Annotated in this window: 36 protein-coding genes and 1 pseudogene; 18 read left to right on the top strand and 19 right to left on the bottom strand. The window is 72.1% G+C overall.

The window, feature by feature from the left end; translation table 11 throughout:
* Nucleotides 1-154: 154 nt before the first annotated feature.
* The 9 genes from ACGFWI_RS36435 to ACGFWI_RS36395 all read right to left on the bottom strand — a co-directional run bounded on the left by ACGFWI_RS36435 (nucleotide 155) and on the right by ACGFWI_RS36395 (nucleotide 12,129).
* Nucleotides 155-790, bottom strand: coding sequence for a TetR/AcrR family transcriptional regulator (locus tag ACGFWI_RS36435; protein ID WP_393910365.1), 636 nt, complete (start codon nucleotides 788-790; stop codon nucleotides 155-157).
* Nucleotides 778-1,548, bottom strand: coding sequence for an enoyl-CoA hydratase family protein (locus ACGFWI_RS36430; protein ID WP_393910364.1), 771 nt, complete (start codon nucleotides 1,546-1,548; stop codon nucleotides 778-780). The genes ACGFWI_RS36435 and ACGFWI_RS36430 overlap by 13 nt, the downstream gene beginning before the upstream one ends.
* Nucleotides 1,545-3,134, bottom strand: coding sequence for a 4-coumarate--CoA ligase family protein (locus tag ACGFWI_RS36425; RefSeq protein ID WP_393910363.1), 1,590 nt, complete (start codon nucleotides 3,132-3,134; stop codon nucleotides 1,545-1,547). Before ACGFWI_RS36425 ends, ACGFWI_RS36430 begins: the two co-directional genes overlap by 4 nt.
* Before the next feature lie 129 nt (nucleotides 3,135-3,263).
* Nucleotides 3,264-4,427, bottom strand: coding sequence for an acyl-CoA dehydrogenase family protein (locus ACGFWI_RS36420; protein WP_393910362.1), 1,164 nt, complete (start codon nucleotides 4,425-4,427; stop codon nucleotides 3,264-3,266).
* Nucleotides 4,428-4,505: 78 nt separating this feature from the next.
* Nucleotides 4,506-6,458 (bottom strand): biotin carboxylase N-terminal domain-containing protein, encoded by a 1,953-nt coding sequence (locus ACGFWI_RS36415; protein WP_393910361.1) that lies wholly within the window; start codon nucleotides 6,456-6,458, stop codon nucleotides 4,506-4,508.
* Between the two features lie 7 nt (nucleotides 6,459-6,465).
* Entirely contained in the window at nucleotides 6,466-8,073 is a 1,608-nt protein-coding gene (locus ACGFWI_RS36410; protein ID WP_393910360.1) for an acyl-CoA carboxylase subunit beta, read from the bottom strand.
* Complete coding sequence (locus tag ACGFWI_RS36405; protein ID WP_393910359.1) at nucleotides 8,070-9,836, bottom strand: acyclic terpene utilization AtuA family protein; 1,767 nt, start codon at nucleotides 9,834-9,836, stop codon at nucleotides 8,070-8,072. Before ACGFWI_RS36405 ends, ACGFWI_RS36410 begins: the two co-directional genes overlap by 4 nt.
* Nucleotides 9,833-10,636, bottom strand: coding sequence for a TIGR03084 family metal-binding protein (locus tag ACGFWI_RS36400; RefSeq protein WP_393910358.1), 804 nt, complete (start codon nucleotides 10,634-10,636; stop codon nucleotides 9,833-9,835). The genes ACGFWI_RS36405 and ACGFWI_RS36400 overlap by 4 nt, the downstream gene beginning before the upstream one ends.
* A gap of 602 nt (nucleotides 10,637-11,238) precedes the next feature.
* Nucleotides 11,239-12,129, bottom strand: coding sequence for a DMT family transporter (locus ACGFWI_RS36395; protein WP_393910366.1), 891 nt, complete (start codon nucleotides 12,127-12,129; stop codon nucleotides 11,239-11,241).
* A gap of 177 nt (nucleotides 12,130-12,306) precedes the next feature.
* Here ACGFWI_RS36395 and ACGFWI_RS36390 point away from each other — a divergent pair, with 177 nt between their 5' ends.
* Nucleotides 12,307-13,212, top strand: a complete 906-nt coding sequence (locus ACGFWI_RS36390; RefSeq protein WP_393910357.1) for a LysR family transcriptional regulator — start codon at nucleotides 12,307-12,309, stop codon at nucleotides 13,210-13,212.
* 93 nt (nucleotides 13,213-13,305) lie between these two features.
* Here ACGFWI_RS36390 and ACGFWI_RS36385 read toward each other — a convergent pair whose 3' ends face one another.
* Nucleotides 13,306-13,428 (bottom strand): hypothetical protein, encoded by a 123-nt coding sequence (locus ACGFWI_RS36385; protein ID WP_393910356.1) that lies wholly within the window; start codon nucleotides 13,426-13,428, stop codon nucleotides 13,306-13,308.
* Nucleotides 13,429-13,487: 59 nt separating this feature from the next.
* Here ACGFWI_RS36385 and ACGFWI_RS36380 point away from each other — a divergent pair, with 59 nt between their 5' ends.
* From ACGFWI_RS36380 to ACGFWI_RS36360, 5 genes and pseudogenes are all read left to right on the top strand, one after another.
* Nucleotides 13,488-14,105 carry a GPP34 family phosphoprotein gene (locus tag ACGFWI_RS36380; RefSeq protein ID WP_393910355.1) on the top strand — a complete coding sequence of 206 codons (618 nt, stop codon included), beginning with the start codon at nucleotides 13,488-13,490 and terminating at the stop codon, nucleotides 14,103-14,105.
* Nucleotides 14,106-14,840: 735 nt separating this feature from the next.
* On the top strand, nucleotides 14,841-15,380 hold the full coding sequence (locus tag ACGFWI_RS36375; RefSeq protein WP_393910354.1) for a DUF6879 family protein: 540 nt from the start codon (nucleotides 14,841-14,843) through the stop codon (nucleotides 15,378-15,380).
* A 10-nt stretch (nucleotides 15,381-15,390) separates the two neighbouring features.
* Nucleotides 15,391-16,242, top strand: coding sequence for a helix-turn-helix domain-containing protein (locus ACGFWI_RS36370; protein ID WP_393910353.1), 852 nt, complete (start codon nucleotides 15,391-15,393; stop codon nucleotides 16,240-16,242).
* Nucleotides 16,239-16,442, top strand: a pseudogene (locus tag ACGFWI_RS36365) (transcriptional regulator); the annotation flags it as partial. The gene ACGFWI_RS36370 and the pseudogene ACGFWI_RS36365, both read left to right, overlap by 4 nt.
* A gap of 288 nt (nucleotides 16,443-16,730) precedes the next feature.
* Entirely contained in the window at nucleotides 16,731-17,174 is a 444-nt protein-coding gene (locus tag ACGFWI_RS36360) for a hypothetical protein (protein ID WP_393910352.1), read from the top strand.
* A gap of 160 nt (nucleotides 17,175-17,334) precedes the next feature.
* Here the strand turns inward: ACGFWI_RS36360 and ACGFWI_RS36355 are convergent, their stop codons facing one another.
* Nucleotides 17,335-20,262: an FAD-binding and (Fe-S)-binding domain-containing protein gene (locus ACGFWI_RS36355; RefSeq protein ID WP_393910351.1), complete on the bottom strand. Its 2,928-nt coding sequence runs from the start codon at nucleotides 20,260-20,262 to the stop codon at nucleotides 17,335-17,337.
* A 96-nt stretch (nucleotides 20,263-20,358) separates the two neighbouring features.
* Nucleotides 20,359-21,942: an FAD-binding oxidoreductase gene (locus ACGFWI_RS36350; protein WP_393910350.1), complete on the bottom strand. Its 1,584-nt coding sequence runs from the start codon at nucleotides 21,940-21,942 to the stop codon at nucleotides 20,359-20,361.
* 54 nt (nucleotides 21,943-21,996) lie between these two features.
* Between ACGFWI_RS36350 and ACGFWI_RS36345 the strand changes: the two genes are divergently transcribed.
* The 3 genes from ACGFWI_RS36345 (at nucleotide 21,997) to ACGFWI_RS36335 (ending at nucleotide 24,978) form a co-directional block, all read left to right on the top strand.
* Nucleotides 21,997-23,082 carry a helix-turn-helix transcriptional regulator gene (locus ACGFWI_RS36345; RefSeq protein ID WP_393910349.1) on the top strand — a complete coding sequence of 362 codons (1,086 nt, stop codon included), beginning with the start codon at nucleotides 21,997-21,999 and terminating at the stop codon, nucleotides 23,080-23,082.
* A gap of 95 nt (nucleotides 23,083-23,177) precedes the next feature.
* A complete protein-coding gene (serC, locus tag ACGFWI_RS36340) occupies nucleotides 23,178-24,296 on the top strand; it encodes a phosphoserine transaminase (RefSeq protein ID WP_393910348.1) in 1,119 nt (372 codons plus the stop codon).
* A 235-nt stretch (nucleotides 24,297-24,531) separates the two neighbouring features.
* Nucleotides 24,532-24,978: a PPOX class F420-dependent oxidoreductase gene (locus ACGFWI_RS36335; RefSeq protein ID WP_393910347.1), complete on the top strand. Its 447-nt coding sequence runs from the start codon at nucleotides 24,532-24,534 to the stop codon at nucleotides 24,976-24,978.
* 21 nt (nucleotides 24,979-24,999) lie between these two features.
* On the opposite strand, the gene ACGFWI_RS36330 is transcribed toward ACGFWI_RS36335, so the two are convergent.
* Complete coding sequence (locus ACGFWI_RS36330; RefSeq protein ID WP_393910346.1) at nucleotides 25,000-25,995, bottom strand: hypothetical protein; 996 nt, start codon at nucleotides 25,993-25,995, stop codon at nucleotides 25,000-25,002.
* 137 nt (nucleotides 25,996-26,132) lie between these two features.
* Here ACGFWI_RS36330 and ACGFWI_RS36325 point away from each other — a divergent pair, with 137 nt between their 5' ends.
* Both ACGFWI_RS36325 and ACGFWI_RS36320 read left to right on the top strand, forming a co-directional pair.
* Nucleotides 26,133-26,825 (top strand): GDSL-type esterase/lipase family protein, encoded by a 693-nt coding sequence (locus ACGFWI_RS36325; RefSeq protein WP_393910345.1) that lies wholly within the window; start codon nucleotides 26,133-26,135, stop codon nucleotides 26,823-26,825.
* A gap of 113 nt (nucleotides 26,826-26,938) precedes the next feature.
* Nucleotides 26,939-27,937, top strand: coding sequence for an aldo/keto reductase (locus ACGFWI_RS36320; RefSeq protein WP_393910344.1), 999 nt, complete (start codon nucleotides 26,939-26,941; stop codon nucleotides 27,935-27,937).
* 357 nt (nucleotides 27,938-28,294) lie between these two features.
* On the opposite strand, the gene thpR is transcribed toward ACGFWI_RS36320, so the two are convergent.
* The 3 genes from thpR to ACGFWI_RS36305 all read right to left on the bottom strand — a co-directional run bounded on the left by thpR (nucleotide 28,295) and on the right by ACGFWI_RS36305 (nucleotide 30,934).
* Nucleotides 28,295-28,864: an RNA 2',3'-cyclic phosphodiesterase gene (thpR, locus tag ACGFWI_RS36315; protein ID WP_393910343.1), complete on the bottom strand. Its 570-nt coding sequence runs from the start codon at nucleotides 28,862-28,864 to the stop codon at nucleotides 28,295-28,297.
* Nucleotides 28,865-29,009: 145 nt separating this feature from the next.
* Nucleotides 29,010-30,440 (bottom strand): MFS transporter, encoded by a 1,431-nt coding sequence (locus ACGFWI_RS36310; protein ID WP_393910342.1) that lies wholly within the window; start codon nucleotides 30,438-30,440, stop codon nucleotides 29,010-29,012.
* A 29-nt stretch (nucleotides 30,441-30,469) separates the two neighbouring features.
* A complete protein-coding gene (locus ACGFWI_RS36305) occupies nucleotides 30,470-30,934 on the bottom strand; it encodes a MarR family winged helix-turn-helix transcriptional regulator (RefSeq protein ID WP_128505212.1) in 465 nt (154 codons plus the stop codon).
* 130 nt (nucleotides 30,935-31,064) lie between these two features.
* Here ACGFWI_RS36305 and ACGFWI_RS36300 point away from each other — a divergent pair, with 130 nt between their 5' ends.
* On the top strand, nucleotides 31,065-31,256 hold the full coding sequence (locus ACGFWI_RS36300; RefSeq protein ID WP_393910341.1) for a hypothetical protein: 192 nt from the start codon (nucleotides 31,065-31,067) through the stop codon (nucleotides 31,254-31,256).
* On the opposite strand, the gene ACGFWI_RS36295 is transcribed toward ACGFWI_RS36300, so the two are convergent.
* Nucleotides 31,249-32,721, bottom strand: a complete 1,473-nt coding sequence (locus tag ACGFWI_RS36295) for an NCS2 family permease (RefSeq protein ID WP_393910340.1) — start codon at nucleotides 32,719-32,721, stop codon at nucleotides 31,249-31,251. The genes ACGFWI_RS36300 and ACGFWI_RS36295 overlap by 8 nt on opposite strands.
* A 273-nt stretch (nucleotides 32,722-32,994) precedes the next feature.
* On the opposite strand from ACGFWI_RS36295, the gene ACGFWI_RS36290 reads away from it, so the two are divergent.
* The 4 genes from ACGFWI_RS36290 (at nucleotide 32,995) to ACGFWI_RS36275 (ending at nucleotide 36,391) form a co-directional block, all read left to right on the top strand.
* Nucleotides 32,995-33,255 carry a DUF2530 domain-containing protein gene (locus tag ACGFWI_RS36290; protein ID WP_393910339.1) on the top strand — a complete coding sequence of 87 codons (261 nt, stop codon included), beginning with the start codon at nucleotides 32,995-32,997 and terminating at the stop codon, nucleotides 33,253-33,255.
* Between the two features lie 68 nt (nucleotides 33,256-33,323).
* A complete protein-coding gene (locus tag ACGFWI_RS36285; RefSeq protein WP_393910338.1) occupies nucleotides 33,324-35,738 on the top strand; it encodes an HAD-IC family P-type ATPase in 2,415 nt (804 codons plus the stop codon).
* 147 nt (nucleotides 35,739-35,885) lie between these two features.
* Complete coding sequence (locus tag ACGFWI_RS36280; RefSeq protein ID WP_393910337.1) at nucleotides 35,886-36,065, top strand: hypothetical protein; 180 nt, start codon at nucleotides 35,886-35,888, stop codon at nucleotides 36,063-36,065.
* A 140-nt stretch (nucleotides 36,066-36,205) separates the two neighbouring features.
* Nucleotides 36,206-36,391, top strand: a complete 186-nt coding sequence (locus ACGFWI_RS36275; RefSeq protein ID WP_393910336.1) for a hypothetical protein — start codon at nucleotides 36,206-36,208, stop codon at nucleotides 36,389-36,391.
* A 3-nt stretch (nucleotides 36,392-36,394) separates the two neighbouring features.
* Here the strand turns inward: ACGFWI_RS36275 and ACGFWI_RS36270 are convergent, their stop codons facing one another.
* The gene (locus tag ACGFWI_RS36270; RefSeq protein WP_393910335.1) at nucleotides 36,395-36,739 is read right to left on the bottom strand and encodes a hypothetical protein; all 345 of its coding nucleotides are present in this window, start codon (nucleotides 36,737-36,739) and stop codon (nucleotides 36,395-36,397) included.
* 164 nt (nucleotides 36,740-36,903) lie between these two features.
* Between ACGFWI_RS36270 and ACGFWI_RS36265 the strand changes: the two genes are divergently transcribed.
* Together ACGFWI_RS36265 and ACGFWI_RS36260 are read left to right on the top strand one after the other, a co-directional pair.
* Nucleotides 36,904-37,743: a Scr1 family TA system antitoxin-like transcriptional regulator gene (locus ACGFWI_RS36265; RefSeq protein ID WP_393910334.1), complete on the top strand. Its 840-nt coding sequence runs from the start codon at nucleotides 36,904-36,906 to the stop codon at nucleotides 37,741-37,743.
* Nucleotides 37,727-37,942 (top strand): DUF397 domain-containing protein, encoded by a 216-nt coding sequence (locus ACGFWI_RS36260; RefSeq protein WP_393910333.1) that lies wholly within the window; start codon nucleotides 37,727-37,729, stop codon nucleotides 37,940-37,942. The genes ACGFWI_RS36265 and ACGFWI_RS36260 overlap by 17 nt, the downstream gene beginning before the upstream one ends.
* Nucleotides 37,943-38,017: 75 nt before the next feature.
* On the opposite strand, the gene ACGFWI_RS36255 is transcribed toward ACGFWI_RS36260, so the two are convergent.
* Nucleotides 38,018-41,299 carry a sacsin N-terminal ATP-binding-like domain-containing protein gene (locus tag ACGFWI_RS36255; protein WP_393910332.1) on the bottom strand — a complete coding sequence of 1,094 codons (3,282 nt, stop codon included), beginning with the start codon at nucleotides 41,297-41,299 and terminating at the stop codon, nucleotides 38,018-38,020.
* Between the last annotated feature and the right edge of the window lie 357 nt (nucleotides 41,300-41,656).

The following is a 41,656-nucleotide window of genomic DNA, read 5'->3' as shown; positions in this document are numbered from 1 at the left end:
CCGGAGGGGCCTGGTGTGTGGACGTAAAGCGCAGCAGTCCACACACCAGGCCCCGGAGGCCCGTCACCGCACCCACAGCCCCGCGCAGCGGACCCGCCCGCCGCAGGCGCAACGGCGACAAACCCGCACGGCGGGACAGCCGACAACGTGGGATTCACCCCGCCTCCGCAGGGGCCAGTACGCCGTCGATGATCTTCGACCACTGTGCGACGACCCGGTCGCGACGGGCCGTGTCGTCGGTCAGGAGATTGGCCAGGCCCAGGCCTCGGGCCATGTCGAGCAGTCCCTGGACGGTCTCCCGTACGCCGGGCACCGTTTCGTCGGCGTCCAGCAGGGCCACCGCCGTACGGTGCGCCTCCCGGCCGACCTTGCCCTCCAGGGCGGTGACCCGTTCGCGCAGTTGTTCCTCGTCGGAGGCGGCCACCCACAGATGCAGGGCGGCGCGGAACAGCGGTCCCGTGTAGAGGCCGACGAGCTCCTCGACGATGATCCAGGTGCGGGCCACGGAGCCGGCCGGCGGCAGGTTGTGGGCGACCGCCTTGACCGCGCCCTGCCGCTTCTCCGCGACATGTTCGACGGCCGCCGTGAAGAGGTCCTCGCGGGTACGGAAGTGGTGCTGGGCCGCGCCGCGCGAGACGCCTGCCCGCTCGGCGACCACGGAGACCGTGCTGCCGCTCCAGCCGCGCTCGGCCAGACAGGAGACGGCGGCCTCCAGCAGTTTGAGGCGGGTGGCGCGGCTGCGTTCCTGCTGGGGCCGTTTGGGGCCGCGGGCGGGGGTCAGCGCGCCCATGCCGGGGCCCGCCGTTCCAGGAAGGCGGTCATGCCCTCGTGGGCCTCGGCGGAGCCGAAGAGCCGCGCGGACTGCTCGGCGAGCGCCTCGGTGTCGCGGTCGAAGGCGGCCAGCACCTGCGCGGTGACCAGCTTCTTCGACTCGGCCAGGCCCTGCGGAGAGCCCTTGCGCAGCCCGTCCAGTACGGGGGCGAGCCCGGTATCGACGTCGTCGGCCGCGAGCGTGACCAGGCCGATCCTGGCCGCCTCCGCCGCGCCGAACTTCTCGCCGGTCAGGTAGTAGCGGCCCGCGGCGCGCGGGTCGAGTCGCGGCAGCAGCGGAAGGGAGATGACGGCGGGGGCGAGTCCGAGGCGGGCCTCGGTGAACGCGAACGTGGCGGCCGGTCCGGCCGCGGAGATGTCGCAGGCGCCGAGCAGGCCCAGGCCGCCGGCCCGGACATGCCCGGTGACCCGGGCGACGACCGGTTTGGGCAGCTCCACGATGCTGCGCAGCAGCCGGGCCAGGCCCAGCGGCCCGTCCTTCGCCGCGCCCGAGGTGGCCTCGGAGAGGTCCGCGCCGGCGCAGAACGTGCCGCCCGTGTGCGTGAGCACGACGGCACGCGTGGCGTCGTCGGCCGCGGCGTCCGCGAGCGCCCGGTCCAGTTCGGCCACCAGGCGGGTGGAGAGGGCGTTGCGGTTGTGCGGGGAGTCCAGGGTCAGGGTGGTGATGCCGTGTGCGTGGGAACGCGGCACCAGGGGTGTCGCGGGTGTGTCGGTCATCGGGCCGTCGAGCTCCTTTCCCTGGCGCGCAGTTCGCGCCGCAGGATCTTTCCGGTGGTGGCGCGCGGCACGCTCTCCAGGAATTCCACGCGGCGCACTTTCTTGTAGGGGGCGACCTGGTCGGCAACGTACGCGATGACCTCGTCCTCGCTCAGCCGGGCCCCCCGCTGCCGGACCACGAACGCCTTGGGCACCTCGTTGCCGTCCCCGTCCACGACGCCGATGACCGCCGCGTCGGCGATGGCGTCGTGACCGAGCAGCAGCGCTTCGAGATCGGCGGGGGCGACCTGGTAGCCCTTGTACTTGATCAACTCCTTGACGCGGTCGACGACATACAGCCAGCCGTCGCCGTCCGCCCGCCCGACGTCGCCGGTGTGCAGCCAGCCGTCGGGGTCGATCATCGCGTCGGTTTCGGCGGGCCGTCCCAGATAGCCCTTCATGACCTGCGGGCCGCGGATGAGGATCTCGCCGCTCTCCCCCGGCGGCACGTCCTCGCCGGTCTCCAGGGATACCAGGCGCATCTCGGTGTTGGGGATCAGTTTGCCGACGGCGCCCGGCGGCGGGTTCGGCGCGTCGAGCGGTACGACATGGGTGCCGGGCGAGAGTTCGGTCATCCCGTAGGCCTGCAGGACCGGCGGCAGGCCCAGCCGGCGGGAGCAGGCCGCGGCCAGCTCGGCGTCCAGGGGTGCCGCGGCGGAGACGAGGTACCGCAGGGAGGAGAGGTCGTAGTCGGCGACCAGGGGGTGTTTGGCCAGGGCGAGCACGATCGGGGGTGCGACATAGACGGCCGTGATGCGGTGTGTCTCGATCGCGGCGAGGAACTGCCGCAGATCGAAGCGGGGCAGCACCACGACGGTGGCGCCGTTGCGCAGCGGGGCGTTCATCAGGGCGGTCAGCCCGTAGATGTGGAAGAAGGGCAGCACGGCCAGCACCCGGTCGTCGGGGCCGTTGTCGACCAGCGGGGTCAGCTGGGCGAGGTTGGTGGCGATGCTGCGGTGGGTGAGCATCACGCCCTTGGGGGTGCCGGTGGTGCCGGAGGAGTAGGGCAGTACGGCGAGGTCCTCGGCCGGATCGAGGGTGACGGACGGTTCCGGGCCGGTGCAGGTGAGGAGGTCCTGTACGGAGCGGTGGCCCTCGGCCCGGTCGCAGACGAGGATCTCGGCGATACCGCCGGCCTGCTGTGCGGCGGCGCGGACGGTGTCCAGCAGCGCCGATACGGTCACGATCCAGCGGGCCCCGGAGTCGCCCAGCTGCTTGGCGAACTCGCCCTCGGTGGCCAGCGGATGGACGGTGGTGACCGCCGCCCCGCAGCGTGAGGCGGCGTAGAAGACGACGGGGAAGAGCACGCTGTTCGGGCTGTGCAGGGCCAGCACCTCGCCCTTGCGGACCCCGGCCGCCGTCAGGGCGGCCGCGAGCCGGCGGGTGAAGTGGTCCAGCCGGTCGTAGCCGAGGGTGGTGCCGTCGAGGCCGTCGATCAGGGCGGGCCGGTCGCCGTACTCCGCCGCCCGCCCGAGGACGGCCTCGTGGATCGGCAGCTCTACGGGTGCGACGTCGGCGTACTCGCTGTGGAAGACGTGGAACACCATGCCTGGGCCTTTCCCTTCGACGGTGGGTACGGCGGGCGGTGCGGGTACGGCGGGCCGTGCGGGTACGGCGGGGCGGGTCCGCCCGGCGGCCCGGGGGAGCCGCCGGCCGGCACGGGCGGCATGGCGCGCTCAGTACGACTTGGGCAGCCCCAGCGTCTGGTGCGAGACGAAGTTGAGGATCATCTCGCGGCTGACCGGGGCGATCCTCGCCACCCGGGCGGCGGTGATCATCGAGCCGAGGCCGTACTCCTGGGTGAGGCCGTTGCCGCCGAGGGTGTGCACGGCCTGGTCGACGGCGTGGACCGCGGCCTCGGCCGCCGCGTACTTGGCCATGTTGGCGGCCTCCCCCGCGCCCATGTCGTCGCCCGCGTCGTAGAGGTGAGCCGCCTTCTGCATCATCAACCGGGCGAGTTCCAGCTCGATATGGGCCTGGGCGAGCGGATGGGCGATGGCCTGGTGGGCGCCGATGGGCTCCTTCCACACCTGGCGGGTACGGGCGTAGTCGACGGCCCGGTCGAGGGCGTAGCGGCCCATCCCCAGGGCGAACGCGGCGGTCATGATCCGCTCCGGGTTGAGCCCCGCGAACAGCTGCAGCAGCCCGGCGTCCTCGTCGCCGACCAGCGCCTCGGCGGGCAGCCGCACGTCGTCCAGGGTCAGCTCGAACTGCTTCTCCGGGGCGGCCAGTTCCATCGCGATCGGGCTGCGGCCGAAGCCGGGGGTCTCGCGCGGGACGATGAACAGGCAGGGCTTGAGGCGGCCGGTGCGGGCGTCCTCGGTGCGGCCGACGATCAGGGTCGCGTCGGCGATGTCGACGCCCGAGATGAACACCTTGCGGCCGTTGAGGACCCAGTCCTCGCCGTCCTGGCGGGCCGTGGTCGTGATGCGGTGCGAGTTGGACCCGGCGTCGGGTTCGGTGATGCCGAAGGCCATCGTGCGGGAGCCGTCGGCGAGGCCCGGGAGCCAGGTCCGCTTCTGCTCCTCGGTGCCGAACCGGGCGAGGACGGTGCCGCAGATGGCGGGCGAGACGACCATCATCAGCAGCGGACAGCCCGCCGCGCCCAACTCCTCCAGCACGAGGGAGAGTTCGACGATGCCGCCGCCTCCGCCGCCGTACTCCTCGGGGAGATTGACCCCGAGGTAGCCGAGCTTGGCGGCCTCCGCCCAGAGTTCGTCGGTGTGCTTGCCCTCGGCCACGACTCGGGCGAAGTACGCGCGGCCGTAGCGCTTGCCGAGCGCGGCGACGGCCTCGCGCAGGGCGCGGTGTTCCTCGGTCTCGATCACAGGGTTGCTCATGGCGGTCACGGCTCCTTGTGTGCGGTGGGTGAGGTGCGGGTGGTGCGCGTAGGGAGGAGGAGGCCGGCCGGGCCCGGATCAGCCCGCGTCCGCCACGGTCTCCTCGGCCGCGGCCGTCTCAGCCACGACGGCCAGCAGGGCCCCCACCTCGACCTGCTGCCCGGTGTGTACGGGCAGTGCGGTGAGGGTGCCGGCGGCCGGTGCGGTGATCTTGTGTTCCATCTTCATCGCCTCCAGCCACAGCAGCGGCTGCCCCGCCTCGACCCGGTCGCCCTCGGTGAGGCCCGCCGCGATCCGCACGACCGTGCCGGGCATCGGCGCGAGCAGGGAGCCGGGCTCCGTACGGGCGGTGGGGTCGGGGAAGCGCGGCAGCACGGTGAAGGCGCAGGAGCCGGTGGCACCCCCGCCGGGCGGAGGCGGCGCGTCGACATGCACCCGGTCGCCGTAGCGGGCGACCGCGAACTGCCGCCGCAGTCCGTCGACTTCGAGCACCACCTCGTCCGGTCCCAGGGCGAGCAGCCGTACGCCGGGGAAGCCCTCGGCCGACAGCCCGTCCCGGCCGAGCCGGTAGCGGATCTCGTAGGTGGCGCCCGCGCAGGAGTAGGTCTTGACCTGCGGCCCGGAGGGGACGTTGCGAAAGCCCCCGAAGCGGGAGCGGCCGTGGCTGTCGGCGAGGGCCGCGGCGAGCGCGAAGACGCCCGCTGCGCCGTCGCCGGCCTTGGTCAGCGCGGCGAGGTTGCGGTCGTAGAAGCCGGTGTCCAGTGCGCCGGGGTCGGTGAACTCCGGGTGGCGCAGGGACCGTACGAGCAGCTCGCGGTTGGTGACGGGGCCGTGGATACGGGCCCGCTCCAGGGCGCCCGCCAGCTTCCGTACGGCCTCGTCGCGGCTCGGCGCCCAGGCGATGACCTTGGCGAGCATCGGGTCGTAGTGGACGCCGATGGTGTCGCCGTCGGTCACTCCGGAGTCCAGCCGGACGCCGTCGGGCAGCGCCAGCCGGTGCAGGGTGCCGGTCTGCGGCTGCCAGCCGGCCGCCGGGTCCTCCGCGTACAGCCGCGCCTCCACGGCGTGGCCGTGCGGCCGGGGCGGTTCGGCGTCCAGGGGGCGGCCCTCGGCGATGCTCAGCTGGAGGGCGACCAGATCGAGGCCGTGGACCGCCTCGGTGACCGGGTGCTCGACCTGGAGGCGGGTGTTCATCTCCAGGAAGTACGCCCGCCCGTCCGCGGAGACCAGGAACTCCACGGTGCCCGCGCCCCGGTAGCCGATGGCGCGGGCGGCCTGCTCCGCGGCCCGGTGGAGGGTGCTGCGCAGTTCCTCGGACAGTCCGGGGGCCGGGGCCTCCTCGATGACCTTCTGGTGGCGGCGCTGGAGGGAGCAGTCGCGGGTGCCGAGCGTCCAGACCGTCCCGTGCGCATCGGCGAGGATCTGCACCTCGACATGGCGCCCGCCCACGACATACGGCTCGACGAACACCTCCCCGTCCCCGAACGCGGACGCCGCCTCGGCCGCCGCCGCCGTCAACTCCCCTTCGAGTGCCGACAGTTCGCCGACCACTCGCATGCCGCGGCCGCCGCCGCCCGCCGCCGCCTTCACCAGCAGCGGCAGATCGGCCTCGGTGGCCCGTCCGGGGTCGACGGGGGCCAGCAACGGCACCCCGGCCTCGGCCATCAGCTCCTTGGCCCGCGTCTTGGACGCCATGGCCTCGATCGCGGCGGGCGGCGGCCCGATCCAGGCCAGCCCCGCGCCGGCCACCGCCGCGGCGAACCCGGCGTTCTCGGAGAGGAAGCCGTAGCCGGGGTGGACCGCGTCGGCGCCCGCGGCCCGCGCGGCCCGCACGAGCAGGTCGCCGCGCAGATAGGTGTCGGCCGGGGCGTCGCCCGGGAGCCGTACGGCGGTATCCGCCTCACGGACGTGCGGGGCGCCGGCATCCGCGTCCGAGTGCACGGCGACGGTGGAGATGCCCAGCTCACGGCAGGTGCGGAAGACCCGGCGGGCTATTTCGCCGCGGTTGGCGACGAGTACGGAACGGATCACTTCTGCCTCACATCCGGAAGATGCCGAAGCCGCCCCGCGCGCCCTCGACCGGGGCGTTGTGGAGGGCGGACAGACACAGGCCGAGGACGGTCCGGGTGTCGCGCGGGTCGATGACACCGTCGTCGTAGAGCCGCCCCGACAGGAACATCGGCAGCGACTCCGACTCGATCTGCTGCTCGACCATGGCGCGCAGCCCGGCGTCGGCCTCGTCGTCGTAGGGCTGCCCCTTGGCCGCGGCCGAGGCGCGGGCGACGATCGACAGCACCCCGGCCAGCTGCTGCGGCCCCATGACGGCGGACTTGGCGCTCGGCCAGGCGAACAGGAACCGGGGGTCGAAGGCGCGGCCGCACATGCCGTAGTGCCCGGCGCCGTACGACGCCCCCATGAGGACGGACAGGTGCGGGACCTTGGAGTTCGACACCGCATTGATCATCATCGCGCCGTGTTTGATGATGCCGCCCTGCTCGTACTCCTTGCCGACCATGTAGCCGGTGGTGTTGTGGAGGAAGAGCAGCGGAATGTCGCGCTGGTTGGCCAGCTGGATGAACTGAGCGGCCTTCTGGGACTCCTGGCTGAAGAGCACACCCTGCGCATTGGCGAGGATGCCGACCGGGTAGCCGTGCAGCTCGGCCCAGCCGGTCGCCAGGCTCGGCCCGTAGAGCGGTTTGAACTCGTCGAAGTCCGAGCCGTCCACGATCCGGGCGATGACCTCGCGCGGGTCGAACGGTGCCTTGAGGTCGCCGGGGACGATGCCGAGCAGCTCCTCCTCGTCGTACTCCGGCGGGGCGGCCGGGCCCGGATCGGGCTGCGCCTTGCGCCAGTTGAGGCGGGTGACCACCCGCCGGGCCTGGCGCAGGGCATCCGGCTCGTCCACCGCGAAGTAGTCCGCGAGTCCCGAAGTACGGGCGTGCATCTCGGCGCCGCCCAGCGACTCGTCGTCGCTCTCCTCGCCGGTCGCCATCTTCACCAGCGGCGGGCCGCCCAGGAACACCTTCGCGCGCTCCTTGACCATGATCACGTGGTCGGACATCCCGGGGACGTAGGCGCCGCCCGCGGTCGAGTTGCCGAAGACCACGGCGACGGTCGGGATGCCGGCCGCGGACAGCCGGGTGAGGTCCTTGAACAGCGCCCCGCCCGGGATGAAGATCTCCTTCTGGCTGGGCAGGTCGGCGCCGCCGGACTCGACGAGCGAGATCACCGGAAGGCGGTTGGCGAAGGCGATCTCATTGGCCCGCAGCGCCTTCTTCAGCGTCCAGGGGTTGCTGGCGCCCCCGCGCACCGTCGGGTCGTTGGCGGTGATCAGGCACTCCACACCCGCTACGGTGCCGATGCCGGTGACCAGCGAGGCACCGACCGGGTACTCGGGGGAGGCGCTGCCCCAGGCCGCGAGCGGCGACAGCTCCAGGAAGGGCGTATCGGGGTCGACGAGCAGTTCGATCCGCTCCCGGGCGAGCAGCTTGCCGCGCCCCCGGTGCCGGGCGACGTACTTCTCCCCGCCGCCCGCGGTCGCCTTGGCGTGTTCCGCCTCGACCTCCGCCAGCTTCGCGAGCATCGCCCCACGACGCTCCGCGTACTCGGCACCCGCCGGGTCGAGCCCGGTTGCGAGTACGGTCACCACAACACCTCCGGTATGTCCATGTGCCGCGCGCGCAGCCACTCCCCCACGGCCTTGGCCTGCGGGTCGAACCGGGCCTGGGCCGCGACGCCCTCGCCGAGCAGTCCGTCGACGACGAAGTTGAGCGCGCGCAGATTCGGCAGTACGTGCCGGTCGACCGGCAGTTCGGCGGTCTCCGGCAGCAGGTGCCGGAACCGCTCGACGGTCAGCTCATGTGCCAGCCACCGCCAGGCCTGGTCGGTACGGGCCCACACCCCGACGTTCGCCGAGCCGCCCTTGTCGCCGCTGCGGGCACCGGCGACCCGGCCGAGGGGCCCGCGCCGGGTCGCCCCGGCGGGCAGCGGCTCGGGGAGCGCCGCATCGGGCAGTCTCCTCAACTCCTGTGTATCGGGCGCGGGTTGGATGCCGATCCGGGTCCCGTCCGCCAGTACGGCCACATGCGGCACCTCGGCCGCGTCCACCGCCACCGCCTCGAAGACCCCGTAGGGGGTGCCCTTGCCGGGCGGCGCGGTGACATGGAAGCCGGGGTAGCTGGCCAGCGCCAGCTCGATCGCGGCGCCGCTGACCACCCGCCCCACCGCATCCTGGTCGGCGTCCCGCACCACCAGCCGCAGCAGTGCGCTGGCCTCCTCCTGGACCTCCGCGTCCTCCCGGTCGGTGCGGGCCAGCGTCCAGCGCACCTCGGCCGGGCGGTGCCCCGCCGCGTCGAAGGCCGCCGCCATCTGCCGGCGGACCAGCACGGCCTTGGCCGTCACGTCCAGCCCGGTCAGGACGAAGGTGACCTCGTTGCGCCAGCCGCCGAGGCGGGTCAGCCCGGTCTTGAGGGTCGGCGGCGGCGCCTCGCCGCGCACCCCGTCGATCCGGACCCGGTCCGGCCCCTCCTCCACCAGCCGCACGGTGTCCAGCCGCGCCGTCACATCGGGCCCGGCGTAGCGTGCACCGGCCGTCTCGTAGAGCAGCTGGGCGGTGACCGTGCCGGTGGTGACCGCGCCGCCGGTCCCCGGGTGCTTGGTGATCACCGAGCTGCCGTCGGCGGCGATCTCGGCGAGCGGGAAGCCGGGCCGCAGCAGGTCGTGGGCGCCGAAGAAGGAGTAGTTGCCGCCGGTGGCCTGGGTGCCGCATTCGAGGACGTGTCCGGCGACCACCGCCCCGGCCAGCTGGTCCAGATCCTGCGGCCGCCAGCCGAAGTGTGCCTGGGCCGCGCCGCTGACCAGCGCGGCATCGGTGACCCGCCCGGTCACCACCACATCGGCACCGGCCCGCAGACATGCCGCGATCCCCCCACCGCCCAGGTAGGCGTTGGCGGTCAGCACGCCCTCGCCCCACCCCCCGCGCGCCAGCAGATCATCGCCCTCCACATGTGCCACGCGTACGGGCACCCCGACCTTGTCCGCCAACTCCCTTACGGCATCGGCGAGTCCGGCAGGGTTCAGCCCGCCCGCGTTGGCGACGATCCGCACCCCGCGCTCGACGGCCAGCCCGAGCCCGTCCGCCAGCTGCCGCAGAAAGGTCTTGGCGTATCCGCGCGTGGGGTCCTTCAGACGGTCCCGGCCGAGGATCAGCATGGTCAGCTCGGCGAGATAGTCGCCGGTCAGGACGTCGAGAGGCCCGCCGGTGAGCATTTCGCGCAAGGCGTCGAAGCGGTCGCCGTAGAAGCCGGAGGCGTTGCCGACGCGGAGGAGGGCGGGGTCGGCCCCCAGGGGGCGTACGGGCACCGGGTCGTCCGCTCGGTGCGTGGCGTTCACGGGGCGGACGCCGCTCATGAGGCGTCGCCCGTCCCGGACGACTCCCGGCCCTTCCCCGGCGGACCCGCGAAGGCCTGGGCGATCCCCAGCCAGCGTTCCGCGTCCGCCCCTTCGGCCCGCAGGGACGGCAGATCGGCGCGGTGCGCCCGCTGGGTCACCAGCAGACAGAACTCCAGCGCGTCCCCGGTCACCCGCTGCCCGGCCTCCGGCGGCCCGTACTCCCACACGGTGCCGTCCGGCGCCCGCAGCTCGACCCTGAACTCCTCGTCGGGCGGGGTGAGTTGATGCGTCGCATAGGCGAAGTTGCGGGTCCGCACCCCGATCCGGGCGATATGCCGCAGCCGGGCGGTGGGGAGCCGGACGACACCCAGCGCATCGGCGATGTCCTGCCCGTGCGCCCAGGTCTCCATCAGCCGCGCGGTGGCCATCGACGCCACGCTCATCGGCGGGCCGTACCAGGGCAGCTTCTCGCCCGTCGGGCGTGCGGCGAGCACCCGCAGCAGCTCCTCGCGGCCGTCGCGCCAGCCGGCGAGCAGCTCGGCGGGCGGGGCCTTCGCTCCCGCCTCCGCGGCCTCGTCGACGAAGGTCAGCGGCGCGGCGAACGCCTCCTGGACGGCCCGCGCGAACCCCTCAGGGTCGGTGGCCGACAGCAGCGCCTGCCGGTCGGTCCAGGCCAGATGGGCGATCTGGTGGGTGACGGTCCAGCCCTCGGCGGGCGTCGGGGCCGCCCAGCGCTCGGCCGACAGCCCGGCGACCAGCGCGTCCAGCCCCTCGCTCTCCGCCCTGAGATCCGCCAGTACGGCGCCGGGATCGGACACGCGACACTCCCCTCATCGACCCGACTGCCGTGGCAGCGGGGCATGTTGGCATGCGGCGATGGCCGCGGCGGAGCGCTGCGGCCATGCGGTGCGGTGTGGTGCGGGTGCGGGTGCGGGTGCGCTCCGAGCGTGGCAGCGCACCCAGAAACAATCAAGCACGCATGCATGATTTTCTGTTCCGCCGCCGCCTTTGAGACATGGCCGCCGGCCGGGGGTCAGTCGGCCGTCCCCTCCGGGACGACCGGTTCGAGGCGGGTCTCGGCGGCCCGCGTGCGGGCCAACACGTCGCCGTGCTCGGCGACTTCGAGCCGGTGCCGGCGTCCGGCGGGAATGGTGACGGCGGCACCCGGGGCCCGGAGGGTGCGTTCCCGGTCACGGACAACGGGCCCGCCGCGCAACGGGAGAGGTCCGTCGGGCCGTCGTGGGCGTATGGGGGGACGTCATCCGGAGCCGGGCGGTACGAGCGTCGTCAGCGCGACCCGTACAGGCGTCGTCAGCACGCCCCGTACAGGCGTCGTCAGCGCGCCCCGTACAGGCGTCGTCAGGGCGTCGTCAGCGCGACCCGTACGGGGTGGCCCGGGGGCGTCGCAGCGGTAGGCGGCTCAGTGCGAGCCCGCCCCCGCGCTCCGTACCGCCCCCACACTCGCGACCACGACCAGCCCGATCGCCAGCACTTCGGCCCAGCCCAGCGCCTGGTGCAGGACGAGGAACCCGGCGGTGGCCGCGGCGGCCGGCTCCAGGCTCATCATCACGGCGAAGCCGGAGGCCGGGAGCTTGCGCAGGGCGAGCAGTTCCAGGGTGTAGGGCATGACGGACGACATCAGGGCGACCGCGGCGCCCAGCCCCACGGTGACCGGATTGAGCAGGGCGCTGCCCGCGCTGACGATGCCGAACGGCAGGCTCAGCAGCGCCGCGACGGTCATCGCCAGCGCCAGCCCGTCCGCCTGCGGGAAGCGCTTTCCCGTACGGGCGGAGAGCAGGATGTAGGCGGCCCACAGACCACCGGCGGCCAGCGCGAAGGCCGCGCCGGTGAGGTTGAGCCCGTCGAAACCCTCTCGCCCCAGCAGCACCACACCGCCCAGCGCCAGCGCCGCCCACACCAGGCTCAGCAGCCTGCGGGAGGTCGCCACCGAGAGGATCAGCGGCCCGAGGAACTCCAGGGTGACCGCGGCCCCCAGCGGAATGCGGTCGATCGCCTGGTAGAAGAGCGAGTTCATGCCGGCCAGTGCGACGCCGAAGGCGAGCACCGTGGCCCAGTCGCCCCGCGAGTGGCCACGCAGCTTGGGGCGGCAGACGAGCAGCAGCACCAGAGAGGCGACGACCAGCCGCAGCGTGACCACGCCCAGCGCACCGGCCCGCGGGAAGAGCAGCACGGCCACCGACGAGCCGAACTGCAGCGAGACGATCCCGCCCATGACCAGCGCCACCGAAGCGAGCCGCCCGCGCGCACCCGACGCCCCGGCGGTCCCGGCCTGGGCCTCCGCCGTCAGCACCTCGGGCGACGGCGGTACGGGATGCGGAATCCCCCCGTCCGTGGTCGGCACGGTGGGGACGGGAGAGGCAGAAACACGGCCATCGGGGTTCTCGGGCGAAGCGTTCACGCCACCACGCTACGGGGCCTTCTTCTGGTCCGTGAAATGCGCGTTTCCCTGTTGTTATGCTCCGCACGCATGAGCATCGAGCTGCGTCATTTCCGCTGCTTTCTCGCCATCGCCGACACCCTGAGCATCACCCGCGCCGCCGAGCGCCTCCATCTGACCCAGCCGGCCGTCTCCCGCACCCTGCGCCAGCTGGAGCAGGAGATGGGCGTCCGCCTCGTCGACCGCTCCACCCACCACCTCGCGCTCACCCCCGACGGCCTCTCCTTCCGCGACCAGGCCGCGATCGCGGTGACCGCCTTCGACCGGGCGCTCGGCCACGCACCCCACACCGCCTGGCCGCTCCGTCTGGGCCACGCCTGGTCGGCCGCCGGTACGGACACCACCGCCCTGCTGCGCCGCTGGCACGAGGAGCACCCGGAAACCCCGCTCGAACTCCTCCGGATCGACGACCGCACGGCCGGTCTCGCCCGCGGCGATGTGGACGCGGCCCTGCTGCGCGGCGAGGTCCGCGCCCCCGGCCTGATCACCGACCAGCTCGCCACCGAGCCCAGGGTCGCCGGGCTCGCCGCCGATGACCCGCTGGCCCACCGCACCGCCCTCTCCCTCACCGACCTGACCGACCGCACCATCGCCCTCAACACCGTCTCCGGCACCACCACCCTCGACCTGTGGCCCGCATCGGCCCGCCCCGCCTCGACGATCACCATCGGCAACACCGACGACTGGCTGGCCGCCATCACCGGCGGCCGCGCCGTGGGCGTCACCACCTCCGCCACCGCCGACATGCACCCCCACCCGTCCATGGCCTACGTCCCGCTGACCGACGCCCCGCCCGTCCCGGTGGTCATCGCCTGGCGCGACGGCCCGGGGCATCCGCGGATTCCGGACCTGGTCAGGCTGGCCCACGAGGTCATCGGGAGGACGACGGGCGGAGAGGCACCGGGCACCGGAGGAAAGGCACCGCACACCGGCTGAGGCGACGCCGGCCGCTGCGGCCCGCATCCCGGATCCCGGATCCCCGTGGGATGCAGCTACCGCCTTCGCTCCATAAGCTCGTAGGAGGAACGCTCACCGGCGGGCGGAGAGACCCACCCGGCGCCCTCCGGTGGCATTGAGCGCCGCCCGGTGCCACTCGGCGTCCCGCCGGATGCCGGGCCGGTCGCCCAGCGACGCATCACTGCGGATGCCCAAGCGTCGCTCCCGATGCCCAAGCATGCTCATGCTCCTGATGCCCTGACGTGGAGCCCTTCATGACCACACCGCGGGACCTGTTGTTCGTCGCCATGGACCTGGAATCCAGTCGCACTCTGGAGCGCGGCAGTCTGTCGCTCGCGCTCGCGGGCGCCGAGCTGATCGACCTCCTGGACGCGCAAGCCATCAGCCTGGACGGCGACCGCATCGTGCCGGGCTACCGTCCGACCGTGGCCGATCGCCTCATGGACGAGGCCGCGTCGGCACTCGACCAACAACCGCCGTACGAGTCGGTCTACGACTGGCTGTGGCGCAGAGGCCGCGGCCTCTCCACGGCCTACCTCACCGCCCTCGAGGCGGAAGGGCAGCTCACTCGGCAACCCCGCAGCCGTTGGCTGCCCTTCCGGACCGGCGGCCAGATGACGCTGGCCGATTCGCCCGAACGCCGCGGGGCGGCGAGCCGCTGGACCTCGGGCGAGCCCCTCCTCGCCGGCCTTGCGGCGCCCCTCGGAATCCGCGGCGAGCGGACAGAGGAACCTGCGGACGTGGACGACACCGCGGTGGAGACAGTGCTCGCCGCCGTCACCGACGCGGTGAACGAGCTGGAATTCGAACGCCAACGGCGAGCCATCGACGAGGAGGCCTTCAGCAATATCTGGCGGGGCCCGGGCGGATGACGACCGCACCCGTGGAGGGACGGGGCCGTCCGGTCCACGGACTGCTGGCGGCCACAGGCTTGGCCGTCGCCACAGCCTCCGTTGGGATTGCCGCCCTCGTTGTCGCCCTCGTTGTCGCCCTCATCGCCGCCGTACTTGACCGGATCGAGGCGGTATCGCATGGTGCTCTCCTCGGGTGCTGTGTCGACGCACGGTCGGTCCGCGCGTCGTCGTGCACTTGGGCGGGCCCCTCGTGGGCCCGCCCGCTCCGGCCGTGTCCTGCCCAGGGAATGACGGCCGGGGCGGGAGTTTTCGCAGGGCCGCCGCGGGTCTGACGGAACGCCGTCCCGCCGGCCGGCCCCGTCAGCGATCGCGTCGGCTACCGGTCACCCGGCCGCGGCTCGTTCAAGCCCGTACGCGGAGTGCGGTTCCCCGCCCCTTCACGGCTTCGTCCGGTGCCTCGCACGATGGCGTGCGATGAGGACATCGAAGTCGGTCACCCTGCTGAGATCCCGGGCCGCTGCGGCCTGCTTCCGGCCGCGCTCAAGGCCGTGGCACTCGGGGCACTTGTGCGTCATGGACGCGCTCGTGGGAGTACTCATCCGGCCGCCTCGACGACTTCCGCCACTGCTGCGTCTGCTGGTGCGGTCATGACCCGAAGACCTCGGCCAACTCCAGCACTTATACGACGGCGAGATCGCAGTGGTCGTGCCACCGGAGCTACTCGTTGATTTCGGCCCCAAGGAGGTCACGCGCGTGCCCAAGATCATCAACTTGGCCGAGTTCGCCCAGCTTTTCAAGACGTTCGAACATTCGGCATGGCGTCTGGAGAGCCGCCGTGGCTATGCCTCCGACCGCGAGGACGAGACCTACCGCGAGTTCGTCGAGACGGGCACTGTGACATGGGATCCCGACGACGAATGGTGCAGGAACATGCGTGCACAAACGAAAGTCGGTAAGCGCGTCGGCCGGGTGCGCATCATCGACAATCCTCCGACTACCGGCCAGCTGTACCTACTCGACAACGCGAAGCGCAACTCAGCCACAGGAGAGGAGATGCGCAACCTGTGGCGCGCCGACGCTGAGCGGCTTCAACTGCCCGCCGAAGACTTCTGGATCTTCGACTCAAGGTTCATCGCACTGCTGTACTTCGATGAGGCCGACACTCTCCTCCACGTCGAATTGATCACGAATCCCGCGGAAGTGATGCGGTACGCCCAGGCACGCGATGCCGCGCTGCATCACTCCTCCCCCTACGAAGAGTTCGCGGCGCTGGTAGCCGCAACCGAGGAGTGAGTCGTACCCGGTGAGCACGGACTACCAACAAGCGCGAGCCGCGCTCGGAGTGCGCCTGCGCGAACTCCGCATCTCGCGTCCTGGAGGCCGGCTCACCGGGCCCCAGCTGGCACAACGTCTCGGCTGGACACATTCAAAGATCTACAAGCTGGAAAACGGGAAGCAGACCGCCAGCCCGGAAGACCTTCGAGCGTGGGTAGACGCCACTGAACAGCCCGAGGCATTCACCGAGCTGTATGCGCGCCTACAAGGTTTCGAATCACAGATCCGGTCGTGGCGGCGTCAACTTGCCTCGGGACATCGTCCAGTACAAGAAAACTGGAACACCGAAGTGGCGCGGACCAAGGTCATACACGGCTGGCAAGAATCCATCATCGAAGGAATGTTTCAGACGGCCGATTACGCACGGCGCATTTTTACCCGCTACGCGGAACTCCAGAATTCTCCGCGCGACACGGATGAAGCTGTACGAGCCAGGCTACGGCGCCAAGAGCTGCTGTACCAGCCCGGCAGGAAGTTCCGCATCATCATGTGGGAGGCGGCGCTGCACGCCCGGATCTGCCCTCCCTCAGCGCTCGCCGCCCAGCTTGACCGCCTCACAGGCGTGATCGGCCTGGACACGGTAGAGCTGGGGATAGTGCCCTTCAGCGCATCGCTCAAGATTCCTGCGGCCAACGGCTTCTACGTGCTGGACAACCGGCTGGCAGTCACCGAGGACTGGCATGCAGAGTTGTGGCTGGAGGACGCAGACAGCATCGCCCTGTACCTGAACGTCTGGAACACACTCCGGGAGTCTGCCGTCTACGGCACCGAGGCGCAGAACGTGATCAACAGAGCCCGTCGGTTGCTCTGTTCCCCATGACGCCCCTTACTGGATGCACAAGGATGCGCGCATTGCCGCAGTCACCGAATTCCGAGTCGACGTACACCGAATGGCGCCACAAGGTAGGTGACGGGCTGAAACCGCTCCAGCACAGTTTGGTCCAGTTATTCCAAGAAACCCAGCTGTTCCGTATCTACTCCTCCACCCTTGTGCCCGGCCTGTTGCAGACGGAGGGCTGGAACGGTTGCTGAGCAAATCCACTACGGGGCGGCCCCGGAAGGTCCCTGAGGCCGGCCGGGGCAGCCTCTCGTCCGTGTGAAGGATGAAGCGGCAGCGGGCGGGGGCGACCCTGGAACCGGCCGTCCGCGCGGCAGGAGCCGCCACCGCAACGCCTGTTGCGGCTCGCGCGGCCACGGTCCCACCGTCACCTCTCCGCGGGGCACGACCGCGCCGCATCCGGTGACCCCACGCGTCACGCCCTCCCGGACGCCGGGAGCCGCGGTGCGCACGACGCAGAAAGGATCACCATGAACTCCCCGAGGCCGCACTCCGTCGCACCGTCCGGCGGAGATCTCCGCCATCCGCACCTCCGGCGGGCGCTGCGCAGCACCAAGGTGCTCGTCGGCTGCTACGCCGTACTCAGCGGGCTCACGCTCCTCGCCATCATCCTGCTGCGTCACCACCCCGACCTCGTGACCGACGCCGTGTGGGTGCGCGCGTCCATCGTCGTCGCGACCTCCCTGCTCATGGTCTCGTTCGCGGCGCGGACGGGCCGTGGCCACAGCCGGTCCTATCTGCGGCTGCGGTTGGCGTCCGGCGTCATGCTGATGGCCATCGCGGTCATCGTCGCGCTGCCCGGCGCCTTCCCGGTGTGGCTGAAGGCCGAACAGACCCTGTGCGGGGTCCTTTTGCTGGGTGTCGTGGTGATCGTGAACAGCAGGCGGATGCGGTCGGCGTTCGCCACCGGGTAGCGGCGGGCCCACGCCACTCCTCGACGCCCGCAGGCCACGGTGCCGGAGCCGACGACGTCCCCGGCACCGCCCTCACGGCCCCCCGGCGCGCCCCGCAGCCCCGCAGCACCGCAGCACCGTCGCGGCGGCCCGGCGGATGGCGGCCGCCGCGGCCCTCGCCTCAGGTGCTCTCCTCCCCCAATGCCTCCCCCAACGCCTCCGCCAGCACCTCCGCCAGATGCCGTCCCGGCCGGTCGCCCAGCTGATCGAGCTGGGTCCGGCAGGAGAAGCCGTCGGCGAGGACCTCCGTCCCCTCGGGGGATTCCCGTACGGCGGGGAGGAGTTGGTCCTCCGCGCAGGCCACCGACACGTCGTAGTGGCCGCGCTCGAAGCCGAAGTTGCCCGCGAGACCGCAGCAGCCGCCGGTCAACTGGCCGGTGAGACCGGCGCGTTCGCGCAGGCGGCGGTCGGCCGCGTCGCCCAGGACGGCGTGCTGGTGGCAGTGGGTCTGGCCGGCGACGGGGCGGTCGATGCGCGGGGGCTGCCAGTCGGGGGCCAGTTCCTCCAGGGCCTGCGCGAAGGTCCGTACGGAATCGGCCAGTTGGGCGGCCCGGGGATCGTCGGACAGGAGTTCCGGGAGGTCCGTGCGCAGGGCGGCGGCGCAGCTCGGTTCGAGGACGACCAGGGGGTGGCCGTCGCGGAGCAGGGGGCTGAGGGTGTCGACCGTGCGGCGCATCACCGCGCGGGCCTGGTCGAGCTGGCCGGTGGAGACGTAGGTCAGGCCGCAGCACAGGGGGCGGTGGCGGCGCGGCAGCGGAGGGGACCCGGCCGGGCGCGGGGGTGCGGTCGGGGGGAGGAGGGGGCGCAGTCCGGCGGCCTCCAGGACGCGTACGGCGGACCGGCCGACCTCCGGGGAGAGGTGGTTGGTGAAGGTGTCGGGCCAGAGGATGACCGTGCGGCCGGAACCGGAAAGGGCCTCGGGGGCCGCCGTCTTCCGGCGGCGCCACCACCAGCGGGTGAAGGTCTCGGTGGCCAGCTCGGGGATCGGGCGCTCGGGCGCGATCCCGCCGAGGCGCTTGCCGACGGCGGCCAGCGGTGTACGGGCGAGGGCGTTGAGGGCGGGTGCGACGGGGGCCGCGGCGTGCAGCCACTGGGGGAGGCGGCCCATGGAGTAGTGCGCGGCGGGGCGCCGCCGGCCCTCGTAGTGGTGATGCAGGAACTCCGCCTTGTAGGTGGCCATGTCGACCCCTACGGGACAGTCGCTGCGGCACCCCTTGCAGGACAGGCAGAGGTCGAGGGCATCGCGTACCTCCGGCGACTGCCAGCCGTCCGTGATCACCTCGCCGGCCAGCATCTCGTGCAGCAGCCGGGCCCGGCCGCGGGTGGAGTGCTGCTCCTCGCCGGTGGCCCGGAAGGACGGGCACATGACGTCCGTCGAGCCCGGACCGGTCGCGGCGTTACGGCACTTGGCGACGCCGACGCAGCGCCGTACGGCCGCGGAGAAGTCCCCGTTGTCGTGCGGGTAGCCGAACTCGACCGGGACCGGGCGCTTGGGCAGCAGCTCGAAGCGGAGGTTCTCGTCGAGCCGTGCGGGACGGACGAGCATGCCCGGGTTGAGCCCGGCGGCCGGGTCCCAGAGCGACTTGAACCGCTCGAAGAGGCCGACGAGTTCCGGGCCGTACATCTTCGGGAGCAGTTCGGCGCGGGCCTGGCCGTCGCCGTGCTCGCCGGAGAGCGAGCCGCCGTGCGCCACCACCAGGTCGCCCAGGTCGTAGGAGAACTCCCGGAAGCGGCGGATGCCGGGCTCGGTCAGCAGATCGAAGTCGATACGGACGTGGATACAGCCGTCGCCGAAGTGGCCGTAGGGCGTGCCGCGCAGGCCGTGCTGGGTCAGCAGGGCGCGGAAGTCCCGCAGGTACGGGCCGAGCCGGTCCGGCGGTACGGCGCAGTCCTCCCAGCCGGGCCAGGCCTCGCTGCCGTCGGGCAGCCGGGTCGCGGTGCCGGAGGCGTCCTCGCGGATCCGCCACAGGGCGCGCTGGCCGGCCGGGTCGGTGAAGACGGTGTGGTCGGTGGCGCCGTCCGCGGCCGCCGCCCGGCAGAGCGCCTCGGCCCGTGCCGTCGCCTCGCCGGGGCTCGCGCCGCCCATCTCCACGAACAGCCAGGCGCCGCCCTTGGGCAGTCCGGCCGCGCTGCCCACGAGGTCGGCGGCCATCCCCTCGACGGTCATCGGCCGGTGCGGCAGCAGGGTGTGCGCCGCCTCGGCCGCCGCGCTCTCGTCGGGGTAGCCGAGGATGGCGAGGGCCCGCGCCGCCGGAGTCTCCACCAGGCTCACGGTGGCCTCGGTCAGCACGCCGAGGGTGCCCTCGCTGCCGGTGAGGGCGCGGGCGAGGTCGGTGCCCGCTTCCGGCAGCAGCGCGTCCAGGGCATAGCCGGAGATCCGGCGGGGGAGGTCGGGGTAGCCGGTGCGCAGCAGCGCCAACTCCGCGTCGACCAGGGCCTTGACGCCGTCCCGCAGCCGCGGGGGCAGTCCGGTGGGGGCGCCGGTGGGGCCGGTGCCGCGGCCGGCCCGCACCCGCTCGCCGCCGTACGTCAGCAGCTCCAGCTCGCGGACGCTGTCGGCGGTGGTGCCCCAGGCCACCGAGTGCGAGCCGCAGGAGTTGTTGCCGATCATGCCGCCGAGGGTGCAGCGGCTGTGGGTGGAGGGGTCGGGTCCGAAGGTCAGTCCGTGCTGTCCGGCCGCCGCCCGCAGGTCGTCCAGGATGACGCCGGGCTGGACGACGGCGGTGCGGGCGGCGGGGTCCAGTGACTCGATCCGTCGCATGTGCCGGGTGAAGTCCAGCACCACACCGGTACCGGTCGCCTGCCCGGCGATACTGGTCCCGCCGCCGCGGGGCACCACCGGCACCCCGTGTTCCCGGCACACCCGCAGCGCTGCCGCCACGTCCTCGGCGTCCCGGGGCGCGACCACCGCCTTGGGCACCCGCCGGTAATTGGACGCGTCCATCGTCATCAGTGCCCGGTCGGCCGCGGCGAACGAGACCTCCCCCCGTACCGCGGCCGCCAACTCCTTCGCCAGGTTCCGCTTCTCCGTCTCCGTACGATCAGCCATGTCTCCAGCCTGCCCACTGGAGCGGGTTCATGGGGGATCGACGGGGCCGTGAGTTGGGGTCGGTGGCCGGGGCCGGTCGGGGGCGGTGGTGAGCGGTCAGCCGTGAGCGGGGGCCGGTGTCCGGCCGGCCGCTGCGGCCCCGGACGGGTGGAAGCGGAAGACGTTCTCCGGGTCGTGGCGGGCCTTGAGCCCGGCCAGCCGCCGGTGGTCGTCGGCGTCGTGCACACTGCGTGCCACCTCCGCGGCGTCCGGCCGCTCCCCGTGCGGGCCGAAGAGGAAGTTCACGCTCCGGCCGATCCGCCAGGGCTCGACGGCGGCCAGCGCCTCGGCGTGCAGCGCCCGTACGGTCGCGAGGGCGGCATCGGGTCCGTCGGCGCACGGCTCATCGGAGCCAGGCCCGTCGGAGCGGTGCGCATCGGAGCCGGACCGGTCGGCGCCGGACTCATCGCCGGTGCCGTCGCCGGACTCATCGCCCGTATCCGATCCGATCAGCGGCGACAGCAGCCGCAGCGCGAACCGGGCGTCCCGGTGGCCGACGGCACCGGCCACCTCGTCCGGCCCGCCCCGCCGCGCCATCGCACCCCCGAGATGGTTGAGCTGGACCACGCACATCGTCGGCGCGTCCGGCCCGGTCAGCGCGGCCACCCGGTGCAGCGCGGCCGCGTCCAGCCCGCTGAGCAGCGCATTGTCACCGTCGTAGGCATGCGGATCGCTCGGGTCCCGGTGGATGGTGTGCGACTCGGCGTACGGCATCTCGCGCAGCTCGTCACTCACCCGGGGCCCCACCGCCCGCAGCGGTGCCACCAGCCGCTCGCCCTCCTCGGCGCTCCCCGTGTAGGCGATCCGGATCTGCGCGAGATAGCGGCCGCGCAGCGGCTCGGGCAGCTGCGGGAGGTCCGGGTAGGCGATCAGCGCGAGCGACGAGGTCAGCTCGTCCGGGACGGTCGCGGTCCAGCGCAGATACGCGGCCGACGCCTCGTCGAGCTGCTCGCCGCCGAACACCAGCTGCCCGCCGTACAGCCGGGCCACCGGCACCAGCCCGAACTCCATCGCGGTCACCACCCCGAGGCCGTGGCCGCCGCCGAGCAGCGCCCCGAACAGCTCGGGATCGCTGTCCGCGGTGACCTGCCGCTGCCGGGCGTCGGCGGTGACGAGGTCGACGGAGCGCACCTGGTCGGCGGCGAAGCCATAGGTACGAGCCAGCACCCCGACGCCGCCGCCGAGGGTGTACGCGATGACGCCGACGCCCGGGGAGGAGCCATTGAGCGGCGCGAGCCCGTACGGGGCCGCCGCCTCGATGACCTGCCCCCAGACGGCACCCGCCTCGACCCGCGCGGTACGGGCCGCCGCGTCCACCCGCACCCCGTCCATCCGCCGCGTACTGATCAGCAGCCCGCCGTCGGTGGCCGCGGATAGCCCGTGCCCGGTGGCCTGGACCGCGACCGGCAGACCCTGGGCGCGGGCGAAGCGCACGGCGGCGATGACGTCCCCGGCGCACTCCGCACCGACGATCACGGCCGGCCGGTGCCGGTACGCCCGCTGGAATCCGGACCGTTCGGCGTCGTAGGCGTCGTCGCCGGGGACGAGGACGGGGCCCTGGGACTCGGGGATGAGGGTGTGCAGGGCGGCGGGGTCGAGAGCGGGGGCGTGGTGCGTCCGTGAGAGGTCGTTGATCTCCATGCCGCGCACTCTGCCGCGATAACTTGACACCTGCCGTCATATATAAATGCGCCTGTGAAATCGGACCGGCTCCTCTCGATCCTGCTGCTCCTGCAGACCCGCGGCCGGGTGCCGGCCGGGGAGCTCGCCGAGCGGCTGGAGGTATCCGCCCGGACCGTCTACCGCGATATCGAGTCGCTGTCGGCGGCCGGAGTGCCGGTCTACGCCGAACGCGGCCGGCACGGCGGGATCGCGCTGCTGCCCGGCTTCCGTACGGATGTCACGGGGATGACCACCGACGAGGCGCGCGCCCTGTTCATCCTGGCCGCGCAGGGTGCGCACACCGCGCTCGGGCTGGACGAGGCGCTCGGCTCGGCGCTGCGCAAGGTGATGGCGGCGCTGCCGGCCCCGCACCGGCCGGCCGCTGAGCTGGCCGGCAGCCGCATCCTGGTCGACCCGGACAAGTGGATGAGCGGCCCGCGCCCCGCCGTCGACCTGGACGAACTCCACACCGCCGTCTTCACCGACCGACGGCTGCGCATCCGCTACCGCCACAGCGGCGAGACCCGACTGCGGACGTACACCGTCGACCCCTACGGGCTGGTGGCCAAGGCCGGAACCTGGTACCTCGTCGCGGACCGGCGCGGCGGACCGCAGCTCTTCCGGGCCGACCGGGTGGCGTCGGCGACCCTCACCGACGCCCCGGTACGGCGCCGCGCGGGCGTCGAGCTCGCCGAGGTCTGGCGGCAGCTGCGGCGGCAGGTGGAGGAGCGGCCCGCGGGCGTCAGGGTGACCGCCCGGATCCGCCGCGACCGGCTCGACCTGGCCGTACGGATCCTCGGCGGGGCGCTGACCGGGCCGCCGCGTACGGGTGACGGCGAGGACTCAGGCGACGGCGAGGAGGCCTCAGGGGACAGCGAGGACGCGGGAAACGGCGAAGGCGCCGGGAGCGGGGACCGCGAGGGCTCCGGGGCCGACGAGGGCTCCGGGGCCGGCTGGGCCACCATCGAGCTGGCCTACCCGGTCCTCGGTGCCGTCCGTCAGCTGCTGCAGTTCGGCGACTCCCTCGAAGTACTCGACCCGCCCGAGGCCCGCCGGGTGATGGCCGAGGCCGCCGCCGCCCTCACCGCCGTCTACGCGGCGGACACCCCGTCCCGATAGCGCCCCTCCCCGGCACGTCCACCGTACGAGCAGCCGTCATCTCACCGGCTGGACGCGCCGCCGAACCCCGCAGCACGACGGATTAGGCTTCTCCCGTGGCTGATATCCAGATTCCCGCTGACATCAAGCCCGCCGACGGACGCTTCGGCGCGGGCCCCTCCAAGGTGCGTACGGAGGCGCTCGGCGCCCTCGCCGCCACCGGTAGCTCCCTTCTCGGCACGTCCCACCGCCAGGCCCCGGTCAAGAACCTGGTCGGCGCGGTGCGCGACGGCGTACGCGATCTCTTCCAGCTCCCCGAGGGCTACGAGGTCGTGCTCGGCAACGGCGGCTCCACCGCGTTCTGGGACATCGCGACGCACGGCCTGATCGAGCGCAAGTCCCAGCACCTCAGCTTCGGTGAGTTCTCCTCGAAGTTCGCCAAGGCCGCCAAGCTGGCGCCGTGGCTGGACGAGCCCACCGTCATCTCCGCCGACCCGGGCAGCCACCCGGACCCGGAGGCGGAGCAGGGCGTGGACGTCTACGGCTTCACCCACAACGAGACCTCCACCGGTGTCGCCGCCCCCATCAAGCGGGTCGCGGGCGCCGACGAGGGCGCGCTGGTGCTGGTCGACGCCACCTCCGGCGCCGGCGGCCTGCCCGTGGACATCACCGAGACCGATGTCTACTACTTCGCCCCGCAGAAGTCGTTCGCCTCCGACGGTGGTCTGTGGCTGGCGGCCTTCTCCCCCGCCGCCCTGGAGCGCGCCCGCGCCATCCACGCCTCCGGCCGCCACATCCCGGAGTTCTTCTCGCTGCCCACGGCGATCGACAACTCCCTCAAGAACCAGACGTACAACACCCCCGCGCTGTCCACCCTCTTCCTGCTCAATGAGCAGCTGGAGTGGATCAACGGCCAGGGCGGTCTGGACTGGGCGGTCCGCCGCACGGCCACCTCCTCGCGCACCCTCTACGGCTGGGCCGAGGACTCCAAGTACGCCACCCCGTTCGTCGTCGACCCGGCCAAGCGCTCGCAGGTCATCGGCACCATCGACTTCGACGACGACATCGACGCCGCCGCCGTCGCCAAGGCCCTGCGCGCCAACGGCATCGTCGACACCGAGCCGTACCGCAAGCTCGGCCGCAACCAGCTGCGGGTCGCGATGTTCCCGGCGATCGACCCGTCGGACGTCGAGGCCCTGACGGCCTGCATCGACCATGTGATCGGCAAGCTGTAGCAGTCAGTCCGTACGCGTCATCCCAGGCCCCGGCGGGCAACCGCCGGGGCCTGTGCGTCGTGCCGGCCCGGAAACCTCGCCGCCGCCTTCACCGGGGGAAGGAGGGGGCGACCGGCCGACGCTCCGTCAAGCCGCGTGGCCGCGTCGCCGTATGGAGGGAGCAAAGACCCCGTAGCCGCCCGAACGGGCGTACCGCGGCATGACGAAACGGGCCGGATGTGCCTGTATGGGAGCCATGACGAATCCCCCGAGCCCCGGCCTCGCCCCCTTCGAGCGGCAGGGGGCGGTTCTGCTGACCACGTTCAAGCGGGACGGCACCGGCGTCGGCACGCCGGTCAATATCGCCGTCGACGGCGACCACGCCTATATCCGCACGTACAGCAGCGCCTGGAAGGCCAAGCGGATGCGGAACTTCCCGGAGGTGGAGATCTGCGCCGCCACCTGGCGGGGCCGCCCCACCGGGCCCGCCGTGCAGGCACGGGTGCGGCTGCTGGACCCGCAGACCAGGGAGTACCGGCGCGCCGAGCGTTCGCTGACCCGGAAGTACCCCCTCCTCCACGGCCTGTTGGTGCCGCTGGCGCACCGGCTGAAGAAGGACCGGACGCTCCATTACGAACTGCGGCTGGTCGAGGGCGAGGCGGGCCGGGAGCGGACGGCGGAGGAATCGGGGCTGGGGATCTAGGGACCGGCCGCTCCCCCGCGGCTATCGCCGCCGCAGCAGCCTGCGCAGCCCGACGACCAGCGCCGTGGCGACGGCGAAGACCATCGCCCCCTTGATGAAGCTGGGGTCCAGGTCCGTCCCCGAACTTCCCTTTCCGCCCTGACTGTTGGCGTCGTCGCCGTTCGCCGGGTCGTTCTTTGCCGCGTCCGGCAGCTGGTTGTCGCTCAGGCCGACCGGTTTGACGTCGCTTTCGCTGCCCTCCGAGCCGTACATCAGGGTGCGGCCGTCAGGGGTGAAGGTGACCGATTCGCCCTGCTGTTGGACCGGTACGCCCACGCTGCCGAGGTCCTTCGGGCGGCCGTCCTGCCAGCGGTAGATCCGGGCGCCGAAGTAGCTGCGCATCACGAGACGGGTGCCGTCGGGGGAGAACGCACCGTCGGTCACCCACAGGTCGATCGGCGCGACCTTGCGGAAGACGTTGGTGCCGGAGGTGGTGAGCCGCTGCGGGCCCTCGTAGAGGGCGCCACCGCCGTCCTGCTTCTTGCTGGCGATATAGACCCGGCCGGTCTTGGGGTGCACCATCAGCGCTTCGGCGTCCCGCGGCCCGTCCGCGTACTTCACATCGAACTGGGTCGCCGTGACCGTGGCGTCGCGCAGCTTCTTCGGTTCGGGGAAGCGGTAGATCCAGACGTGGTTCCAGCTGCCGCCGAGGTTGTCGCCGATATCGCCGACGTAGATATCGCCGTCCGGGCCGATCGAGATCGCCTCGACGTCGCGCGGGGTGCCGATGCCGCGCAGCGTGATCCTGGCGACCGTACGGCCGGACGCGCCGTCGACGGCGTAGACGTACGGGCCGTCGTCGCTGTCGTTGTGGGTCCAGTAGATCCCGGGGTGCGCCCGGCTGGCGGCCAGGCCGCTGGACTCGGTGATCCGCGGATCGCCGATGGTGAAGCCGTCGGGCTCGGCGGCGGCGGCGGGCACCACGGCCGCCGACCACAGGATTCCCGCGGCACCGGCCGCGCACAGAAGCGAACGCATGGGCACAGACTGCCATCCCGGGCCACCGTGCGTGGCGCGGCCGCCGCCCGCCTCACCCCCGCCCGCACCGCACGGCCCCCGGGGGCGTGTCCAGCGTCACGTACCGAGCAGTAGGGGATCTCGGCCATCATGGCCGGATGAGGATCATGTTCGTCGGTGACTCGATGACGATTGGGAGCACCGGCGATTACACGTGGCGCTACCGGATGTGGCAGCACCTGAACGCGACGTTCGACGGCCCGTACCGCATCGTCGGACCGCGCCACACGCTCCATGACCCCGTCGGGGGCGTCCCCACCTCGTCCGCCTACGCCGACCCCCGCTTCCCGGAGGAGGCCCGCCGCCATCTCGCCGGCTGGGGCGAGGGCTGGCTGCACATGGCGCCGGTCATCGGTGACATGGTGCGCCGGTATGACGCCGACACCCTGCTGGTCTCGCTCGGCCTGATCGACCTCGGCTTCTATACGAACGCCGAGCAGACCGCGGAGAACGTGCGGGAGTTCGTGGCGCAGGCCCGGGACGCGGCGCCGCACATACGGGCGGTGCTGATGCCCGTGATACCCAATGTGCGGGCGGCGGCGGACACCGCATTCGGCACGCAGTGCGAGCGCTTCAACGAGCTGCTGGCCAAGGCCGTCGCCGATCTCTCCACCCCCGGCTCGCCGTTGCTGCTGGCCTCCGAGCCGGACGGATGGGAGACCGAGCGCGCCACGTACGACGGGACACATCCGTCGGAGTGGGGAGAGCGGCTGCTCGCGGGGGCGTTCGCCGGGGCGATGCATCAGGCGTGGGGGGTCGGGGCGCCGTACGGGGTGCTGTCGGCTCACTGAGGCCCCCACGTCCCGCGGGAACACCGCCCCTCGCCCGGAACCACGACGAGCCGTGCCCGCCACCCCCCGTGGTCCTTGCTTCGAGAGCACTCGAAGGCGTTGGCTGAACAACCATGAAGTACACGCAGCTCGGACGCACCGGACTCAAGGTCAGCCGACTCGTCCTCGGGACGATGAACTTCGGGCCTCAGACGGACGAGGCCGACAGCCACACCATCATGGACGCCGCGCAGGGCGCGGGCGTCAACTTCTTCGACACCGCCAACGTCTACGGCTTCGGCGCCAACAAGGGCCGTACCGAAGAAATCGTCGGGTCGTGGTTCGCCAAGGGCGGCGGCCGGCGCGACAAGACCGTGCTGGGCACCAAGGCCTACGCCAACATGGCACCGGAAGGCGGCCCGGTCTGGCCCAACCACGACAAGCTCTCCGCGCTCAACATCCGGCGCTCGGTGGACGCGAGTCTCAAGCGGCTGGGCACCGACTACATCGACCTCTACCAGTTCCACCACGTCGACCGGGACACGCCCTGGGACGAGATCTGGCAGGCCATCGACGTCCTCGTCCAGCAGGGCAAGATCCTCTACGCCGGCTCGTCCAACCACGCCGGCTGGCACATCGCCCGCGCCAACGAGACGGCCGCCCGCCGCGGTTCGCTGGGCCTGGTCAGTGAGCAGTGCCTCTACAACCTCGTCGAGCGGCGCGCCGAGATGGAGGTCATCCCGGCCGCCCGGGGCTACGGCCTGGGCGTCATCCCCTGGTCCCCGCTGCACGGCGGGCTGCTGGGCGGCGCCCTGCGCAAGGAGCGCGAGGGGGGCGCGGCCCGCTCGGGCGTCGGCCGCTCCGCCGATGCCCTCGCCAACTCCGCGATCCGTGCCCAGATCCAGTCCTACGAGGACCTGCTCGACAAGCACGGCCTGGAGCCCGGCGAGGTCGCCCTGGCCTGGCTCCTGACCCGCCCCGGCATCACCGGCCCGATCGTCGGCCCCCGCACCACGGACCAGCTCGCCTCCGCGCTGCGCGCCGTCGAACTGGAACTGCCGGACGAGCTCCTCGCCTCGCTGGACGAGATCTTCCCCGGCCCCGGCCCGACCCCGGAGGCCTTCGCCTGGTGAGCGCGTTGTGCGCCCGGCGGCCGGTCAGGCCGGCTGTCGGGCGCTCGGCAGCGGCCACGCCATCGCTCAGTGCAGCGCCGCCGCCACGATCACGACGACGAGCAGGACGGCGAGCAGGCCGGACATGATCCGGTTACGGGTTTTGGGGTCCACCCTCTGAGCGTAACCGGGGCAGATCCGAACGTTTCAGCGGCCCGGGGTACACGGCGGGCGGGCGGGCGGCGGCCCGGAGGTACGCGGCCGACCGCCGACGGCAGCCCGGCGGTACCCGGCCGCCCGGCCGACAGCAGCCCGGCGGTACCCGGCCACCCGCCCCACGGCAGCCCGGCGGTACCCGGCCGACGGGTCCGGCGGCGCTCAGTGGCCCAGCGGCCAGGTCCCCACCGTCTCGTACCGGGGCTGCTTGCCCGCCACCCCGGGGACGGGCGGATGGCTGCACACCAGGGAAAGTGCGTCGACCGTCCAGGAGGCCCCGGCGAAGTCCTTGAGAGCGGTCGCGTACGGGCGCAGGTCCAGATCGGGGACGCGGTTTCTGGCGAGGGTGAGGTGGGGGGTGTACGGGCGGTGCTGCTCGTCCATGGAGATGCCGGCCCGGCGGGCCGCCGCCGACGCCGCGTCGGCGAGCGTGCGCATGGCGGGCCGGTCGCCGTCCGCCCCGGCCCACACCACCCGGTCCGAGAAGCGGCCGCCGCCGGCGATCCGCAGCGCGTAGGGGTCGCGGCGACCGGCGGCGCGGCCCAGGCGTTCCCGCAGTTCGGGGACGATCTCCTCGGGCACCTCGCCGTAGAAGGCAAGGGTGTAGTGCCAGCTGTCCCGGCCGGTCCACCGCAGCCGGTCGGCGGCCGGCAGCCGCTTCAACTGCGCTACCTCGGCGGCCAGTTCCTCGATCGCGGGCGCGGGCGGCAGGACGGCGGCGAAGAGTCTCATGCGGTCAGTGTGGCGCAGGGCTCGTGCCGTCCGGCGGATCAAGGCCACCAACGTGCCGCCCGGCCCGGAGGCCGGGCCGGGCAGTTCGGGCCGGGCCCGGCCTCGGCGCAGGCCGGGCCGGCGGATCGCTCCTGCCGAACCCGCCCTACGCCGCCGGAGCCAGGTTCCGCTCCGCGGAGGCGGTGGTGGCGGAGACCCGGGGCACAAAGGCGACGTGCCGACGGCCACGCCGTAGGTCGATCTTGAGGCGGAGGCCGCCCAACCGGGCGAGGATCAGGCCGATGACGGCCGCGGACACCATGGAGACCAGGCCGCCCGCCAGGAAGCCGATCCGGGCGCCGAAGGCGTCGGTGACCCAGCCGACCACCGGTGCGCCCAGCGGGGTGCCGCCCACGAAAACCATCATGAACAGGCTCATCACCCGGCCGCGCATGAGCGGATCGGTGGCCATCTGGATGCTCGAATTGGCGGTGACGTTGATCGTCAGGCCGACCATGCCGATCGGGGCGAGGAGCGCCGCGAAGACCCAGAACGACGGCGCGAGCGCGGCCGCGATCTCCAGGGCGCCGAAGAGGATCGCCGCGCCGACCAGCATCCGCAGCCGGGAGGTGGCACGGCGGGCCGCGAGCAGTGCGCCGATCAGTGAACCGGCCGCCATCAGCCCGTTGAACAGGGAGTAGGTGCCGGCGCCCTGGTGGTAGACGTGGTAGACGAACGCGGTCAGCCAGATCGGGAAGTTGAAGCCGAAGGTCCCGATGAAGCCGACCAGGACGATGGGCCAGATCAGGTCGGGACGCCCCGACACATACCGCAGCCCCTCCCGCAACTGGCCCTTGCTGCGCGGGACACGGTCGACCTTGTGGAGTTCGGCGGTCCGCATCATCAGCAGGCCGGCGATCGGGGCGAGGAAGGAAAGGCCGTTGAGCAGAAAGGCCCAGCCGCTGCCGAAAGCGGTGATCAGGACACCGGCGACGGCGGGCCCTATCAGCCGCGCGGACTGGAAGTTGGCGGAGTTGAGGCTGACGGCGTTGCGCAGCTCGTCCTGGCCGACCATTTCGGAGACAAAGGCCTGCCGGGAGGGGTTGTCGACGACGGTGACCAGCCCGAGGACGAAGGCGACCAGGTAGACGTGCCAGACCTGCACATGGCCGCTCAGCGTGAGCACGGCGAGCGCGAGGCCGGTGAGGCCCATGGCGGACTGGGTGAACAGGAGCAGCTTGCGCTTGGCGAAGCGGTCGGCGATGACGCCGCCGTAGAGCCCGAAGAGCAGCATCGGCAGGAACTGCAGCGCGGTGGTGATGCCGACCGCGGCGGACGAGCCGGTGAGGCTGAGCACCAGCCAGTCCTGGGCGATGCGCTGCATCCAGGTGCCCGTGTTGGACACCACCTGGCCGGTGGCGAAGAGGCGGTAGTTACGAATTCGTAGGGAGCTGAACGTGCCCTTGCGCGGTGTGGCGGCGGGGCCTGCGGCGACACCCGGGGCGGTGCCCGGAGTGGTCGCGGTCGCGTCGTCGGAAACCGTGTCTTCTTGGGAGTTCGGTGCGGGGGCGGAGTCTGCTCCGGATCCCGTACTCAAAGTGGGTTCGCCTCCTCGGCCTCGGGTTTCTACAGCTGTGCGAGCTTCTCCAGCACGGGCGCGGCGGCCCGCACCTTCGCCCACTCGTCCTCGTCCAGCCCGGAGGCCAGCTCGGCGAGCCAGGCATTGCGCTTGCGGCGGCTCTCTTCGAGCATCGCCTCGGCCTGTTCGGTCTGGGTGACGACCTTCTGACGGCGGTCGTCGGGGTGCGGTTCGAGCCGGACCAGTCCCTTGGCCTCCAGCATGGCCACGATGCGGGTCATCGACGGCGGCTGCACATGCTCCTTGCGGGCCAGCTCGCCGGGGGTGGCATGGCCGCACCGGGCGAGGGTGCCGAGCACCGACATCTCGGTGGGGCTCAGCGATTCGTCGACCCGCTGATGCTTGAGTCGGCGCGACAGGCGCATCACGGCGGACCGCAGCGCGTTCACCGCGGCTGCGTCGTCTGGGGGCACCTCCCGGCCGTCAGGCTGGGGGCGGGACAGTTCCGGCATGGTCTTTAGCATAACTCATTACCCTTTCTAAGGAAAGCCAAGGGGTGCAGCCCGATGGGGATCACCCATATGAGTGAGGACGCGGCCGAAAGTGACGCGCCTGACCGCGTACGGACGGGACCGTGTCCGTATGGGATCGGAAGTGCTCAGCCTGCGCGTGGACGGGGAACTGCTGGAGCGCATGCGGCAGCACGCCGCAAAACGCGGAATGAGCGTCCAGGACTATGTGGTCCGGACGCTCATCCGCGAGGACTTCGACGAGCGCTTCCAGTCGTCGGTCGACGAGACAAAGAAGCTGGGGGTGCGCTGGCCCGCTACTTGACCCCGAGCACCTGCTCGATCGGGTCGAGCAGGAAGTAGATCAGGAAGCAGAGCCCGACGGCGTTCAGCAGCCAGGGGATTTCCTTGAAGCGGCCGGTCGCCGTGCGCAGCAGGATGAAGGCCAGGATGCCCATGCCGATGCCGTTGGTGATGCTGTAGGTGAACGGCATCGAGACCATCGTCAGGAACGCGGGGATGCCGACGGTGAAGTCGCCCCAGTCGATGTCCCGCACGTTCGAGGCCATGATCAGGAAGCCGACGACCAGCAGCGCGGGCGTCGCGGCCTGCGAGGGGACGACGGTCGCCAGCGGCGTGAAGATCAGCGCGAGCAGGAAGAGGCCACCGGTCATCAGGTTCGCGAGACCGGTGCGGGCGCCCTCGCCGACACCGGCCGTGGACTCCACGAAGCAGGTGTTGGCGGAGGCGGAGCCGAAGCCGCCGCCCGCTACCGCGAGGCCGTCGACCATGAGGATCCGGCCCATGTTCGGCAGCTGGCCGGTCTCGTTGTTCAGCAGCCCGGCCTCCTCGCCGACGCCGATGATGGTGCCCATCGCGTCGAAGAAGCCGGAGAGCAGCACGGTGAAGACGAACAGGCAGCCGGTCAGCACGCCGACTTCCTTGAAGCCGCCGAAGAGACTGATCTGACCGATCAGACCGAAGTCCGGGGTGTCGACGATCTTGTCCGGGACGTTGGGGACCGACAGGCCCCAGGCCGCGTCCGGGATATGGGCGACGGCGTTGATGATGATCGCGACGACGGCCATGGTGACCATGCCGATCAGGATCGCGCCCCTGATCTTCCGCACCATCAGCACGAACATCAGCACCAGGCCGAGGACGAAGACCAGCACCGGCCAGCCCTTGAGCTGTCCGCCCTGCCCCAGGCTCATCGGCACGGTGGTGTGCGCGGCGTCCGGGTTACGCGTCACAAAGCCGGCGTCGACCAGACCGATCAGCGAGATGAACAGGCCGATGCCGATGGCGATGGCCCGCCGCAGTCCGTTGGGGATCGCGTCCATCACCCGCTGCCGCAGCCCCGAGGCGACCAGGACCATCAGCACCAGACCGGCGAGCACGACCATGCCCATCGCGTCCGGCCAGCTCATCTTGGGTGCGAGCTGCAAAGAGACCACGGCGTTGATGCCGAGGCCCGCGGCGATGGCGATCGGGACATTGCCGATGACGCCCATCAGTACCGTGCTCAGACCGGCCAGCAGGGCGGTGGCCGTGACCAGCTGGGCGTTGTCGAGATGATGGCCGAACTTATCGACTCCGGAGCCGAGAATGATCGGGTTCAGCACGATGATGTAGGCCATCGCGAAGAACGTCGCCAGGCCGCCGCGGAGTTCGCGACCGACCGTCGACCCCCGCTCAGAGATCTTGAAGAAGCGGTCGAAGCCGTTCTTGGGAGGCTTCGGACCGGGGTTTTCGAGGGTGTCGACCGGCGTGGTGGCCGAGGGGGGCATGCGGGGACCTCAGTCGGACGGGCCTGGGCAGGCGTGGGGGCCCGGGGGCCTGGAACACGTACAGAATCAGAAACAACCGGATCAGGTTGGATGAATAGACGAGCTAAACCAGCCGTATCCAGAAAGGTTCAGTATGAATAAACAATGCGGTGATCGCTATCTCCGCGCGTAGACCCTTGTGGCGCAAGCATCCGGCAGGCCACCCCGCGGCGTTCCGCGCCCTGCCCACCGCCGCCCGCGGCCCCCGCATTCCCTCCCCGTAAGCTGGCCACCATGTGGAAGAAGTCCGAACTGCGCGAGGCCCCGGCGCCTTTCGAGGGCCCCGTCGTCGGCACGATCACCGGCGGCACCATCATCTGGTTCGTGCTCTTCCTCGGCCAGCTCCCCTTCTACGGCTGGTTCGCCGACCACGGCCACACCTGGTGGGTGTGGACCTGCCTGGCCGGCGGCGGCCTCGGGCTGGTGGGCATCTGGTACGTCCGGGCCCGGGACGCCGCGATCAAGCGCGCCGCGGCGACGGACGACGGGTCCTGAGCACACACCCCCCACCGCCCCGCCCAGTCGGCGGGTGAAGTGCGCATTCCGCCCGTAACGTCGAGGTCATGACGGAGCGGGCGAGGGCCGAAACCGAGCACCCCGGACCGGGCCGCGAGCCGGCCCGACGGACCGCTCAGGAACCGGTCAACCCCGGACTGACCGCCGCCGAGGTCGCGGAGCGGGTCGCCCGGGGCGAGATCAACGACGTTCCCGTACGGTCCTCCCGCTCGGCGGCCGAGATCGTCCGCGCCAATGTCTTCACCCGCTTCAACGCCATCATCGGCGTGCTCTTCGTGATCATCCTGATCGTCGGCCCGATCCAGGACGGCCTGTTCGGCTTTGTCATCGTCGCCAACACCGGCATCGGCATCGTCCAGGAGCTGCGCGCCAAGAGGACCCTGGACAGCCTGGCGGTCATCGGGGAGGCGCGGCCGACCGTCCGGCGCGACGGGGTCGCCGTCGAGATCCCCACCTATGAAGTGGTCCTCGGCGATGTCTTCGAACTCGGTACCGGTGACAAGGTCATCGTCGACGGCGAGGTGCTGGAGAGCGACGGCCTGGAGGTCGACGAGTCGCTGCTGACCGGCGAGGCCGATCCGCTCCTCAAGAAGCCCGGCGACCGGATGATGTCCGGCAGCTTCGTCGTCGCGGGCAGCGGTGCCTTCACCGCGACCAAGGTCGGCCGCCAGGCGTACGCGGCCCGGCTCGCCGAGGAGGCCAGCCGCTTCACCCTGGTCCACTCCGAGCTGCGCACCGGCATCAGCCGGATCCTCAAGTACGTGACCTGGATGATGATCCCGACCGCGATCGGTCTCATCCTGAGCCATCTGCTCACCCTCGGTCTGCCGGGCGACGAGGCCATCCGCCGGATGGTCGCCGGCATCGTGCCGATGATCCCCGAGGGCCTGGTGCTGCTCACCTCCGTCGCCTTCGCGATCGGCGTCATCCGGCTGGGCCGCAAGAAGTGCCTGGTCCAGGAGCTGCCCGCCATCGAGGGGCTGGCCCGGGTCGATGTGGTGTGCCTGGACAAGACCGGCACGCTCACCGAGGGCGGGATGGACGTCAACGGGCTGCGCTCCCTCGACGACGACGAGGCGCACGTGGAGAAGGTGCTGGGCGCGCTCGGCGCATGCGATCCGCGGCCCAATGCCTCCCTCCAGGCGATCATCGAGGCATATCCGGCGGACGACGGCTGGCGCTGCACCCGGGCACTGCCGTTCTCCTCCGCCCGCAAATACAGCGGCGCCGCCCTCAACGGCCCGGACGGCGAGAGCACCACCTGGCTGCTCGGCGCCCCGGACGTCCTGCTGCCACCCGCCGACCATCACCTCACCGAGATCGACGGCCTCAACGCACAGGGCCTGCGCGTACTGCTGCTGGCCCGCACCGAACGGGAGCTGGACGACCCCGAGGTCACCGGGGCCCTACGGCCCACCGCACTGGTCGTCCTGGAACAGCGGCTGCGCCCGGACGCCCCCGACACCCTGCACTACTTCGCGGAACAGGGCGTCCAGGCCAAGGTGATCTCCGGCGACAACGCGGTGTCGGTGGGCGCGGTGGCCGGCAAACTGGGGCTGCCGGGCGCGGACGACCCGGTGGACGCGCGCGAACTGCCCGGCGACACGGCCGCCATGGCGGCCGCGGTCGCAAAGGCCGCGGTCTTCGGCCGGGTCACCCCGCAGCAGAAGCGGGAGATGGTCGCGGCCCTGCAGTCCCGCGGTCACACCGTCGCGATGACCGGCGACGGCGTCAATGACGTACTCGCCCTCAAGGACGCCGACATCGGCGTCGCGATGGGCTCCGGCTCGGAGGCGACCCGCGCCGTCGCCCAGATCGTCCTGCTCAACAACAGCTTCGCGACGCTGCCTTCGGTCGTCGCCGAGGGCCGCCGGGTCATCGGCAACATCACCCGGGTCGCCACCCTCTTCCTCACCAAGACCGTCTACTCCGTCCTGCTCGCGATCCTGGTGGCCTGCTGCCAGATCCCCTACCCGTACCTGCCGCGGCATCTGACGCTGCTCTCCACCCTGACCATCGGCATCCCCGCGTTCTTCCTCGCCCTGGCCCCCAACAACGAGCGCGCCAAACCGCACTTCGTCCGCCGGGTGATGCGCTACGCGGTGCCGTCCGGCCTGATCACGGGCCTCGCCGCCTTCGCCACCTACCTGCTCGCCCGCAGCTACTACACCGGCCCGCACGCCCTGCCCGCCGAGACCAGTGCCGCGACCCTGACCCTCTTCCTCGCCGCGATGTGGGTACTGGTGATCATCGCCCGCCCCTACACCTGGTGGCGGATCGCCCTGATCCTGGCGATGGGCCTGGCCTTCGTCGCCGTCCTCGCCACCCCCGGGCTGCAGACGTTCTTCGACCTGCGCCTGGTCGGCACGACGATGCCGTGGGCGGCCGTCGCCATCGCGGTGGCGGCGGCGGTCCTGCTGGAGATCACCTGGCGGTGGGTGGCCCGACGGTTCCCGGCCTGACGAAGGGGGCCGGCACCTCGGCCCGACCCGCGGAAACGGGGCCGGAACCTCAGCCCCGCCCCCGAGCACAGCCCGGCAAACCGGCCCGGCCACCGCGGCCACCCCGGCATCCCCACGCCCGCCCCGCCTCCCCTAGAGTCCGTGCCCATGGCCTTCCACCACTCAGCAGCCCACGCCTTCGAACTGCTGGCACGCTCGCACCACCACTCCAGTCACTACGGCACCCACTCCCCCGGCGCCTCGTTCGGCGGCGCCTGGTGGATGATCCCGGTCGGCGTCGTCCTCGGGGTCGGCTGGGTGCTCGTGAAGCGGCTGCGGACCAGGTGAGCGACGGCCGCGGCGCGCATCGCGCGCTACGCGGCTGAGGGGGCACCCGCGCTTCCCCGCTCCGCGGGCGGTGCGAAGGCCCCAAGAGAACCTGCCCGGCCGATACCCCGGGCGCTGTTGCCGTACTACGCTCCTGCCCCATGACATTCCACGGGGACCTGGCGTACAGGGTGCTGGCGAGCTCGCGTCGCCACTACCACCACCACACCGGCGGCCACTACAGCGGCACCGGTGACGGCACCATCGACTGGTGGGTGTGGCCCCTCCTCGCCCTCTCCGCGATCGTCGTCATCTGGAGCCTCGTCAAGAGATTCCGCTCGAACTGACCCCTATGGTGCGCGTCGTGCGCACGCCCCCGGCGCGGACAGCCGAGCACCCCGGCTCTCCGCAACGCGTCGCACGTCCCGCAGCGCGTCGGCCAACCCCCGGGCGAGGAACCGCAGCTCGCGACTGGTGACCTGCCGACCGCCGAGCATGTCCTCCGCGTGACCGAGAATGTCGTCCGCCATGCCGAGCTGTACGCCCTCGACCTCGTCAGCGACCCGGGAGACATACCCGCCGCCCTCACCCACGAGATAACAGGGCTTGCCGTCGGGACTCGACCAGGGCAGAAGCCGTACGGGGCCGTGGTGTTCCCCCGTCACGCCGGAAGGTTTCTCGATAGCGTGATTCATGTCGTCGACCTCCATAGGGCTGATGACCACACCCCCGGACCGTGGCAGCGGTCGCGGGGGCCTTTTCGTCATCACTCAGCATTGCTGACGGAATACGCTGAGTGCACGCCGTAGGTGTCACCAAAGTCCGCCAGTGGACAGCGAGTTGAAGGTGTGTTCGAGCAGTGGAGCTGAACAACGAGGACGACGACAGGGCCACCCCACGCTCGGTACTGGGCCGGCGCTTACGCCGCCTGCGGGAGGCCGCGGACCTCTCGCAGCGAGCCCTCGCCGACAAGGTCGGCTACCCGCATACGTACCTCAGCCGGGTGGAGCGGGGGGAGCAGTTGCCGTCCGAAGCGCTGGCCGAGGCCCTGGACGCACACTTCGCCACGGACGGACTCTTCGTCGAGTTGCTGACCATGGCGCAGGACTCTTCAATTCCCGACTACGGGCAAGCGATCGTTGAGAACGAGCGCAAAGCCACGCGTATTCAGGTATTCGGCAGCAGCCTGATTCCCGGGCTTCTACAGACCGAGAACTATTCGCGTGCCCTGATCCGGACGTCGCTTCCAGGTGAATCCGAGGAGCGGATAAATGGGCGGGTCGCCACGCGGATGCGCCGCAAGCGCGTATTCGACAAGGCGGAGTCGCCGTTCTACTGGGCAATCATGGATGAAGCGGCATTGAAGCGCCCAATCGGGGGCGCAGCATGCATGTGCGGTCAAATTCGCCACATGCTCAAGGCGGTTGAGTCCCCCCGCATCTGGGTTCAGGTCCTTCCCTTCACCCAGGGGGAACACCCCCTGCTGGGTGGGAGTTTGAGCCTGCTCACCTTTCAGAACGGCGCTACGATCGGCTACGTCGAGAGCTTCGCCTCTGGGCAGCCGGTGGAGTCGCCGGGCAGGATTCTGGAACTCACGCAGAGATTTGACGTCGCTCGTTCCAAGGCGCTGCCGGAGAGAGAATCTCTCGACCTGATCAGGGGCTACCTGAGAGAGTACGAGCATGAAGACGATTCCTGACGCGTCCGCTCTGACCGGCTGGCGCAAGTCCAGCTACAGCAACGGCGAGGGCGCCGAGTGCATCGAGGTCGCCGACGGAATGCCCGGCACCGTCCCCGTTCGCGACTCCAAGAACCCGACCGGTCCCGCGCTGGCCTTCCCCGCGGACGGCTGGGCCTCCTTCATCACCGCCGTCAAGAGCGGAGAGTTCGCAGGCTGAGCCGGTCCCCGCAACGCCCCATGGAAGCGGCCCCCGCCGCAACGCGGCGGAGGCCGTACCCATACTGATCAGCCGTCAGTCGAACCACCGCGCCCGCGCCAGCTCCTCCCCCCGCTGCGGGTCCTCCAGGAGGGCGGCGACCTCGAAGCGGCGGGGCCATTGAGCCGCTGCCCAGGCCAGGGCCGCCGCGACGCCTTCCAGTGTCGCGGCGTGGAGGGTGCCGTCCGGTGTGCGGCGCCAGTCCAGTTCGGTGGTGTCGTCGGGGCTGTCGCCGACGAGCAGTTCCTCGTGTTCGAGGTATGCCTCGGGGGTGGCGGCGCCGAGCAGTACGCGGACGGCCTCGGGCACCTCGTGGCGTACGCCCTCGGAGCGGACCTCGGCGCTGACCGCCTCGCTCAGCCGGCGGACCTGCAGCAGCTCCGCCAGCTCGGCGGCGCGGGCCGGGCGCACCGGAAGCAGGGCGAGGCCGGCCGCCAGCGGCACCAGGTCCGGTGCGTCGGCGACCACCGCATCCGCCGCGTCCACCACCCGGACCTCCTCGTCGAGCACGACCCGCAGCTCGTCGGGCAGCGTCACCTGATCGGGGTCGAGGTCCGCCAGCAGGCCGTAGATCGCGTGGAGTTGTGCGGCACCGACGGGCAGCTCGGGGTCGGCGAGCCGGGTCAGCAGTTCCGCGGCGCCGCCGGGCTCGTCCAGGAGCGCGGCGACGGACGTGCGGACGCCGAGGGCGCGCAGCACCTGCGCATCGACCTCGCCCGCATCCGCGGACTCGTACAGCCCGGCCAGCAGCGGATCGCCGCCCGCCGAGCGCAGACCGGCGGGCCGGCGTCCGTCGAGCACCGGGTGTCCGCGCAGCCACCAGGCGGTGTACGGGCGGACGGATTCGGTGGTGCCGTCGGGGAGCAGCACCCGCACCGGGGCGGTCAGGGCGTCGCGCAGGGGCGGGCGGGAGAGCATGGCCAGCACCTCGGGCCAGGCGTCGTCGTCGACCAGGTCGAGGTCGCGCACCGCCACCAGTTCGGTCACCACCGGCGGTACGGGGGTCTCCGGCAGCGCGTCGAGGATGTCCTCGCACCACACGTCCACCGCGTCCAGCAGCCCGACGTCGTCCGGCTCGGCGAAGTCCCCGTCCCGCGGCTCCATTTCGTCCGGGTCGAGCACCACATCGGTGGCCCGTACGAGCGCGAAGTCGGCCATGACGCCGACTGCCGTCAGCGGCTGCTCGCCCCATCGCTCGGTCAACTCCGCGTCACAGGCAGCGAGTTCACCCTCCCGGATGACCCGCTCAAAGGCGCTGCCCGGGTACACCAGCTCGCCCGCGGGCGCCAGCTCGCCGTCCTCGTCGGGCAGGGCGAGCGCCCCGAGCCAGGGCTCGTCGCCCGGCGCGAGGTTGGCGTCCCGGACCAGCCCGAGCACGGTCTCCGCCAGCTCATCGGCGCCCAGCGGAGCTCCCGCCCCGCCCTCGGTCTCGTCGGCGAAGACGTCGTAGGCGTCCTCGTCCGCGTCCAGCGAGTTCGCCACGGCCGCGCGCACCTGGGGCGTGGTCAGTACGGCACGAGGCTGGGCCGGGGTGGCGCCCAGCTTCTCCAGCAGCGGGTGCACCGCGTCGGGGTGGGCGACCTTCAGTCCGAGCCGGGCGAGCGTACGGTGCCGGGCCGCGGCGTCCTCGTCGGAGCCGCCACCGGGCAGCGGCAGCAGCACCTGGCGCGGCCCGATCGTGGTCCGGACGCCGCTGCCCGCGCCGGGCCCCTGGCCCGCCGTGCCCGCCAGCGGCACCGGCAGCCCGCTGAGCCGGTCCGGGTCGGTGCCGGCCAGCGCGTCATAGAGCCGCCACCACCAGCCGGGCGACCGTTCGACGCCCGCCAGCCGGTCGACCATCTCGCCGAGTCCCACCCGGGCCACACCCAGCGCCCGCAGCTCCGGACGGCGTTCGAGGCCGGCCGGCAGCAGGCTGGGGAACAGCTCGGCCAGTACCCCGACCGTCGCCGCGCCCGCGCCCTCCACCAACTCGGCATCCACCGGGCGCAGCACGAAGCGGTCCACGCCGCCGTCGCCCTCGTCCCACTCGTCCGCCGCCGGTGCCTCGGGCTCGGCGGCCCGGCCACCGGGCGCACCCGCGCTCGGCAGGAACCGCACCCGGGGCAGCAGCTCCAGCACCTGCCGGCGCAGCTCACCGTCCAGACCGCCCTTGCCCAGCGGCCCCGGCACCAGGTCGAGGGTGCCGACCGAAACCGGCTGCCAGTCGCCCAGCAGCGTCGCGTAGGTCGCGGCCGCCCGCTCCACCAGGAAGTCCGTCAGCGGGCCCGGCGCGACGTGCCGCCGGGTCGGCTCCAGCGGGAACGAGGCGATCAACAGTGCGGGCAGTCCCAGCGGCTCGTCCGTCGGCGTCGGCGCATGCACCACCGGCGCCGTTCCCGGCCGCGCCGGTGCGCCCTCGTCGTCCACCGGCACCGCCCAGGTCACCGACCAGGCCGGCCGCAGCCGCTCCTCGACGGGCCGGTCCGCCAGCAGCGCCGTGTCCAGCGGACCGCCGTCGCCCGCCACCCGCCACCGGGTGGCGCCGCGCTCACTGTCCTCGATCAGGACATAGGGGCCGTCCTGACTCCGCCTCAACTCCCGTACGTGCTCAGGGGTCTCGATCACGACCTCGGCCAGCCCCGGCAGGGTCAGCAGCAGCGCCGCATCGATCCCGTCCAGCAGCCGCTCGGCGAGATCCTGCGCCGCGACGTCCCGCAGCGGCAGCACGACGGCGGTGTCGTACCCCTCGGGCGCCCCGCCCTCGGCGGGCAGCGGCAGCCGCAGCAGCGGGACATGGCCGTCGCGCCGGCGCAACTCACCGCCCAGGCCGGGGCTGTGCGCCGCGACCTCCTCCGCCATCGCCCGCGCCTCGGGCAGCGACCAGCGCACCCCGCCGGTACGGCCCACCAGCGCCGGCTCGTCGCTCACGGACAGCACCGCGGCGAAGCCCACGCCGAACCGGCCGACCGCACCGGCCGACGCACTGGCCTCCCGCTTCGCGGAGGCGCGCAGCGTCGACAGCGATTCGACGCCGGTGGCGTCCAGCGGGGCGCCGGTGTTGGACGCGACGAGTACGGCGGGAGCGTCGCCGTCGGCCGCGTGCAGGGTCAGCCGCAGCCGGCCGGGGACGCCCGCCCGCGCCGCCGCGTCCGCCGCGTTCTGCGCCAGCTCCACGGCGAGCCGGTCCCGGTAGCCGCCGAGCGCCAGGTCCTCCTCAGCATTGGCATCCTCCCGGAACCGGGCCGGCGAGGCGGCCCAGGCATCCAGCACGCCACGCCGCAGTCGGGCCGTCCCGAACGGGTCTCCGGCTGCGCCTCGCACCCACGACGTAGCTGTCACTGTCCGTCTCCCTAAGCGTGTGTCGGTGGGCCGACGGTATCGCCCCACGTTGGCGGGTGCGGCGCCGTGTCCCGCCGGTGAGTTCTTTTCCCGCCTTGCCGCCTGTCGGCGGGTGGGGTCCCCGCCTTCGGCGGGTGGGGGTTCCCGCCTTCGGCGGGTGGGGGTTCCCGCCTTCGGCGGGTGGGGGTTCCCGCCTTCGGCGGGTGGGGGTTCCCGCCTTCGGCGGGAGGTGCGTTTGGGGTGGGGCCCGGCCTGGGTGGTGGGTGCCGGTGGCGGGGCCTCCGGGGTGGGTGTGCGGACTGCTGCGCTTTACGTCCGCACACCCACCCCACCCGCCCCCCCCCCACCCCCCCCAAT

Source organism: Streptomyces sp. NPDC048434 (genome assembly GCF_043200375.1).
In the GTDB taxonomy this organism is placed as follows: domain Bacteria; phylum Actinomycetota; class Actinomycetes; order Streptomycetales; family Streptomycetaceae; genus Streptomyces.
The sequence above is the reverse complement of the archived record's forward strand: the minus strand, read 5'-3'. Positions and strand labels throughout refer to the sequence as shown.

Bases quoted from the DNA above. Each gene is read 5' to 3' on its own strand.
- ACGFWI_RS36435 (WP_393910365.1), bottom strand. From the start codon at position 790: ATGGGCGCGCTGACCCCCGCCCGCGGCCCCAAACGGCCCCAGCAGGAA.
- ACGFWI_RS36430 (WP_393910364.1), bottom strand. From the start codon at position 1,548: ATGACCGACACACCCGCGACACCCCTGGTGCCGCGTTCCCACGCACAC.
- ACGFWI_RS36425 (WP_393910363.1), bottom strand. From the start codon at position 3,134: ATGGTGTTCCACGTCTTCCACAGCGAGTACGCCGACGTCGCACCCGTA.
- ACGFWI_RS36420 (WP_393910362.1), bottom strand. From the start codon at position 4,427: ATGAGCAACCCTGTGATCGAGACCGAGGAACACCGCGCCCTGCGCGAG.
- ACGFWI_RS36405 (WP_393910359.1), bottom strand. From the start codon at position 9,836: ATGAGCGGCGTCCGCCCCGTGAACGCCACGCACCGAGCGGACGACCCG.
- ACGFWI_RS36390 (WP_393910357.1), top strand. From the start codon at position 12,307: ATGAGCATCGAGCTGCGTCATTTCCGCTGCTTTCTCGCCATCGCCGAC.
- ACGFWI_RS36380 (WP_393910355.1), top strand. From the start codon at position 13,488: ATGACCACACCGCGGGACCTGTTGTTCGTCGCCATGGACCTGGAATCC.
- ACGFWI_RS36360 (WP_393910352.1), top strand. From the start codon at position 16,731: ATGAACTCCCCGAGGCCGCACTCCGTCGCACCGTCCGGCGGAGATCTC.
- ACGFWI_RS36355 (WP_393910351.1), bottom strand. From the start codon at position 20,262: ATGGCTGATCGTACGGAGACGGAGAAGCGGAACCTGGCGAAGGAGTTG.
- ACGFWI_RS36350 (WP_393910350.1), bottom strand. From the start codon at position 21,942: ATGGAGATCAACGACCTCTCACGGACGCACCACGCCCCCGCTCTCGAC.
- ACGFWI_RS36335 (WP_393910347.1), top strand. From the start codon at position 24,532: ATGACGAATCCCCCGAGCCCCGGCCTCGCCCCCTTCGAGCGGCAGGGG.
- ACGFWI_RS36330 (WP_393910346.1), bottom strand. From the start codon at position 25,995: ATGCGTTCGCTTCTGTGCGCGGCCGGTGCCGCGGGAATCCTGTGGTCG.
- ACGFWI_RS36325 (WP_393910345.1), top strand. From the start codon at position 26,133: ATGAGGATCATGTTCGTCGGTGACTCGATGACGATTGGGAGCACCGGC.
- ACGFWI_RS36320 (WP_393910344.1), top strand. From the start codon at position 26,939: ATGAAGTACACGCAGCTCGGACGCACCGGACTCAAGGTCAGCCGACTC.
- thpR (WP_393910343.1), bottom strand. From the start codon at position 28,864: ATGAGACTCTTCGCCGCCGTCCTGCCGCCCGCGCCCGCGATCGAGGAA.
- ACGFWI_RS36305 (WP_128505212.1), bottom strand. From the start codon at position 30,934: ATGCCGGAACTGTCCCGCCCCCAGCCTGACGGCCGGGAGGTGCCCCCA.
- ACGFWI_RS36300 (WP_393910341.1), top strand. From the start codon at position 31,065: ATGGGATCGGAAGTGCTCAGCCTGCGCGTGGACGGGGAACTGCTGGAG.
- ACGFWI_RS36295 (WP_393910340.1), bottom strand. From the start codon at position 32,721: ATGCCCCCCTCGGCCACCACGCCGGTCGACACCCTCGAAAACCCCGGT.
- ACGFWI_RS36290 (WP_393910339.1), top strand. From the start codon at position 32,995: ATGTGGAAGAAGTCCGAACTGCGCGAGGCCCCGGCGCCTTTCGAGGGC.
- ACGFWI_RS36285 (WP_393910338.1), top strand. From the start codon at position 33,324: ATGACGGAGCGGGCGAGGGCCGAAACCGAGCACCCCGGACCGGGCCGC.
- ACGFWI_RS36280 (WP_393910337.1), top strand. From the start codon at position 35,886: ATGGCCTTCCACCACTCAGCAGCCCACGCCTTCGAACTGCTGGCACGC.
- ACGFWI_RS36275 (WP_393910336.1), top strand. From the start codon at position 36,206: ATGACATTCCACGGGGACCTGGCGTACAGGGTGCTGGCGAGCTCGCGT.
- ACGFWI_RS36270 (WP_393910335.1), bottom strand. From the start codon at position 36,739: ATGAATCACGCTATCGAGAAACCTTCCGGCGTGACGGGGGAACACCAC.
- ACGFWI_RS36260 (WP_393910333.1), top strand. From the start codon at position 37,727: ATGAAGACGATTCCTGACGCGTCCGCTCTGACCGGCTGGCGCAAGTCC.